Source organism: Pseudomonas sp. NY15364, from assembly GCF_048068235.1.
GTDB classification, from domain to species: domain Bacteria; phylum Pseudomonadota; class Gammaproteobacteria; order Pseudomonadales; family Pseudomonadaceae; genus Aquipseudomonas; species Aquipseudomonas mendocina_D.
Genome location: NZ_JBLUPX010000009.1, coordinates 111,130 through 167,128 on the forward strand (window position 1 = coordinate 111,130; position 55,999 = coordinate 167,128).

51 protein-coding genes, 4 tRNA genes and 3 pseudogenes (2 of these 58 running past the window's edge) are annotated in these 55,999 nt (G+C 62.6%); 42 read left to right on the forward strand and 16 right to left on the reverse strand.

Annotated features, from left to right (window positions below; all coding sequences use genetic code 11):
- The 4 genes from ACNFCJ_RS10345 to ACNFCJ_RS10360 all read left to right on the forward strand — a co-directional run.
- Positions 1-869: the 3' portion of a radical SAM protein gene (locus ACNFCJ_RS10345; protein WP_416771182.1), read on the forward strand. 25 nt of this gene lie to the left of the window's left edge; the window shows 869 of its 894 coding nt (coding positions 26-894); the start codon falls outside the window, past its left edge; its stop codon occupies positions 867-869.
- Between the two features lie 73 nt (positions 870-942).
- Entirely contained in the window at positions 943-1,545 is a 603-nt protein-coding gene (locus ACNFCJ_RS10350) for a DUF4823 domain-containing protein (RefSeq protein WP_416771184.1), read from the forward strand.
- A gap of 104 nt (positions 1,546-1,649) precedes the next feature.
- On the forward strand, positions 1,650-2,219 hold the full coding sequence (locus ACNFCJ_RS10355) for a DUF1285 domain-containing protein (RefSeq protein WP_099526402.1): 570 nt from the start codon (positions 1,650-1,652) through the stop codon (positions 2,217-2,219).
- Between the two features lie 55 nt (positions 2,220-2,274).
- Complete coding sequence (locus ACNFCJ_RS10360) at positions 2,275-2,805, forward strand: GNAT family N-acetyltransferase (protein ID WP_416771185.1); 531 nt, start codon at positions 2,275-2,277, stop codon at positions 2,803-2,805.
- A 12-nt stretch (positions 2,806-2,817) separates the two neighbouring features.
- Here ACNFCJ_RS10360 and ACNFCJ_RS10365 read toward each other — a convergent pair whose 3' ends face one another.
- Positions 2,818-4,590 (reverse strand): S8/S53 family peptidase, encoded by a 1,773-nt coding sequence (locus tag ACNFCJ_RS10365; RefSeq protein ID WP_416771186.1) that lies wholly within the window; start codon positions 4,588-4,590, stop codon positions 2,818-2,820.
- Between the two features lie 169 nt (positions 4,591-4,759).
- On the opposite strand from ACNFCJ_RS10365, the gene ACNFCJ_RS10370 reads away from it, so the two are divergent.
- On the forward strand, positions 4,760-5,899 hold the full coding sequence (locus tag ACNFCJ_RS10370; protein ID WP_416771187.1) for a DUF1624 domain-containing protein: 1,140 nt from the start codon (positions 4,760-4,762) through the stop codon (positions 5,897-5,899).
- Positions 5,900-6,154: 255 nt separating this feature from the next.
- Here ACNFCJ_RS10370 and ACNFCJ_RS10375 read toward each other — a convergent pair whose 3' ends face one another.
- Entirely contained in the window at positions 6,155-8,209 is a 2,055-nt protein-coding gene (locus ACNFCJ_RS10375; RefSeq protein ID WP_416771189.1) for a TonB-dependent receptor, read from the reverse strand.
- 328 nt (positions 8,210-8,537) lie between these two features.
- Here ACNFCJ_RS10375 and ACNFCJ_RS10380 point away from each other — a divergent pair, with 328 nt between their 5' ends.
- Positions 8,538-10,211, forward strand: coding sequence for a diguanylate cyclase (locus ACNFCJ_RS10380; RefSeq protein WP_416771191.1), 1,674 nt, complete (start codon positions 8,538-8,540; stop codon positions 10,209-10,211).
- Positions 10,212-10,364: 153 nt separating this feature from the next.
- Positions 10,365-10,664 (forward strand): chorismate mutase, encoded by a 300-nt coding sequence (locus tag ACNFCJ_RS10385; RefSeq protein WP_416771193.1) that lies wholly within the window; start codon positions 10,365-10,367, stop codon positions 10,662-10,664.
- A gap of 24 nt (positions 10,665-10,688) precedes the next feature.
- Here ACNFCJ_RS10385 and ACNFCJ_RS10390 read toward each other — a convergent pair whose 3' ends face one another.
- The 6 genes and pseudogenes from ACNFCJ_RS10390 to ACNFCJ_RS10415 all read right to left on the reverse strand — a co-directional run bounded on the left by ACNFCJ_RS10390 (position 10,689) and on the right by ACNFCJ_RS10415 (position 17,124).
- On the reverse strand, positions 10,689-11,315 hold the full coding sequence (locus ACNFCJ_RS10390) for a LysE family translocator (protein WP_416771194.1): 627 nt from the start codon (positions 11,313-11,315) through the stop codon (positions 10,689-10,691).
- Between the two features lie 202 nt (positions 11,316-11,517).
- Positions 11,518-11,613 (reverse strand): annotated as a pseudogene (locus ACNFCJ_RS10395) (hypothetical protein); the annotation flags it as partial.
- A gap of 367 nt (positions 11,614-11,980) precedes the next feature.
- Positions 11,981-12,196: a hypothetical protein gene (locus ACNFCJ_RS10400; protein ID WP_416771196.1), complete on the reverse strand. Its 216-nt coding sequence runs from the start codon at positions 12,194-12,196 to the stop codon at positions 11,981-11,983.
- Between the two features lie 495 nt (positions 12,197-12,691).
- Complete coding sequence (locus ACNFCJ_RS10405) at positions 12,692-14,890, reverse strand: putative bifunctional diguanylate cyclase/phosphodiesterase (RefSeq protein WP_416771197.1); 2,199 nt, start codon at positions 14,888-14,890, stop codon at positions 12,692-12,694.
- Positions 14,891-15,132: 242 nt separating this feature from the next.
- Complete coding sequence (locus ACNFCJ_RS10410; RefSeq protein ID WP_416771198.1) at positions 15,133-15,945, reverse strand: alpha/beta fold hydrolase; 813 nt, start codon at positions 15,943-15,945, stop codon at positions 15,133-15,135.
- A gap of 117 nt (positions 15,946-16,062) precedes the next feature.
- A complete protein-coding gene (locus ACNFCJ_RS10415; RefSeq protein WP_343352468.1) occupies positions 16,063-17,124 on the reverse strand; it encodes an AI-2E family transporter in 1,062 nt (353 codons plus the stop codon).
- Positions 17,125-17,280: 156 nt separating this feature from the next.
- Between ACNFCJ_RS10415 and ACNFCJ_RS10420 the strand changes: the two genes are divergently transcribed.
- Entirely contained in the window at positions 17,281-17,985 is a 705-nt protein-coding gene (locus ACNFCJ_RS10420) for a class I SAM-dependent methyltransferase (protein ID WP_416771200.1), read from the forward strand.
- A 6-nt stretch (positions 17,986-17,991) separates the two neighbouring features.
- On the opposite strand, the gene ACNFCJ_RS10425 is transcribed toward ACNFCJ_RS10420, so the two are convergent.
- Both ACNFCJ_RS10425 and ACNFCJ_RS10430 read right to left on the reverse strand, forming a co-directional pair.
- A complete protein-coding gene (locus tag ACNFCJ_RS10425) occupies positions 17,992-18,381 on the reverse strand; it encodes a GFA family protein (protein ID WP_416771202.1) in 390 nt (129 codons plus the stop codon).
- A 111-nt stretch (positions 18,382-18,492) separates the two neighbouring features.
- A complete protein-coding gene (locus ACNFCJ_RS10430) occupies positions 18,493-18,858 on the reverse strand; it encodes a DUF7079 family protein (RefSeq protein ID WP_179576150.1) in 366 nt (121 codons plus the stop codon).
- A 215-nt stretch (positions 18,859-19,073) separates the two neighbouring features.
- Between ACNFCJ_RS10430 and ACNFCJ_RS10435 the strand changes: the two genes are divergently transcribed.
- On the forward strand, positions 19,074-20,774 hold the full coding sequence (locus ACNFCJ_RS10435) for an amidase (protein WP_416771203.1): 1,701 nt from the start codon (positions 19,074-19,076) through the stop codon (positions 20,772-20,774).
- A gap of 125 nt (positions 20,775-20,899) precedes the next feature.
- On the opposite strand, the gene gspD is transcribed toward ACNFCJ_RS10435, so the two are convergent.
- Positions 20,900-22,837 carry a type II secretion system secretin GspD gene (gene gspD, locus ACNFCJ_RS10440; RefSeq protein ID WP_416771204.1) on the reverse strand — a complete coding sequence of 646 codons (1,938 nt, stop codon included), beginning with the start codon at positions 22,835-22,837 and terminating at the stop codon, positions 20,900-20,902.
- Positions 22,838-22,841: 4 nt separating this feature from the next.
- Positions 22,842-23,483, reverse strand: coding sequence for a type II secretion system protein N (locus ACNFCJ_RS10445; RefSeq protein ID WP_416771206.1), 642 nt, complete (start codon positions 23,481-23,483; stop codon positions 22,842-22,844).
- A gap of 236 nt (positions 23,484-23,719) precedes the next feature.
- On the opposite strand from ACNFCJ_RS10445, the gene gspE reads away from it, so the two are divergent.
- From gspE to ACNFCJ_RS10590, 29 genes are all read left to right on the forward strand, one after another.
- Positions 23,720-25,207, forward strand: coding sequence for a type II secretion system ATPase GspE (gene gspE, locus ACNFCJ_RS10450; protein ID WP_099525188.1), 1,488 nt, complete (start codon positions 23,720-23,722; stop codon positions 25,205-25,207).
- A 111-nt stretch (positions 25,208-25,318) separates the two neighbouring features.
- Positions 25,319-26,536, forward strand: a complete 1,218-nt coding sequence (xcpS, locus tag ACNFCJ_RS10455; protein WP_416771208.1) for a GspF family T2SS innner membrane protein variant XcpS — start codon at positions 25,319-25,321, stop codon at positions 26,534-26,536.
- Positions 26,537-26,540: 4 nt separating this feature from the next.
- Positions 26,541-26,966 carry a type II secretion system major pseudopilin GspG gene (gene gspG / locus ACNFCJ_RS10460; protein WP_099525190.1) on the forward strand — a complete coding sequence of 142 codons (426 nt, stop codon included), beginning with the start codon at positions 26,541-26,543 and terminating at the stop codon, positions 26,964-26,966.
- Positions 26,967-27,057: 91 nt separating this feature from the next.
- Positions 27,058-27,567 carry a type II secretion system minor pseudopilin GspH gene (gspH, locus tag ACNFCJ_RS10465; RefSeq protein WP_416771209.1) on the forward strand — a complete coding sequence of 170 codons (510 nt, stop codon included), beginning with the start codon at positions 27,058-27,060 and terminating at the stop codon, positions 27,565-27,567.
- Positions 27,564-27,950, forward strand: a complete 387-nt coding sequence (gene gspI / locus ACNFCJ_RS10470; RefSeq protein ID WP_416771210.1) for a type II secretion system minor pseudopilin GspI — start codon at positions 27,564-27,566, stop codon at positions 27,948-27,950. Before gspH ends, gspI begins: the two co-directional genes overlap by 4 nt.
- Before the next feature lie 47 nt (positions 27,951-27,997).
- The gene (gene gspJ, locus ACNFCJ_RS10475; protein ID WP_416771246.1) at positions 27,998-28,693 is read left to right on the forward strand and encodes a type II secretion system minor pseudopilin GspJ; all 696 of its coding nucleotides are present in this window, start codon (positions 27,998-28,000) and stop codon (positions 28,691-28,693) included.
- On the forward strand, positions 28,690-29,640 hold the full coding sequence (gene gspK / locus ACNFCJ_RS10480) for a type II secretion system minor pseudopilin GspK (RefSeq protein ID WP_416771212.1): 951 nt from the start codon (positions 28,690-28,692) through the stop codon (positions 29,638-29,640). The genes gspJ and gspK overlap by 4 nt, the downstream gene beginning before the upstream one ends.
- A 163-nt stretch (positions 29,641-29,803) precedes the next feature.
- Entirely contained in the window at positions 29,804-30,943 is a 1,140-nt protein-coding gene (gspL, locus tag ACNFCJ_RS10485; protein ID WP_416771213.1) for a type II secretion system protein GspL, read from the forward strand.
- A 5-nt stretch (positions 30,944-30,948) separates the two neighbouring features.
- Positions 30,949-31,470, forward strand: coding sequence for a type II secretion system protein M (locus ACNFCJ_RS10490; protein WP_416771215.1), 522 nt, complete (start codon positions 30,949-30,951; stop codon positions 31,468-31,470).
- Positions 31,471-32,015: 545 nt separating this feature from the next.
- Positions 32,016-32,789 carry an ABC transporter substrate-binding protein gene (locus tag ACNFCJ_RS10495; RefSeq protein WP_003461902.1) on the forward strand — a complete coding sequence of 258 codons (774 nt, stop codon included), beginning with the start codon at positions 32,016-32,018 and terminating at the stop codon, positions 32,787-32,789.
- A 178-nt stretch (positions 32,790-32,967) separates the two neighbouring features.
- Entirely contained in the window at positions 32,968-33,657 is a 690-nt protein-coding gene (locus tag ACNFCJ_RS10500; RefSeq protein WP_416771216.1) for an ABC transporter permease, read from the forward strand.
- Positions 33,654-34,352: an ABC transporter permease gene (locus ACNFCJ_RS10505; protein ID WP_106733826.1), complete on the forward strand. Its 699-nt coding sequence runs from the start codon at positions 33,654-33,656 to the stop codon at positions 34,350-34,352. Before ACNFCJ_RS10500 ends, ACNFCJ_RS10505 begins: the two co-directional genes overlap by 4 nt.
- A 28-nt stretch (positions 34,353-34,380) precedes the next feature.
- Positions 34,381-35,145, forward strand: a complete 765-nt coding sequence (locus tag ACNFCJ_RS10510) for an ABC transporter ATP-binding protein (protein ID WP_416771248.1) — start codon at positions 34,381-34,383, stop codon at positions 35,143-35,145.
- A gap of 54 nt (positions 35,146-35,199) precedes the next feature.
- Positions 35,200-36,180, forward strand: coding sequence for a transcriptional regulator ArgR (argR, locus tag ACNFCJ_RS10515; RefSeq protein ID WP_416771218.1), 981 nt, complete (start codon positions 35,200-35,202; stop codon positions 36,178-36,180).
- Between the two features lie 419 nt (positions 36,181-36,599).
- A complete protein-coding gene (locus tag ACNFCJ_RS10520) occupies positions 36,600-37,820 on the forward strand; it encodes an aspartate aminotransferase family protein (protein WP_416771220.1) in 1,221 nt (406 codons plus the stop codon).
- A gap of 125 nt (positions 37,821-37,945) precedes the next feature.
- Entirely contained in the window at positions 37,946-38,962 is a 1,017-nt protein-coding gene (aruF, locus tag ACNFCJ_RS10525; RefSeq protein ID WP_280079410.1) for an arginine/ornithine succinyltransferase subunit alpha, read from the forward strand.
- A gap of 83 nt (positions 38,963-39,045) precedes the next feature.
- Entirely contained in the window at positions 39,046-40,062 is a 1,017-nt protein-coding gene (astA, locus tag ACNFCJ_RS10530) for an arginine N-succinyltransferase (RefSeq protein WP_416771221.1), read from the forward strand.
- Positions 40,063-40,125: 63 nt separating this feature from the next.
- Positions 40,126-41,589, forward strand: a complete 1,464-nt coding sequence (gene astD / locus ACNFCJ_RS10535; RefSeq protein WP_416771223.1) for a succinylglutamate-semialdehyde dehydrogenase — start codon at positions 40,126-40,128, stop codon at positions 41,587-41,589.
- Positions 41,589-42,935, forward strand: a complete 1,347-nt coding sequence (gene astB, locus ACNFCJ_RS10540) for an N-succinylarginine dihydrolase (RefSeq protein WP_416771224.1) — start codon at positions 41,589-41,591, stop codon at positions 42,933-42,935. The genes astD and astB overlap by 1 nt, the downstream gene beginning before the upstream one ends.
- A 26-nt stretch (positions 42,936-42,961) precedes the next feature.
- Entirely contained in the window at positions 42,962-43,240 is a 279-nt protein-coding gene (locus ACNFCJ_RS10545; RefSeq protein WP_143504319.1) for a topoisomerase II, read from the forward strand.
- Positions 43,241-43,332: 92 nt separating this feature from the next.
- On the forward strand, positions 43,333-44,346 hold the full coding sequence (astE, locus tag ACNFCJ_RS10550; RefSeq protein ID WP_416771226.1) for a succinylglutamate desuccinylase: 1,014 nt from the start codon (positions 43,333-43,335) through the stop codon (positions 44,344-44,346).
- 159 nt (positions 44,347-44,505) lie between these two features.
- Complete coding sequence (gene ltaE / locus ACNFCJ_RS10555; RefSeq protein WP_416771227.1) at positions 44,506-45,510, forward strand: low-specificity L-threonine aldolase; 1,005 nt, start codon at positions 44,506-44,508, stop codon at positions 45,508-45,510.
- 123 nt (positions 45,511-45,633) lie between these two features.
- Positions 45,634-48,258: an alanine--tRNA ligase gene (alaS, locus tag ACNFCJ_RS10560; RefSeq protein WP_416771229.1), complete on the forward strand. Its 2,625-nt coding sequence runs from the start codon at positions 45,634-45,636 to the stop codon at positions 48,256-48,258.
- 102 nt (positions 48,259-48,360) lie between these two features.
- Entirely contained in the window at positions 48,361-49,599 is a 1,239-nt protein-coding gene (locus ACNFCJ_RS10565; protein ID WP_143504313.1) for an aspartate kinase, read from the forward strand.
- 191 nt (positions 49,600-49,790) lie between these two features.
- A complete protein-coding gene (csrA, locus tag ACNFCJ_RS10570; RefSeq protein WP_003244478.1) occupies positions 49,791-49,976 on the forward strand; it encodes a carbon storage regulator CsrA in 186 nt (61 codons plus the stop codon).
- Positions 49,977-50,037: 61 nt separating this feature from the next.
- Positions 50,038-50,128 (forward strand) — tRNA-Ser (locus tag ACNFCJ_RS10575).
- A 74-nt stretch (positions 50,129-50,202) separates the two neighbouring features.
- Positions 50,203-50,279 (forward strand) — tRNA-Arg (locus tag ACNFCJ_RS10580).
- A 213-nt stretch (positions 50,280-50,492) separates the two neighbouring features.
- A tRNA-Arg gene (locus ACNFCJ_RS10585) sits at positions 50,493-50,569 on the forward strand.
- A 70-nt stretch (positions 50,570-50,639) separates the two neighbouring features.
- A tRNA-Arg gene (locus ACNFCJ_RS10590) sits at positions 50,640-50,716 on the forward strand.
- A gap of 44 nt (positions 50,717-50,760) precedes the next feature.
- Here ACNFCJ_RS10590 and bamE read toward each other — a convergent pair.
- Positions 50,761-51,255, reverse strand: coding sequence for an outer membrane protein assembly factor BamE domain-containing protein (gene bamE, locus ACNFCJ_RS10595; protein WP_416771231.1), 495 nt, complete (start codon positions 51,253-51,255; stop codon positions 50,761-50,763).
- A gap of 323 nt (positions 51,256-51,578) precedes the next feature.
- Between bamE and mgtE the strand changes: the two genes are divergently transcribed.
- Positions 51,579-53,021, forward strand: a complete 1,443-nt coding sequence (gene mgtE / locus ACNFCJ_RS10600) for a magnesium transporter (protein WP_160020292.1) — start codon at positions 51,579-51,581, stop codon at positions 53,019-53,021.
- Here mgtE and ACNFCJ_RS10605 read toward each other — a convergent pair.
- The 3 genes and pseudogenes from ACNFCJ_RS10605 to ACNFCJ_RS10615 all read right to left on the reverse strand — a co-directional run bounded on the left by ACNFCJ_RS10605 (position 53,022) and on the right by ACNFCJ_RS10615 (position 54,572).
- Positions 53,022-53,482: pseudogene (locus tag ACNFCJ_RS10605) on the reverse strand (nuclear transport factor 2 family protein).
- A gap of 26 nt (positions 53,483-53,508) precedes the next feature.
- Positions 53,509-53,775 carry an Atu4866 domain-containing protein gene (locus ACNFCJ_RS10610; RefSeq protein WP_416771250.1) on the reverse strand — a complete coding sequence of 89 codons (267 nt, stop codon included), beginning with the start codon at positions 53,773-53,775 and terminating at the stop codon, positions 53,509-53,511.
- A gap of 74 nt (positions 53,776-53,849) precedes the next feature.
- Positions 53,850-54,572, reverse strand: a complete 723-nt coding sequence (locus tag ACNFCJ_RS10615; RefSeq protein ID WP_416771232.1) for an SDR family oxidoreductase — start codon at positions 54,570-54,572, stop codon at positions 53,850-53,852.
- Positions 54,573-54,747: 175 nt separating this feature from the next.
- Between ACNFCJ_RS10615 and ACNFCJ_RS10620 the strand changes: the two are divergent.
- From ACNFCJ_RS10620 to oadA, 3 genes and pseudogenes are all read left to right on the forward strand, one after another.
- A pseudogene (locus tag ACNFCJ_RS10620) lies at positions 54,748-55,154 on the forward strand (AraC family transcriptional regulator N-terminal domain-containing protein).
- A gap of 201 nt (positions 55,155-55,355) precedes the next feature.
- Complete coding sequence (locus tag ACNFCJ_RS10625) at positions 55,356-55,613, forward strand: OadG family protein (RefSeq protein ID WP_416771234.1); 258 nt, start codon at positions 55,356-55,358, stop codon at positions 55,611-55,613.
- 23 nt (positions 55,614-55,636) lie between these two features.
- On the forward strand, positions 55,637-55,999 hold the beginning of the coding sequence (gene oadA / locus ACNFCJ_RS10630) for a sodium-extruding oxaloacetate decarboxylase subunit alpha (protein ID WP_416771235.1). Its footprint extends 1,416 nt past the window's final position; only the first 363 of its 1,779 coding nucleotides appear in the window; it begins with the start codon at positions 55,637-55,639; its stop codon lies off the right edge, out of view.

Consider the following 55,999-nt stretch of genomic DNA (forward strand, 5'->3'; position numbering starts at 1 on the left):
ACATCGAGCCAGTGTTTCGCCCGCCGAGTGAGGCGCAGTCGCTGATTCTGCCGGTCACCAACGGCTGCTCCTGGAACCAGTGCACCTTCTGCGAGATGTACACCGCGCCGCAGAAGAAATTCCGCGCCCGCTATGAGGCGCAGGTGCTGGAGGAGATTCGCCGCGCTGGTGAGCAACTGATCGTCAACCGGGTGTTCCTCGCCGATGGTGACGCGCTGGTGCTGCCGACTCGGCGTTTGCTGGCCATCCTGCAAGCCATCCACGAATACATGCCCGAGGTGCGTCGGGTTTCGAGCTATTGCCTGCCGCGCAACCTGCGCAAGAAATCGGTGGATGAGCTCAAGGAACTGGCCGATGCCGGATTGAAGATGGCCTATGTCGGCTGCGAATCCGGTGATGACGAGGTGCTGGCGCGGGTCAACAAGGGTGAGACTTTCGAATCCAGCCTTAGCGCCCTGGACAAGCTTGGCCAGGCCGGCATCACCCGCTCCGTGATGATTCTCAACGGGCTCGGTGGTCAGGTACTCAGCGATCAGCATGCCGACAACTCGGCGCGCCTGATGAACGAGGCCCAACCTGAGTACCTCTCTACTCTGGTGGTCAGTTTCCCCATGGGTGAGGGTCGCTTTCGCGAGCAATTCGCCGATTACCAGCCGCTGACGCAACTGCAGCTATTCGGTGAGGTTGAGCGCCTGCTGCAGGGGCTCGAACTGCAGCAGACGGTGTTTCGCAGTGATCATGCGTCCAACTACCTGGTGCTGAAGGGCAACCTGGGGCGTGACAAGGCACGTCTGCTGGCGCAGGTACGTGAGGCTATCGAGCGGCCGCAACAGGCCAATCTGCGTCAGGAGTGGCAGCGCGGGCTTTGACGAGGCTGGCGCAGAACCTGCATCTATCCCTTATCCGCCGGTTTTCCGTCACCGGCACGAGGAGGATGGATTCATGCGTAACCTGCTTCTACTGGTGGCGCTGCTGAGCCTGACCGGGTGCATGAAGGTCAGTGATCTGGCCAGTGGCGCCGAATACCACCTGCGAGATGCCGGGTTTCTCGATCACGGTCGCACCGAGCGCATGGCCTCGCGGCGCCTGCAGCAGGACTCCTTCATCTACATCGCCCAGGGCCATTTCGTGCCGCCGGGCCACGGCTATCCGCGGCCAAACGTAGTGGCCGAGGAGGCCTTCAAGGGCTTCGTCGAATACTTCCCGCTGGTGCGCCGCGCACGTGAGCCGGCAGGCCTGGACGAAGCCATGGCCGAAGCCCGTGCCGCCGGCGCGCATTATCTGCTGTACAGCCGTTTTGCCTACAGCGACGACCGTATCGGCACCCTGGAGGAGTGGGAGGACCAGGAGGCTGTGGATCGCCTTGGTACCGACCGCGCCTCGATCCAGCTGATGCTGATCGAGACCAACACGCGTTATCTGGTGGACACCGCGCGGATTCGCAGCCGTGGCGGATTCCTGACGTTTTACGACGCCCAGCCGCAGGACCTGATCGGCCCGCCGCTGCATGACTATGCGCGTAGCCTGTTGGGTGTGGGGCGCTAAGAATAGGGACAATCGGCGCGCCGCTCTTGTGGGAGGGGCTTTAGCCGCGACAGGTGGCACGGTGTATCCTCGTCCGTTCGAATCGAACTGGACGAGGAAAGACCATGAGCGATCCAGGCAAGGCGGGCGATCTGCTGGCGCAGATCCCCAAGGGTGAAGGCAAGGGCCTACCTCCCGTGCACCTGTGGAATCCCGATTTCTGTGGCGATATCGACATGCGAATCGCCCGCGATGGCACCTGGTATTACCTGGGCACGCCCATCGGCCGCAAACCCATGGTGCGGCTGTTTTCCACGATCATTCGCCGTGACGGCGACGACTACTTCCTGATCACGCCGGTGGAGAAGGTCGGCATCCAGGTCGAGGATGCGCCCTTCGTCGCCGTGACCCTGCAGGTCGAAGGCGAGGGGGAAGCGCAGGTGCTGCGTTTCACCACCAACGTCGAGGACGAAGTGGTCGCAGGCGGCGAGCATCCTATCCGTGTCGAGATCGACCCTGCGACACTCGAGCCCTCGCCCTACATTCTGGTGCGGCGTAACCTCGAAGCGCTGATTCACCGCAACGTGTTCTATCAGCTGGTGGAACTGGCGGTGGAGCGCGAGGTCGACGGAGAACCCTGGTTGGGTGTGTGGAGCGCCGGGGTGTTCTATCCCATCGGGCCTTCTCCGGCCTGAACGGGCGATGCGCAAGCGGCGCTGGCGCACCCCATGGATTTGACAGGAGACGCATATGGATGAGCACCGCATCGAAACCGAACGGCTGACGCTGCGCCCACCGCAGCTGCAGGATGCCGACGAGGTGCAGCGCCTGGCCGGTGATTTTCGTATTGCCGATGTCACCAGCAGCATTCCCCATCCCTATCCGGCCGAGCTGGCGCAGCAGTGGATCGAGCGCTGCGCGCAGGATTGGGCCAGTGGCACGGCAGCCAACTTCATCATCACCGAGTCGGCCAGTGGCACGCTGGTCGGCAGTATGGCGCTCAAGGATATTGGCCGAGGCGAGGCCGAAGTGGGCTACTGGATCGGCGTGCCTTACTGGAGCCGTGGCTATGCCAGTGAGGCCTGCAATGCGCTGGTGGAGTTCGCCTTCCGCCAGCTTCGTCTGCGCCGGCTGCACGCCAGCCACCTGGCGCGCAACCCGCAATCCGGCCGGGTGCTGTTCAAGGCCGGTTTCCGTCACTTGGGCCTGGGCCACAGCCAGTGCGGCGCCCAGGGCAAGGTCGAGCCGGTCGAGCTCTACGAGCGGGTTTCCGGCGAGTGACCTGAACGGCCCTCAACGCACCCGATCGCGACTCTGCACCGCCAGGTCCAGCGCCTTCTGCATATCCAGCCGCGCCGAACGGCCCACGTCCTTGTCGCTCATCTTGTAATTGCGCTCCGATGGCAGGATCGGCGCGGTCAGGTCTTCGGCGTCCATCGGTTCGAAGTCGTAATCACCGCCGATGGTCATGGCACTGCGCCGTAGCAGCATGCGTACCTGTTCCGGCTGCAGGCGCGGATTGATCGACAGCATGGCGGCGACCACGCCAGTGACCAGGGGCGTGGCGTAGGAGGTGCCACAATGCACATCGCCGGTGGCATCGACCTCTTGGGTGGAAGCGCGGGCACAGGCGGCGGCGGTGATATCGACGCGCATGTCGACGTTCGATGAGTCGCGTTTGACCACGTAAGTCGGGTCGTCGATTTCGGAGTCCTTTTCCTTGCTGCGCTGATGCCCGCCGACCACCAGCAACTGCTCGGTGATGAACGAGGAGGGCAGGCGGTATTCGTCCCGGCCGGAGAAGGACGAACCGTTGCCGGCGGAGTTGATCACCAGCACGTCCGGGTGTTCCTCGCGCAGCCAGAGAAAGAACTCCTCCAGCAGCTCTTCGTAGCCGCTCATGGCGATGCCGGAGCGCACCAGCGAATCGATCTCGTCACCTTCGACATTGCGCGTGCCGACGCGGTGGATGCCCCAGCTCCAGTTGAGTACGCGCACGCCGTCTTCCACCAGGTTCACCGAGGCGGCGATGTTGGCGGTGATGCCGGCGTCCGAGTTGCGCTCGACGATCACCTCGAAGCCCTGGCTGGTCTTGTCCAGCCCGCGCAGGAAACCGGTGTTGCCACCCTTGTCCCAGTGCGCGGCGAGAATGCCGGCCACGGTGCTGCCGTGGTTGTCCGGCTCGTCGGCATCACGCGCATAGACGCAGGTGCGCGGCTTGCCATCGGGACAGGCGCCGAGGTAGTCGGCGAAGTCGGGCGCATCGAAATCGACATTGCGCTCGATCACGCCGACGCGAATCGGCTCGGCTTCGATGGGCGTTTCGCCCGCCGGGATGCGCCACTGGTAATAGTTGACCGCATCCATGAAGCGGTTCGCGGCCCATTCCTCGGAGTTCTTTTCCGGTTTATGTGCTGACTTGCGGGCGGCCTCGCTTTCTTCTCCACGCTCCGGTGCGCTTTCTTCCACCACCACAGCATCGACGCTGACTTCGTTGCCGATACGTAGCACCAGCGCATCGCGCTCGGTCAGGTTCTTCACTGGCAGGCGCAGTTGGTAGACGTTCAGCGGTGGGATGGCGCCGACTACCTTGGCGTCGTACTTCTTCGCCAGGCGCTTGGCCTCGTCGAGGCCGTCGTGGCTTTCCTCGATCAGCAGGCTGACCAGGTCGACATAGGTGGTCAGGCCATCCATGTTCTTCGCCACTTCATCCGGGCCGGCAGCGAGCACATGGCTGCGGTGCAGCGACAGCCACACTGGATTGCTGGCGCGCGAGTCGTCCTCCAGCCACAGCGGTGCGCTGCGATGTTTGTCGCTGCTCAGTTGCAGACGCAGGCCATCGCCAGTGCGCTTGACCGCCGAATCAGGCAAGGTGTCGTCGCCGAGGTGCAGCTTCGGCAGCTTCGCGCCCAGGCCACGCGCCTGCATGCACCACTCCTGCTTTTCACTGGCGAGCAGGTCGCCGCAGCGTTGCAGGCTCTGGATGCGCAACGGTTCCTGCGCCTCGGCAAGAGGGCTGAGCAGGGCCACGACGAAAGCGGAAAGGAGGGCGCGGCTGGGCAGCATGGGGCAGGGTTTCCTTGACGATTGTCCTGCATTTCCGACTGCCTTCGCCGCGCTTCGTTCAGCTCGGTTGCACGCTAACGGTAGTTAGGAATACCTGCGTAAGAGAGTGCTGTTATACCTATCTATGTTATAGTGTTACGTTCCAGTGGCGCCCTTCTCGAAGTCCTCCATGTCCTCCAATCGTCTGCTCTCGATCGACGCCCTGCGCGGTTTGGTCATCCTCTTCATGTTGCTCGATCACGTTCGCGAAACCTTCTACCTGCACCAGCAGGTCGTCGACCCGATGGACGTGACCGCCACCGATCCTGCGCTGTTCTTCAGCCGTACCCTGGCGCATCTGTGCGCGCCGGTATTCATCCTGCTCACCGGGCTTTCGGCGTTTCTCTATGGCGAGAAGCAGATGAGCCGGGCGGCGACCAGCGCCTTTCTGTTCAAGCGCGGGCTGTTCCTGGTGGTGCTGGAGTTCACCCTAGTCAACTTCGCCTGGACCTTCCAGTTCCCGCCCATGGTGATCTACCTGCAGGTGATCTGGGCCATCGGCCTGAGCATGCTGGCGCTCGCTGCGCTGCTATGGCTGCCGCGCACGCTGTTGGCCGTGCTGGGTCTGGCGCTGGTGGCCGGGCACAATCTGCTCGATGGGCTGCACTTCGGCCCAGAGTCCGCGCTGCATATTCCCTGGGCGATCCTGCATGACCGCGGCTGGCTCGAGTTTTCCGAAACGTTACGCCTGCGCACGTCGTACCCGGTGCTGCCGTGGATCGGGGTGATCGCCCTGGGTTATGTGATCGGCCCGTGGTTTCGCGGGTCGAGCGCGCCCGAGCAGCGCCTGCAATGGCTGCGTCGAGTCGGGTTTGCTGCGCTGGCGCTGTTCGTTCTGCTGCGCCTGCTCAACGGCTATGGCGAGAAGCCCTGGATCGTTGAAGAAACCGCGCTGCAAACGCTGATGGGCTTGTTCAATATCACCAAGTATCCGCCGTCGCTGCTGTTCCTGGCGCTGACGCTGGGTATCGGCCTGCTGCTGCTGGCAGCCTTCGAGCGCCGCAACGACGGGCGCCTGGTGCGTACCCTGGCGGTATTCGGTAGTGCGCCGATGTTCTTCTACCTGCTGCACCTGTATGTGCTGAAGTTGCTCTATATCACCGCCCTGGCTATCTGGGGCGCGAACCAGGGGCACTACTTCGGCTTCGATTCGATGGAGTGGGTCTGGGCTACCACCGTGCTGCTGGCGCTGGTGCTGTTTCCACCCACGCAGTGGTTCGCTCGGCTCAAGGCGCGGCGCCGCGACATTCGCTGGCTGAAGTACCTCTAGGAATCTCTGTCGTAGGGTGCGCCGCGCGCACCGGGGCAAGCCGTCACCACGCCGGTGCTGACCGTCAGCTCCTTGAACGCAAAAAGGCCAGGGTTCGTCCCTGGCCTTTTCATTGATGATTTGCGCCGTGTACAACCGATGTTGTCGAGGTGCCCTGGCGGTGCGCACGGCGCACCCTTGTTCGCTGGCCACACCATGTTGTGCGTGCAGGAGTCCGTTTTCGAGCTCCTGCAGGCCAGGTTGCAGCCGGGCGGCTTAGAGTTTCATGTTCACCGACAGATAGGCCGAGCGACCTGGAGCAGGGGAGAACATCGGTTGTTCGTCGCCAGCGGCCCAGAAGAAGTTGTCGAACCATACGTACTCGTAGTCGCGGTCGGTCAGGTTCTTCATCTGCAGATCGAGGCTGGTGGTAGCCGATAGCTGATAGCGCACGTTGGCATCGAGCACCGCGAAGCCGCCGTACTTGCCTTGTTCGTTCAGCTCGTCGATGTAGTAGTCGCCCTGCGCGCGGGCCGACAGGCCGAAGCGCCAAGCGTCGTTGAACTGATAGTCGACTCCTGCATTGCTGATGTAGCGCGGCGTGGAGAACACTTCCTTGCCCGACAGAGACTGGCCGCCCGCGGTGAACGCGCTGACCACCTTGGCCTCCTGAATAGCGTGCGAGCCCCACACCGTCCACTGGTCGTTCAGCTGCGCACTGAGCTGCATGTCGATGCCGCGACGCTTGGTTTCACCCAAGCCGACGGTGGTGCCGGTGCTGGGCATGTTGGCCACTTCGCCGGTAGCTTCCTGTTGCCATACGGCGATCCGCGCCTCCGAGCCGGCGAACGGCTTGAACTTCACTCCCACCTCTTTACCGGTGTTGATCGACGGTTTGTACGACGCCTGGCCAGCGGTCATGTAGGCCGGTGCGGTGGAGCCGGTAAGGATCTGGAAGGTACGGCCCCAGTTGGCGTAGACGTTGAGATCCGGGGTGATGCTGTACACCACGCTGAGCTTGGGTTGCTCGATCCAGCCGTAGTCCTGCAGCTCGGCTTTCGTCCCGTCGGCCAGCTCGGTGTTGCCGGAGAATTTGTCGACGCGGTACGCCGGGATGATCTTCAACTGCTCGATGGGCTGGATGATCGCCTGGGCATAGGCGCCGGTGTTGTACAGCGTGTAGCTGTCGTCGTTCTGTGTGCGTGCCGGTGGCGCGTCGAAATCGGTGGGGATACCGAAGTTGTAGCGATAGCGGCGGTATTCGTTGTTCTGCTGCTCGTAGTTGATGCCGCCGTCGAGGGTCAGCATCTCGTGGGCGCGCCAGGTCAGGTTGCTCAACACGCCGGTCTGGCGTTCCTGCCACTGGCGGCGCTGACGCGGAGCGTTGCCGACCGGATAGCTGGTGAAAGTCACGGTGCGGTCATCGTCGTAGCTGTTGTAGTACAGCTTGTTGCTCAGGCTCAGGTCATCGCTGAGCTGGAAATCGGCATGCGCGCTGAGGTGCTTCATGTCGCGGTCGTCGCCATCGTTGGCGTTCTTCTCCGGCGACTGCGAGCGGCTCGCGGCCAGCTCCTGTGCGGTGAGAAAACCCGGCTCCTCGGCCTGGTGATGGTAGAGGCGAGCGACTATGCCGAGCTTCATGGTCTGTTCGTCACCGGTGACGAACCATTTGCCGCCCAGGGAATATTTGTTGGAGTTGCTGTTGTCGCGGAAACCGTCGGAATCCTGCTTGGCCAGAAAGTAGTTCTGCGCGAAGTTGCCTTCCTCGCGGCCGACGGCCAGCTGGAATTCGCGGGTGTTGAAGCTGCCGTAGGTCAGGCGGCCGTCGGTGTAGTTGCCGCCCTGGCGGGTGACGAAATTGATGTTGCCGCCGATGTTGTGCAGGCCGTAGCGCGGGTCATTGGTGCCGCGCACCACCTCGATGTATTCCAGATCCAGCGGGAAGACCATGTCGATGAAGCGCTGGTTGCCGCTGTTGACGTTGCTCGGTACGCCGTCGATCAGCGTCTTGATGCCATTGATGTAGCCCTCGCCGTTGAACGCACGGAAGGTCACCTTGCCGGACTCGGCGCCCATGCGCGTCTCGGTCAGCTGGATGCCGGGCATCTGGCCCACCAGCTCCCAGCTGTTCATCACGTTCTTATCCTCGATCTTGTCGCTGCTCATGATGTCGACCGAGGACAGAATGCTGTCGGTGCGCAGCGTGCCGCTGGCCTCCGGGGTGACGTAGACCGAACCGAGTGAAACGGTGGAGTTGCCGGATGAGGCAGCGTGAATCTGAGGCGTGACCAGGGCGGTCATGACGGCGAGGGAGGCCGAAGTGGCTTTCATGGGTATTCCTAGCGTTGCGTTTTCTAAGTGAGGGAGGGATGTGCGTTGGCCTACTGGAGTGGCTGGCGACGTCCAGGCGGCAGCGCGGGATGTATCGGTAAATGATTTATCTGAAATATGTTATATCATAACAATTTTAAGGCGCACGGCTACTCTGAAAACCCGCAACCAGAGCCAGTGCAGGCCCTGGCCAGACTGATCGGGGGTTGAGTATCCGGCGCAAAGGCTGATAAATAGTGGCTTTAGGTGCACGAACGATTAGACGCCGGCTCAGCAATGGCGTATCAATATCAGGCGCCTTCCGCGTTTCAATCCAAGCAGAACCACTATGCAGCCCCTGTGTTCGGTCAATGCGCCCACCAGCGCCAATGATGAGCGGCTCGATGGCTTCGTGCGTCTGCTTAGCCGCTATTTCGACTCGGCCGCCGCGCTGGTCTCCGGCGTTGGGGCTGCACGGCATATATGGGCCAGCCCTGGTCTGAGCGACGCTCGTCTGGCAAGGCTCATCGACACTCGCGAGACCTCACCCACCTCCCTGGTTTGGCCCTTGCAGATGCAAGAGGGCGTCAGGCTCGGCACGCTGTACCTGCATTTCGACCCGCCCCGCACGCTCGACGCCAAGCAGCACGAAGCCCTGCAGGACTTCGTCGCACTGGCCCTCGACCTGCTGGCGCGCGAAGCGCAAGAGGCCCGCCAGCGCCATGAAGTCGCCGCCCTGCATGCCAGCGAGCGGCGCATGGCACTGGCCATCGCCGGTAGCGGTACAGGCATTTGGGACCGCGACATCACCACCGGCGACATCCATTACTCCAGCAGCTGGAAGGCGCTGCTTGGCTATGCTGATCACGAAATCGGCAATCGCATCGAAGAGAGCTATACCCGCGTGCACCCGGCTGACCTCGACTACGTGCGCACGACCATCCAGGCGCATCTGGATCAACGCACCGAAGCCTATGAAGTCGAGCACCGCCTGCGTTGCCGCGACGGCCAGTACAAATGGGTATGCAGCCGCGGCAAGGTGGTCGAGCGCGGCATGCACGGCAAACCGCTGCGCATGATTGGCACCACCACCGACATCACCGCCATGCGCCGCCTGTCCGAGCAGGTACAGCAGACCGCGGCCCTGATGACCGACCTGACCAATGAAATCCCCGGCATGGTCTTCCAGTTCCGCCGGCAGGTCGACGGCACCTCTGCCTTCACCTACGTCAGCGCCGGCGCGCAAGCCATCTGCGGGCTCAGTGCGATGCAACTGATGCAGGACGCTCAGGCGCTGACGGCCATCGTCCACCCGGACGACCGCATGGCCTTCATCGACTCCCTGCAACTATCGGCCGAAGAACTGACGGACTGGTATCTGGAGTTTCGCGTGCAGGTACCGGGGCGTGAAATCGCCTGGTGCCAGGGCGAAGCCTGCCCGCGCCGCGAAGAAGACGGCAGCGTGGTCTGGCATGGCTTCATGACCGACGTCACCGAGCGCAAGCAGATCGAAGCCGAGTTACAGGCCTTCGCCACCACCGACTTCCTCACCCAGCTCGCCAACCGCCGGCATTTCATGCGCCAGCTCGAAGCCGAACTGGCGCGCCTGCAACGCAGCCCCGAGCAAAGTGCGGCGATTCTGATGTTCGACCTGGACTACTTCAAGACCATCAACGACCGCTGGGGCCACAACGTCGGCGACCAGGCCCTGCGTCACTTCGCGGCGATTCTCTGCACCCAGTTGCGCAAGACCGACACCGCCGGGCGCCTGGGTGGCGAAGAGTTCGCCGTGGTGCTCAGCGAGGCGGATCTGGACCAGGCCATGCACTTCGCTACGCGCATCCAGAACGAACTGGCCAAGGCGCCGATCATGCACGCCGGGGAGCCGATCTTCCTCGCCGTCAGCGTTGGCATTTCCTCGCTCAACGCCAGCGATGCCAGCGTCGAGGCCGCGCTGTCACGTAGCGATATCGCCCTGTATTGCGCCAAGCGAGGCGGGCGCAATCGCATCGAGCATCACTAACGCGGGCTGGCCCAGCCAGGCTCGATCAGGCGTAAGAGACACGCGTCACAGCCAATGCCCGCCGCGTAAAAACGGTGGGCAGCTGCGCTGGACGCATGGCGCCATGCTGACTAACGTGGTTGCCCCATTCGAACCACCACAGGAAATCGTCATATGGACGTGCAATGCAATTCCCTTGAAGAGGTGCGCGAGCGCATCGACCAGATCGATCGCGCCATGGTCGACCTCATCGCTCAACGCGGCGGTTTCGTCGCTCAGGCGGCGCGATTCAAGAAAGACAGTGCAGACGTTCGCGCCCCTGCGCGCGTCGAGCAGATCATCGCCAAGGTGCGTGCGCTCGCCGATGAGCGTGGCGCCTCGGCAGCGGTCGTGGAGCAGGTTTACCGCGCGATGATCGCCGCATTCATCGAGGAAGAACTGCGTACCCATGCCGCCTTGAGCGCAGATGCCTGAACGGCGCCAGCGCTGACGCTGAGCCTAACGCTGGCTCAGCGTCGCCACTGATACGCCGGAGGCCACGAAGGTCATCCCGGCCCCCAGGTTCAAACCCTTCACCACCCGTGGCTGCACCTGCAGATAGCGCGACAGCGAAGTGGCGAACACACCCATCAGCGTGAAGCCCACAGCCGTCAGCACCGCGAACCACAGGCCGTAAACCAGCATCTGCGTGCTCACCGAGCCGCGCTGCGGATCGACGAACTGCGGGATGAACGCCGGCACGAAAAAGCCCGGCTTGGGGTTGAGCGCGGCGGACAGAAAACCGGTGAGAAAGATGCTTAGCAGCGACTGCCGGGTGACGGAGCGAAAGCTGATCAGATTGCGCGTGCGCAGCACCTTGATGCCCAGCCAGAGCAGATAACCAGCGCCGATGCACTTGATCAGCCAGAACGCCAGCTCCGAGGTCTGCATCAGCAACGTCAGCCCCAGCGACGCCGCCAACACGTGAAATAGAATCCCGGTGCCCGACGCCATACCTGAAACGATGGCCGCCAGGCGCCCTTGGCCGAGCCCGCGCGCCACTGCCAGCAGATTGTCCGGGCCGGGAGCCAGCACCAGCAAAATGCAGGCGCCCGTATAAGCCAGCCAGGTATCGATAGGGAACATGCACACCTCCATGCCGAAATGAACGAGGGCTCCGTCCCCAGGGACGGCCGACACTAACGCAGCGTAATTGGCCGGGGCAAACCATCGCGGCCGGAAATGCGACACAGCTGCCGAACGGTAAATACAGAGGGATGCAACTCGCGGCTTATCAACGAGTGGCCTCTCTCTGTGGCAAGTGACGACTCAAATGCAGGCCTCCAGCCTATAACTGCAACTCCGTGCGCCTGGCCTTATGCTCACCGCCAAGCGGCGAGCACAGGCGCTGATGGATGCGGCTGAGAAAGCTCAGCTCGAAGGCCTGCCGCTGAGCACCGGACGGGAGTGATGCTGTTTCTGGTGGAAACCGTCCTGCACTTTGCCGTCGCCACCTAGTGGCTCGAGCGCAACGCCAAGGTGTGGCTGCTTCTGCGCGAACCGGTGATCATCGCCGGTATTGCTGGCGTGCTGGCGTGCTGGTGAGCATGTCGGGTATCGCGATGTGGCCGCCTTTCTCTCCGCGATCAAGATCATCGCCGACGTGTCCACCGGCCTGATGTTGTTCTCCTCGCTGGCACTGGTTCTACGCCTGGCATAGAGGCTCGTGCGACTGTACCGGGGCATACCATTGGGGATTTGTTTACCCTCTCATGGTTATGCCTAGGGCTGGACGGTCACTTCTGCGGGTTTTATGGGGTTGCGGCAGTGTGTAATGGATAGATCACTTCGTGGGTATCCAGATTGTGAATTTCCGATTTGATCGTAATGGTCGAAACCTCACGTCCCGGAGGCCCGCTGATATCGTCGCGAGTGGAGATATCCACCACGTAGCGCTGCTCCGCGCGGAACTCAATGTCCTGCGCACCGAAGCCGCACTTCGCTCCGCCTGTACCCAGTGCATTCATGGAGACCCAGCACCAGCTCAGGGAGTGCTTGTCAGGTGTCAGCCGCAGAGCCTGCTTGCCAGAAACATCGAGGATCGAACGGCGCCCGGCAGTTGTTGACCATCTACATGCGTGGCCAGCAGTAGCCGATGAAAAGGCCCACCCAACGCGCGATATCGCGTGGTTGAGAAGTACACAACGGGCGCGTCAGGCGTGCTGCTGGAAAGGTCATAAGGTGTCATCGACTCCGGCGCCTAGTCACCTTGGTGATCCTTGTACTGATAATTGGAGCAGGCCGTCATCAGACCCGCGACCAGCAGGACGCCAGGCAGTTTGAGGCGGGACATAAATGAGGGATGGCGCATAGTCATTCGTGCTTCCTTGCTGAATTGGGCTGCGGAGGAGAACGGGTCGAAAGTGGGTCCGTAAATTATCGGTCTGACCACTTCGGCAGACTCGCTGACAGTTCGTGGAAGCAGCGCAGCGAGGGGCCTGCCTTCTAAGAAAACCTGTCCTTTACCTCCTCAAGAAAACCTCAAGTTCTTCGTAATTCATCGGTTTGGCAAAGTAATACCCCTGCAACACATCGCACCTGCTGCCCTTTAAAAAAGCCGCCTGAGATTCGGTTTCAACACCTTCGGAGACCACTGTCAGGCTCAGGTGGTGCGCCATAGAGATAATGCCCTGAATGATTGCGGCATCGTGGCGATCCGTGCCGAGCTCCTGGATAAACGAGCGGTCGATCTTGATCTTGTCTATCGGCAAGCGTTTGAGATAGCTGAGACTGGAAAATCCGGTGCCGAAATCATCGAGCGCAATGCGCACTCCCAAAGCCTTGAGCCGGTGCAATGTCTCGATCGCTTGTTCAGCGTTATGCAGCAAAAGCGATTCGGTAATCTCCAGTTCCAACTGCTCACCACGGAGTCCGTACTTCCCCAGGATGGTTTGGACAAATTGAACGAAATGACCACGTTGGAAATGCATTGGCGAAATGTTCACAGCCATCGAGATGTCAGTGATGCCTTGTTCGCCTAACTGGCGCAGTTGAGCGCAAGCCGTATCGAGTACCCAAAGGCTTAGCGGGATGATCTGGCCGCTGTCCTCCGCCACTGGTACAAATACCGCTGGTGAGATAAATCCCCTTTGCGGATGCTCCCAGCGCAATAGCGCTTCGATCCCGGATACTCGCCCCGTACGCATTTCTATCTGTGGCTGATAATGCAACTCGAGCGATTCAGTATCGATGGCCTTCTGTAGGTCGTTGCGTAGTCTCGCGTGTTCACAAACGCGCTCATTAAGATCGCTGGTGTACCACTGAAAATTATTTCGCCCCTGCTGCTTGGCTTTGTACATGGCCATGTCAGCCTGCTGAATGAGCAGCATCGGTGGCTCGGTATAACCATCGCTCAGTGTGAGGCCAACACTTGCGCTAACGTGCAGGTCAATGCCGCGGATGCAGTAGGGCCTGGCTATGCCAGCCATCAGTCGTTCGGCCACCGATACAACATCGTCATCACGCAGCAGGTTCGGAAGCAGAACGATAAATTCGTCGCCGCCCATGCGCACGATGGTATCGCCGGGGCGAACGTGCTGGGCCATACGCTGCGCCACCTCAATCAGCACTTGATCGCCGAAACTGTGCCCAAGCGAATCGTTGATGGATTTGAATCCATCCAGATCGATGCACATTACCGCCATGCGACGCTTGTGCCGGCGACTGATGTGACAGCCCTCAATAAGCCGATCTTCAAGAGTCACACGGTTAAGCAAACCTGTCAGGCGATCATGACAGGCGTTGAAGCTCAACTCGCGCTCGTAGTGCTTCTGCTCGCTGATATCCCTGACCACTGCGAATACCCCGACGATCTCGCCATCGACCCTGATCGGCAGGTTGGAAATGTCCATGGTCAACAACGTTTCGCTCTCGTCGCGAACCCGGGCTTCGAAACGCTGGGGTTGTCCGGTGCAGGCTGCAGAGAAATGTAGACCTACCCGTTGCTGGTCCTCTTCTACCACCAGATTGACGAAGTGAAGACCGATCAGGCCGGCAGTGGTGCATGGCTTGAGCGTCAAACCTGCGGGATTCACACTCTGGATTCTGCCGGCCAGATCGAGAGCAAACACCGGGTTGGGGTTGTAGGTGAACAATGAGCGAAAACGTTGTTCGCTTTCCTCCAGGCTTCGGCCGTCGCACTCACGGCGGATCGCAATGGCAGCCAGTTGGGCCGCGCAGCTCAGTCGCTGAATCTGCGCTTCGTCCGGCGCCTGGACGCGGTTCTGATACAAGGCAAACGTACCCAACACGCGTCCTTCATGGGAGAGCAACGGCATCGACCAGCAGGAGTGCAGGTTATGCCCCAGCGCCAGGCTGCGGAAACGCTCCCAGCTTGGGTCTTGGGCGATGTCTTCGGTGACCACCAACTCACGCCGGAACGCTGCAGAACCGCAGGTTCCCTCCTGTGGCCCAATGGCCATTCCATGAATCGCCTGGCTGTATTCAATCGGCAAACCGGGCGCCGCACCGCTGAGCAAGCGTTTGCCCTCGGCATCAGCGAGCAGGATCGAGCTGAAGATTTCGGGGGACTGTGCGTCGAGCATCTGGCAAATGGCGCAGAGTATTTCGTCCAGATGACGGTCGGTCGCGATCATATCGAGGATGTCACGCTGCGACTTGGAAAGCGTCTTGCTGTTAAAGCTCGTGGAACAAGTATTCATGCGGGATCTTGAAGACTCTCGATGTCATCCGATCTTCAGAGAGCCTGAAATAGTGAGCGATCGAGCACTTTCGACTAGCGCATCGGGTGCATTTTTATAAGAGCACTGATCCAGCCAGAAAAGCTTCAGATCGGCCACGAAAAACCATATCAGATGTTTCCTCTTTGGCTGTTTTCGCTGCTCTCGGTACGCGTCAAGAATCGCTTCAGATGGCAGCAGTCGAGTAACCAAGCCACCCAACATCACCCGCTGGCGAGCCGCTCACAAATCATTGGCGCTGCCGCATACAGACAGGAGTAGTGAGAAAGCACCTCCATCCGCTCGACGTGCGCGTTGCCTGGGAGGCGCTCAGCCAGATACGTCGACATAGCGAAGGGCGACCAATTGTCCGCCGTACCATGCCACAGGCAGGCATTTGCCTCACTGGCGAAGACGCCGGCTGACCAGGGCTCGAGATATTGCTGTATGTCCCGCGTATAGCCGGTCGTGCCTTGGGCAAAGCACTGTTGCAGTACCTGGCAGATAAGCGCTTTGAACTCTGGTGATTTCACCAGCTCCCGGTCTTGCCCCTGAGCGCTGGCGAACAACATGCGAAACAGCAGCTGCGGTGCGCGTTTGGCCAGTAGCGCCTGCCACCTCACCAGCCACAGGAACAAACCTGGGCTGCGTTGGGCCAGCGAGAACACGGCCTTGCCCGCCATCTGATCGAGGAAGTCTCCACCATCGAGCGGGGCGGCGGCGGAAACCAGGTGCAGGCTGCGAACCTGGCCTGGCATAAGGGCAGCGACTTCCAAGGCGGCATGCGTGCCGAGGGAAAAACCGATGAAGTCGACCTGAGCACCTTGCACGGTCTCGCTGATCGCCTGGGCAATCTGTCGGTAGTAGTCAGCGCCGGTTATGGCGTGGTCGATGGCGAATCGGTCGAAACAGAGAATGCGCAGGCCCTGTTCTCGGGCCGGCGCGTCGAATACGGAGGCCTCAGAAGGCGAGCCCGGCACCCCGTGGAAGTAAACGACCGGTTTGCCAGCCGGGTTTCCGTATTCGCTGAAGACCATCGCTAGTTCCGAGCAAAGTGGCGTCTCGGTCTTTTATCACCACCTTGCTGAATACGCGCTAGGGCGAACTGCCGCATTGCCTTCTGGGTTCGAGCCCCGGAATGAACCGGGCTCGATTCACGCCGGCAACCTGACCTTCTTCTTCGCCCCGAACAGGTTCCAGCTGGCCACGAACAGCGCCGCCACCAGCGGGCCGATCACGAAGCCGTTGAGGCCCAGCAGCGAGAGACCACCAAGGGTGGAGATGAGGATCAGGTAGTCGGGCATGCGGGTGTCCTTGCCGACCAGGATGGGGCGCAGGATGTTGTCCACCAAACCGATCACCAGCACGCCGAAGGCGGTGAGGATGATGCCTTGCACCATGCTGCCACTAAGCATCAGGTAAATGGCTACCGGTGCCCAGATGATGCCGGCGCCGGCTGCCGGCAGCAGTGACAGAAACGCCATCAGTACGCCCCATAGCAACGGGCTGTAGAGGCCCAGCGCCCAGAATATGAAACCACCGAGCGCGCCCTGTACGGCAGCGACCACCACGTTGCCTTTCACCGTGGCGCGCACCACGCGGGTGAATTTGATCTGCAGGCGGCGTTTGGTTGTGTCGGCCAGCGGGATGGCGCCTCGGATTCTATGCACCAGATCCTTGCCGTCACGTAGCAGGAAGAACAGCAGGTAGAGCATCACGAAGAAACCGATGAAGAACTCGAAGGTGCCCTGGCCTATGGCGAATACCTTGGTCGCCAGGTATTGGCTGCCGGCCATGGCGCCCTTGGAGATCTGTTCGCGCAGGCCTTCGAGGTTGCTTATGCCGACGCGGTCGAGCTGTTCCTGGATCGACGGCGGCAGCATCTGGATGAAACTGGTGACGTAGGCGCCGGTATCCAGCTCGCCCGATTCCAGCTTCTGGTACAGGGCGGTGCCTTCGGCCACCACGGCGGAGGTGATGAAGATCACCGGCAGAATCGCCACCAGCAAGCAGATGATCAGCGTCAGCAGGGCGGCCAGGTTGCCTCTGCCGCCAGTGCGCCGCAGCAGGCGCTCCTGCAGCGGTGCGAACACCACGGCCAGGACCATGGCCCAGAACACCGCGCCATAGAACGGCAGCAGTATCCAGAAGAAGGCGATGGTCACCAGTACGAGCAGGAGGATGAAGGCTTTCTGTTCGAAGGTCGGGCTCTGCATATTGGGTTCGCTTGGAAGAGGCATGCCACTTAGTCCCCTGATGTTCTGGCAAAGTGCCCACAAAGTTGGATTGGGCTTGTAGTCGCGCGCTGGGGGGATTGACAGCTCTGGGATACTGGAAGGCGTGAGGGGATCATTCGAGACGGAGGCATGGCCATGCGTGATGAGGAAATCAAGGCGCTGTTCGACCAACAGGCGGCGGGCTACGACAAGCAATGGGCGGGGATGGCGCCGATTCGCGAGGCGCTGTATTTGCTGCTCGATGCGCTGTTCATCGACCTGCCGGCCGACGCGCGGATACTCTGCGTGGGCACCGGTACGGGCGCGGAAATCGCGCACATGGCCGAGCGCTTTACGGGCTGGCGCTTCACTGCGCTCGATCCGTCCGGGGCGATGCTCGAGGTGTGTCGTCAGCGCGCGGAGCACGGCCGCTTTGCCGAGCGCTGCGACTTTCATGAGGGCTATCTGGATACGCTGGCGCCTGGGGCGGCCTACGATGGCGCGACCTGTTTTCTGGTGTCGCAGTTTCTGCTCGAACCGGCGGTGCGTACCGGGTTCTTCGGCCAGATCGCGCAGCGCCTGAAACCCGGCGGGCTGCTGGCCAGTGCTGATCTGGCAGCGGATATCCAGTCGCCGGCCTACGAGGTATTGCTGCCTGGCTGGATGACGCTGATGTCAGCGGCCGGGGTCGATGCGCAGATGCTGGAGCGTGTGCGCGCAGCCTACGCTCGCGATGTGGCGGTGCTACCGGCGCAGCAGGTGGCGGGCATCATCCAGGCCGCTGGTTTCGAGGCACCGGTGCAGTTCTTCCAGGCCGGGCTGATGCATGGCTGGGTAAGTCGGCGCGCAGCTGATGCTTGAGTGGTACTACTCGTGACGCGTGCTGCGGTCGCGGTCGCCTGGGTAGTGGCGGTCGAAGGGCAAGGGCGGTAGCCAGGCTTCGCGGCGGATGGTCCAGAGTTCGTAGGTGGGGGTGAAGAGGTTCGGTGCATCCAGCGAGCCGACGTTGACCTCGACTTCATCCCCCGAGCGCGCGAACACCGGCGAGCCGCAACGCGGGCAGAAGTGGCGGCCGGCGTACTGGCCGGTTTCGCCCTCTACCGTCACCGCGTCCTGCGGGAATATCGCCGAGGTATGGAAGAGGGCGCCGTGGTGCTTGCGGCAGTCCATGCAGTGGCAGACGCCGACCCGATAAGGCTGGCCGCTGGTTTCGAAACGCACCTGGCCGCAGAGGCAGCCGCCGGTGAGGTTGGGCATGGCGATGTTCTCCTGTTTCGTGTGCAGGGACTGAGAACATAGCAGGTGGCTTATTCTCTAGGAGTCCGCTTGCGGGCGATCCTGAGAAGAGCATCGCCCGCAAGCGGGCCCCTACGGTTTTGTAAGGCTGCGATCCAGCTCCTGCTCGATCTTCGCCCATTCCGCTTTCAGGGCGCGACGCAGGTAGGCGATGAAGAGTCGGTCGCGCAGGCGGCGCAGGGTGGAACTCTGTCGCGCCGCCTGGGCTTGCTCGATGGTCGCGCTGAGCCAGGCGCTGTCGAAGCCTGTCCAGATCGGTGGAATGGGCGCGAGCATGTTGGAGTAGCACGCGGGCGCGACGTCCTGGTAGAAGGCGGCTTGTACGGTGGCGCGGTCGAAACCTGCCACCTGACGGGCGATATATCCGTAGTCGACTTCGGTGTCGACGAATACGTCCGACAGCGCCGACCACAGCTGAATGCGTTCTTCGCGGGTCATAAGCCTGTTCTGCCCAATGCAGCGTAATCGGTGGCGAGACTGTAATGGCTGGCGCGCATCCTGGCCATTGCCGCGGGCTGCTGCGAGGGCCTGGGGGGATGTATCATCGGGCACATGGTTGCATGGCTGAATCTGCCCGTGAGCGTCGGCCGTGCAAGCGCTGTTTTCGTATCCGTGGCCTTAGACGCGGCCCGCCATTTGCGAGTGATGACACCATGATCGAGGTAACCGAAGTTTCCATTGCCGAGCTGCGCGCCGCGCTGGAGTCCGGCCGCACCACGGCGGTCGAACTGGTCAAGGCCTATCTGGCACGTATCGACGCCTACGACGGCGCGGACACGCCGACCCGGCTCAACGCGGTGGTGGTGCGCAACCCCGATGCGCTGAAGGAGGCCGAGGCCTCCGATGCACGCCGCGCTCGCGGCGAGACGCTGAGCCCACTTGATGGCATTCCCTACACCGCCAAGGACAGCTATCTGGTCAAGGGCCTGACGGCGGCCTCCGGCAGCCCGGCGTTCAAAGACCTGGTGGCGCAGCGTGATGCCTTCACCGTCGAGCGCCTGCGTGCGGCTGGGGCCATCTGCCTGGGCAAGACCAACATGCCGCCGATGGCCAATGGCGGCATGCAGCGCGGCGTCTATGGCCGTGCCGAAAGCCCGTACAACGCCGATTACCTGACGGCGCCGTTCGCTTCGGGCTCGTCCAACGGCGCCGGCACGGCGACCGCTGCCAGCTTCTCCGCCTTCGGCCTGGCCGAAGAAACCTGGTCCAGCGGACGTGGCCCGGCGTCGAACAACGGCCTGTGCGCCTACACGCCGTCGCGCGGGGTGATCTCGGTACGCGGTAACTGGCCGCTGACGCCGACCATGGACGTGGTCGTGCCCTACGCCCGGACCATGGCCGACCTGCTGGAAGTGCTCGATGTGGTGGTGGCCGACGATGCCGACAGCCGTGGCGACCTGTGGCGTTTGCAGCCCTGGGTGCCGATCCCGAAAGCCTCCGAGGTGCGTCCCGCGTCCTACCTGGCGCTGGCGGCCAAGGCCGACGCGCTCAAGGGCAAACGCCTGGGCGTGCCGAAGATGTTCATCAACAAGGACGAGTTGGCCGGCACCAGCGAGTCGCCCGGTATCGGCGGGCCGACTGGCCAGCGCATTCACACCCGGCCGACGGTGATCGCCCTGTGGGAAGCGGCACGCCAGGCACTGGAAGCGGCCGGCGCCGAGGTAGTGGAAGTGGACTTCCCGCTGGTGTCCAACTGCGAGGGGGATCGCCCCGGTGCGCCGACCGTGTTCAATCGCGGCATCGTCACGCCCGAGTTTCTGCATGACGAACTGTGGGAGCTGAGTGGCTGGGCCTTCGACGATTTCCTGCAGGCCAATGGCGATCCCAAGCTCAATCGTTTAGCCGATGTCGATGGCCCGCAGATCTTCCCGCACGACCCCGGCACCCTGCCGAATCGCGAGGGCGATCTGGCGGCGGGCATGGACGAATACGTCAACATGGCCAAGCGCGGCATCAAACCCTGGGACCAGATCGCCACGCTGCCCGACGGCCTGCGTGACCTGGAGCACACCCGCAAGATCGATCTGGAAGACTGGATGGATCAACTGGGGCTGGACGCTGTGCTGTTCCCCACCGTGGCCGACGTTGGCCCGGCGGATGCCGATGTGAACCCGGCCTCCGCCGACATTGCCTGGAGCAACGGTGTGTGGGTGGCCAACGGCAACCTGGCGATCCGTCACCTGGGCGTGCCGACCGTCACCGTGCCGATGGGCGTGATGGCCGATATCGGCATGCCGGTGGGCCTGACCTTCGCCGGCCGTGCCTATGACGACTCGGTGTTGCTGCAACTGGCGGCAGCCTATGAGGCCACCGGCAGCAAGCGACTGGTGCCGCCGCGTACGCCAGCGTTGTGAGGTGCCCCTGCGGCCCCCGTGGGAGGGGCTTTAGCCGCGACGGCTGCGGAGATCGTCGCCGCTAAAGCGCCTCCCACGGTTTGTGGCGCTCCACGATTCGGCGTGTTGCAACCAGCGCTCTACCTTTACTCTCGCAAATCCACCGCCGGTGCGCCCTGGCCATCGAACAGCTGGCCCGGGGTGCTGGGCAGGATGCTCGGGCGGCCGTTGCTGCCATCGCCGAGGATGCGGATGTCGCTGTACTTCTTGCCGGACAGCGCAGCCAGGCCGGCGCCGTCACGTACCACGGTGGGCCGCAGGAACACCATCAGGTTGCGCTTGATGTGCGAGTCGCGGGTCGAGCGGAACAGCCCGCCAATCAGCGGAATGTCACCGAGCAGCGGCACCTTGGAGGTGGCCTGGGTGACGTCGTCCTGAATCAGGCCGCCGAGCACGATCACCTGGCCGTCGTCGGCGAGGATGGTGCTCTTGATCGAGCGCTTGTTGGTCACCAGGTCGACCGCCTGGGCGTTGAGCCCGGTGCTGGGAGCGAGGGAGGAAATTTCCTGCTCGATCTCCAGGCGCAGGGTGGCGCCTTCATTGATGTGCGGCGTGACCTTGAGGGTGACGCCGATGTCCTGGCGCTCGATGGTGGTGAAGGGGTTGCCGGCACCGGATGCGTCGGTGGTGTAGGAGCCGGTCTGGAATGGCACGTTCTGGCCGACGAGGATTTCCGCCTTCTGGTTGTCCAGGGTCAGCAGGCTCGGCGTGGACAGCAGGTTGCTCTTGCTGTTGGCCGACAAAGCAGTGATCAGCGCGCCGAAGCGGTCGCTGCCGATGCCGATGATGGCGCCGTCGGGCAGGGTGGTGCCGTCGGGAATTTCGCCATCCTGCAGAATCTGCAGCACGGTGCCGACCGACAGGCCGGTGCCACCGAAATTCACCCCACCCAGGCCACCGGTACTGCCGCGTGCGTCCACCGCCCACTGCACGCCGACGGCATCGGTGATGTCGCCGGAAATCTCGACGATGGCTGCCTCGACCATCACTTGCGCACGCGGTACATCGAGCTGACGCACGATGTCTTCGAGAGTGGCCACCAGGTCCGGTTCGGCCAGCAGCACCAGGGCGTTGAGGCTCTCGTCGGCGCGGATGAGGATGTTCGACTGCTTGCCGGTGGTTTCGCCGTTCTGCTGCTTCTTCAGACCTTCGGAGATTTCTCCGAGGGTTTCGGCCAGGGACTTGGCGTCGTTGTGACGCAGGCGAATCACCCGTGTGTTGGCCGAGCGGCTGGTGGGCGTATCCAGTGAGCGGGCGAGGTCGGCCAGCTTGGCGCGGGCGTCCGGCGGGCCGAGCAGGATCAGGCGATTGGTGCGCGCATCGGCCACCACCTGGGTGGCGCTGGTGCCCTTGGCCTGGCCACGGGCGATGGCGGTGTTGAGCACTTCGGCCGCGTCCATCACCCAAGCGTTCTGCAGGGTGACCACACTGAAGTCCTGCGCGCCGCTCTGGTCGAGCTGGCGCATCAGGTCTTCGATGCGGGCGATGTTGGCGCTGCGGTCGCTGATGATCAGCGCGTTGGCCGAGGTGACGGCGGCCAGGTGGCCGTATTGCGGTACCAGCGGGCGAATCAGCGGGATCAGCTCGGCCACGGGCGCGTGCTGCACCTGGATCAGGCGGGTTTCCAGGCGATCAGGCGCTGGGCGGCCGGCATCGGCTTCAGCCTTGGCCTCGGCGTTGGGCACGATGCGCGCCTGGTCGCCCTGGGTCAGCACGCTGAAACCGTGGGTGGCCATGACCGAGAGGAACAGCTGGTAGACCTCGGACAGCCCCAGCGGCGTGCTCGACACCACGTTGACCTGGCCTTTCACGCGCGGGTCGACGACGAAGGTCTGCCCGGTGATGCTGGCGATCTGGTCGACGAACTCGCGGATGTCCGCGCCCTTGAGGTTGATGGTCCAGCTTTCTTCCTGCTGGTTAGCGCTGGTCGGCACCTGCTGGATCTGCGCGAGCAGGGGCAGCGGTGCGGTGGCCAGGCCGGCGGCGAGGAGGGCGAGGGTCAGTCGGCTACGGAAAAAATGCATCGGTTCAGTCGCTTTCCATGGGCTGATCGGGGGGCGTTTCCACAGGCTGGGTGCCGGAGGCTTCCATCTGCTCGCGCAGCGCCTGCATGCGCTGGCGCAGTTGTTCGAGGTTGTCCTGGTCGAGTTGATCGAGCTGTTGCAGCGAGTCTGGCGCTGCCGTTTCGACCGGCGGGGTATAGCTGTATTGGCTGCTGCTCGGGCGCGGGAAGGTGAGGCTTTCGCGGCGGCCGTTGCGCACCAGCTCTACGCGGTCGGCGTAGACGGCATCCAGGCGCACGCCGTTGTCCACGTCCGCGCCGACGGCAAAACGCTGGGCGCTCTGGCTCTGACGCTGGATCATCGCGCTGGAGCGTTGCGGGTCGCTGTGCACGAAGCTGCCAAGTAACGTCAGTTGCAGGTTGGTGGCCGGCGGCGGGCCGCTGTCGGCTTGGCGTGGCGTGCCGAACAGCTGGTCGATGGGCGCCTGCGCGCGTTGTTCGGGGCTGGGCGCGCTTTGGCTGGGCGCTTGCTGTACAGGGCTGCGCACCAGGCGCAGCAGTTCGGCGCTCTGCCAGGCCAGGCTCACGCTCAGGGCGATCAGCACGAGCATGCCGATCAGGCTCGGGGCATTGTCCTTGAGCCGTTGGGGAAGGGCCGAGATGGGCAAACTGTCACTCCGAAAACGACGTTCTAATTCTTCTTATATGCAGGGCGTCGCGCGCTGATCATAGCAGCCTGCGCGCGCTTGGCATCCCCCAAATAGGGTGGGTGTGCAGTTCCAGGCAATGTGATAAAGATAACGAGATAACCATTACAAGAAAGACCGTTCCAGAGGTGGCCCATTGGGCCAATTAGCCGGGTTAGGCTGTACTGCTGGGATAAGGTTCTGTTCTAAGGTCTCGCATGAACGCTTCGCTGCTGGAAACCCCATTGCGCCGCTTGCCCTTCAGTTTCGCCAAGCGTCATGGCCTGGTGTTCGTCATGCATGACGGGCGCGCCAGTTTGGCCCATCGCGCCGACTGCGACCTGGCTGCCCTGGCCGAGGCTCAGCGTTTCGCCGGGCGCAGCCTGCCGCTGCAGGTGCTCGATACCCAGGCGTTCGCCCAGGCGCTGGGCGCTGCCTATCAGCACGACTCCGCTTCCATGCAGCTGGCCGAGGATATCGGTGGCAGCTTCGACCTGGCCTCGCTGGCCGATCAGGTGCCGGAAACCGAAGACCTGCTGGAGCAGGAAGACGATGCGCCGATCATCCGCCTGATCAACGCCATTCTCGGCGAAGCGATCAAGGAAAACGCCTCCGATATCCACCTGGAAACCTTCGAGAAACGTCTTGTCGTGCGCTTTCGCGTCGATGGCATCCTGCGTGAGGTGCTCGAGCCCAAGCGCGAGCTGGCCGCCTTGCTGGTGTCACGGGTCAAGGTCATGGCGCGCCTGGATATCGCCGAGAAGCGCGTGCCGCAGGACGGGCGCATCTCGCTCAAGGTGGGCGGGCGCGAAGTGGACATTCGGGTGTCGACGCTACCCTCGGCCAACGGTGAGCGGGTGGTGCTGCGATTGCTCGACAAACAGGCCGGGCGCCTGTCGCTGCAGCACCTGGGTATGCGCGCCGAGGATCGTGCGCTGATGGAAGACACCGTGCGCAAGCCGCACGGCATTCTGCTGGTCACCGGCCCCACTGGTTCGGGCAAGACCACCACGCTGTACGCCAGCCTGGTCAGCCTCAACGACCATACGCGCAACATCCTCACCGTCGAAGACCCCATCGAGTACCACCTCGAAGGCATCGGCCAGACCCAGGTCAACACCAAGGTGGACATGACCTTCGCCCGTGGCCTGCGCGCCATCCTGCGCCAGGACCCGGACGTGGTGATGGTCGGCGAGATTCGCGACAAGGAAACCGCCGAGATCGCCGTGCAGGCCTCGCTGACCGGCCACCTGGTGCTGTCCACACTGCACACCAACAGTGCCATCGGCGCCATCACTCGCCTGGTGGACATGGGCGTGGAGCCCTTCCTGCTGTCGTCATCGCTGCTCGGCGTGCTGGCCCAGCGCCTGGTGCGCGTGCTGTGCCCGTCGTGCAAGGAACCCTATGCCGCCGATGCGGCCGAATGCGCGTTGCTCGGCGTGCCGGCCAGCTCGCCGCCGACGCTCTACCATGCGCGCGGCTGCGCCCATTGCCATCAGCAGGGCTATCGCGGGCGTACCGGCATCTATGAGCTGGTGGTGTTCGACGAAACCATGCGCACCCTGGTGCACAGCCGCGCTTCCGAGCAGGACATGACCCGCCACGCCCGCACGCTGGGCCCGAGCATCCGTGACGATGGCCGGCGCAAGGTGCTGGAAGGGGTGACCACGGTCGAGGAAGTGCTGCGCGTGACGCGAGAGGAATGATGGCAGGTGGGATGTTTTTAGGTGCGGCTTCACCCGTGAGTCGGGGTAGATCGCGGCTGAAACGGAATGCCGCCCAGCCGTTCCTACGGGAACAACCGGAGCGATTTGCCGATGGCTGCCTTTGAATATATCGCCCTCGACGGGCGCGGCCGCCAGCAGAAAGGTGTGCTGGAAGCCGACAGCGCGCGCCAGGTGCGCCAACTGCTGCGCGAGCGACAGCTGGCGCCGCTGGAGGTCAAGGCCACACGCAGCCGCGAGCAGGACAGCGGGCAGGCGCGCCTGGGTTTTGTACGTGGCCTGTCGGCGCGCGACCTGGCGCAGGTCACTCGCCAGCTGGCGACGCTGATCCAGGCGGCGCTGCCCATCGAAGAAGCGCTGCGCGCCGCTGCTGCGCAATCCACCAGTTCGCTTATCCAGGGCATGCTCCTGGCGGTGCGCGCCCGCGTGCTGGAAGGCCACAGCTTGGCCGGCAGTCTGAAGGAATTCCCCGCCGCTTTTCCCGAGCTGTACCGCGCCACGGTGGCCGCGGGTGAGCATGCCGGGCACCTTGGTCCGGTGCTGGAGCAATTGGCCGACTACACCGAACAGCGCCAGCAGTCGCGGCAGAAGGTGCAACTGGCGTTGCTCTATCCGGTCATCCTGATGTGCGCTTCCTTGCTGATTGTCGGCTTTCTGCTCGGCTACGTGGTGCCGGACGTGGTCAAGGTGTTCGTCGATTCCGGGCAGACATTGCCGGCGCTGACGCGCGGGCTGATCGCCCTGAGCGACTGGGTCAAGGCCTGGGGGCTGGTTGCCCTGGTGGCGCTGATCCTGGCGGTCGTCGCCTTGCGCGCAGCCCTGCGTGACGAGGAGTTCAAGTTGCGCTGGCATCGCTTTCTGCTGCGCATACCGTTGATCGGCCGGCTGGGCCGTGCCACCGATTGCGCGCGTTTCGCCTCCACACTGGCCATCCTCACCCGCAGTGGCGTGCCGCTGGTGGAGGCGCTGGCGATTGCTGGTGAGGTAATCGGCAATCGGGTGATCCGTGGCGAGGTGCAGGTGGCGGCACAGAAGGTGCGTGAGGGCGGCAGCCTGACCCGTTCTCTGGAGGCCACCGGGCAGTTCCCGCCGATGATGTTGCATATGATCGCCAGTGGCGAACGCTCCGGCGAACTGGATCAGATGTTGGCACGCACGGCGAAGAACCAGGAAAACGACCTCAGCGCGCAGATCGCCCTGCTGGTCGGACTTTTCGAGCCGTTCATGCTGGTCTTCATGGGGGCGGTGGTGCTGGTGATCGTGCTGGCCATCCTGTTGCCGATTCTTTCTTTGAACCAAATGGTGGGGTAATTAGGTGATACGCAGACAAGCAGGTTTCACACTCATCGAAATCATGGTGGTTGTCGTCATTCTCGGCATTCTGGCAGCGCTGGTGGTGCCGCAGGTGATGAGCCGGCCGGATCAGGCCAAGGTCACCGCCGCGCAGAACGACATCCGGGCCATCGGTGCGGCGCTGGATATGTACAAGCTCGACAACCACAACTACCCCAGCACCCAGCAGGGCTTGGAAGCTCTGGTGAGCAAACCGAGCGGCAACCCACAAGCGAAGAACTGGAACAAAGACGGCTACCTCAAGCGCCTGCCCATCGATCCCTGGGGCAACCCTTATCAATACCTGGCGCCTGGCACCAAGGGCGCCTTCGACCTTTATTCGCTTGGTGCGGACGGCAAGCAGGGTGGCAGCGACCTGAACGCCGATATTGGCAACTGGGATCTCTGACTCGACCATGCCGCCGTTCGCCTGTAGGAGCGAGCTCTGCTCGCGAAGCGTTCGACATCGTCCATGTTCGCGAGCAGAGCTCGCTCCTACATTGAAGGCGCAACGCGGCTTCACCCTTATCGAACTGCTGGTGGTGCTGGTCATACTCGGCAGCCTGATCGGTCTGGCGGTGTTCAGCACCGGCATCGCCGGGCCGGGGCGCGAGCTGCGCAGCGAGGCCGAACGCCTCAGTGGCTTGATCGGCGTGCTGCTCGACGAGGCGGTGCTGGATAACCGCGAATACGGCTTGAGCTTCACCCGTGAAGGCTATCGAGTCCTGCGCTATGACCCGCAGCGCGCCGAGTGGCAGGCGTTGGATCGTCAGGTTCATCGCCTACCGGAGTGGGCCGAGCTTGCCTTTGAAGTGGAGGGCGAGGCCCTGAGCCTGACGACCGAGGCTGGTGCTGATACGCCGCAGTTGCTGATTCTCTCAAGTGGCGAGCTGACGCCATTTCGCCTGCGCCTGGCCGAGCGCCGCCGCGAAGGCCTGCGCCTGCAATTGTCCAGTGATGGCTTCAGCTTGCCGCGTGTCGAGGAGTTGGGCGCGGGGCGTGCCGGATGAAGGGCGCGCGCGGTTTTACGCTGCTCGAGGTGATGGTGGCGCTGGCGATCTTTGCCCTGGTCGCCGCCAGTGTGCTGACCGCCAGTGCACGTAGCGTGCGTACCGCCAGCCAGCTGGAAGACAAGACCCTGGCCATGTGGGTGGCCGACAACCGCATGACGGAATTGCAACTCGCCGAGACCCCGCCCGCCGATGGCCGCGATCAGGGCCAGGTGGAATTCGCTGGGCGCCGTTGGTCGTGGCAGAGCGAAATCCAGGCCACCAGCGAGCCTGCCATGCGCCGTGTAACGCTGTGGGTCGCCGCCGAAGAGCGCGGCGCCAGTGGCGATCTGCGTGAGCGCGCGCAGGTCACGCTCAGCGGTTTCCTGGGGGCGCCGCGGTGACTCGTCTGCCCTGTAGGAACGAACTCTGCTCGCGAAATGGCCTCAACCTGGATTCGCGAGCAGCGCTCGCTCCTACAAAACCTGGTCAGCGCGGCTTTACTCTGCTGGAGCTGCTGATCGCCATCGCCATCTTCGCCCTGCTGGGGTTGGCCACCTACCGCATGCTCGACAGTGTGCTCAGCGCCGATGCCGTTACCCGTGAGCACGAACGTCAGTTGCGCGAGTTGACCCACGCCCTGTCAGCCTTCGAGCGCGATCTGCGCCAGGTGACGGTGCGGCCGATTCGCGATGGTTTCGGCGATGCTCAGCCAGCGCTGCACAGCGACCTGACCGATGCCACGGCGCTGGAGCTGACCCGCGCTGGCTGGCGCAATCCGCTGGGCCAACCGCGAGCCGAGGTGCAGCGGGTGCGTTGGCAGCTCAGTGACGAGCAATGGCAGCGCCGTTATTGGCGTGTGCTGGACCGCGCGCAGGACAGCGCACCGCAAATCCAGCAGGCACTCGATGGCGTCGAATCGCTGAGCCTGCGCTATCTGGACAAGGACGGGCAGTGGCAGCCCGACTGGCCGCCGACCAATGCCTCTGGCGATGTCCTGCTCACCGACTTGCCGCGCGCCATCGAGCTGCGCCTGCAGCATCGCCGTTATGGCGAACTGCGTCGCCTGCTGCGCTTGCCGGATTTGCCGGCAGAGAACCGTGCTGGCGAGTCGCCGGACGAGCCGAATGAGGTGCCGCAGTCATGAGGCGGCAGAACGGGGTTGCCCTGATCACTGTGCTGCTGGTGGTCGCCGTGGTGACGGTGGTCTGCGCTGGTTTGATCGCTCGCCAGCAGCTGTCGATCCGCAGCAGCGCCAACCAGTTGCACGTAACCCAAGCCTGGCACTACGCACTGGGCGGCGAGACCCTGGCCAAGGCGATTCTCGAACGCGATCTGCGTCAGGGTGATCCGCGCCAGCCGGTGGACCATCCGCTGGAGCCCTGGGCCCGGCCGCTGGCGCCGTTCCCGCTGGATGAGGGCGGCGAGCTGCATGTGCGTATCGTCGACCCCAGCGGTCGTTTCAATCTCAATAGTCTGGTGCGCCAGGGCCGACCGAACGAGCTGGCGGTGCTGCGTTTGCGTCGCCTGCTGCTGCGCCTGGGGATCGACAAACCTTATGCCGAGCGCCTGCTGGACTGGCTCGATAGCGACAGCGAGCTGCAGGGCGGCAATGGCGCGGAGGATGGCCAGTACCTGTTGGTGACACCGCCTTACCGCACGGCCAATCGCGAGATCACTGACGTGTCCGAACTGCGCCTGCTGCTGGAGATGGAGGAGGCCGACTACCGCCGCCTGCAACCCTTCGTCAGCGCGCTGCCGAGCGAGGCGCTGCTCAACGTCAACACGGCCAGTGCGATGGTGCTCTCCAGTCTGTCCGACGGCTTGAGCCCGGATGCGGCCATGTCGCTGATAGCCGGGCGCGGCGCCGAAGGCTATCCCAGCGCTGCGGCCTTCGCGGCTCAGCCTGCGCTTGCCGGCCTGGGCGAGCAGGTGGTGCAGGGGCTGGCGGTCGGCAGTCAGTATTTCGAGGTGTTCAGCGAAGTGAGCCTGGGTGACCGCCGGGTGGTCTTGCGCAGCCTGTTGCAGCGCAGCAATGATGGCCAGGTCAGTGTCCTGGCGCGTGATCTGGGGCAGGGCGGTATGCCGCCTTAGTCCATCGAGAGCCTGTTCAAAGCCTGCTGCGCGTCGGCCCTGCGGCGTTAAAAACAGGCTCGGACTGCTCATTTACAGCTCGTAAACTCCGCGTCCTCGCCTGTTTTTGCCTTGCATGGCTCTAGCTCGCGATGCTTTGAATCGGCTCTACGGAAGAACAAGAATGAACTCGACATGGATATTCCTGCCGCCCGAGGCGTGCCACGACCTGTCAGTGGACCTGCCCGTCATGCGGGGTACGGCAGATGACAGTTGCGCCTTGAGCCTGGCCGAGGCTCTGGCCGATCTGCCGGCACACTGGGAGCTGGTGCTGCCGGTTGAGGCGGTCACCGCGTGCGCCGTGCAATTGCCGACGCAGAAGGCGCGCTGGATGCGCCAGGCGCTGCCGTTCGCGGTGGAGGAGCTGCTGGCCGAGGATGTCGAACTGATGCATCTGGCCCTGGGTGAGCAACTGGCCGATGGCCGTCACCGCGTCTACGCGCTGCGCGCCAGCTGGTTACGCGAGTGCCTGGCGCTGTTCGCGGCGCAGCCGCCGCAGGCGATCCGGGTCGATGCCGATCTGTTGCCGCCCCAGGGCAGTCAGTTGCTCTGGCTGCACTCACGCTGGTTGCTCGGCGGCGAAGCACCTTGGCGTCTCGCCCTGCAGCGCGAGGATTGGCCCGTGCTGGCAGGGCGCTGCCCCGCGCCACATATCGCCAGTGCGCCGGCGGGGCAGGCGCTGCCCGAATCGGTCGATGAAGTGCACCTGTTGGAAGATGCGCATCAGTGGCTGGTGCGTCAGCACGCGAGTGTCGACCTCGCGCAAGGGGAGTTCGCCCTGCGCCAGAGCGGTGACGGCTGGCTACGTTGGCGGCCGCTGGCCGGGGTGCTGGCGCTATGTCTCGTGCTGCAGTGGGGCTTCAATCTCGCGCAGGGCTGGTACTTGCAGCGTGAGGCCGATGCCTATGCCGCGTCCAGCGAGGCGCTGTACCGCGAGCTGTTTCCGCAGGACAGCAAGCTGATCAACCTGCGCGCGCAGTTCGACCAGCATCTGGCGCAGTCTTCGGGCAGCGCCAGCCCGGTGCTCGGCCTGCTGGCCGAAGTGGCGGCGGCGCTGCATGCCGAGGGCGCGCCGCAGGTACAGGTCAATCAGCTCGACTACAGCGCGACCCGTACCGATATGTCGCTGCAGTTGCAGGCACCGGGCTTCGCCGAGCTGGAGCGTTTGCGTGAGCGCCTGGAGGCGGCAGGGTTGTCGGTGCAAATGGGCTCGGCTAGCCGCGAAGCCGAAGGCGTCAGCGCGCGCGTGGTAATAGGAGGATGAGCAGCATGTCGAGAACAGGGTTGAGCGAGAGTCTGCAATTGCACTGGCAGCGTTCGCCGCTGGCGCAACGCTGGCAGGCGCTGCCAGCGCGTGATCGCCTGGCGCTGGCGGCGTTGAGCATCTTCCTGCTGCTGGTGGTGTTCTACCTGGCGTTGTGGCAATCGGCGCAGCGCCATGCCCAGGCCGCGCGCGCCGCGTTCGAGGAGCAGCGCGCGCTTTATACCTATCTGCAGAGTCGTGCGCCGCAGGTGCAGGGGCGTGACCTGCAGCCGCGCGCCAGCCTCGACCCGGCGCGCCTGCAGGGCGTGGTCACGGCGAGTGCGGCGCAGCAGGGGCTGGTGATCGAGCGCCTGGATACCGAGGGTTTTGGTGCGGTGCAGGTCAACCTGCAGCCGGTGGCGTTCGCTCAGTTGCTGCGCTGGATTCAGGCGCTGGAAGAGCAGGGCGTGCGCGTCGAGGAAGCCGGGCTGACCCGCGCCGAGGAAAACCATGTGATAGCGCGGCTTAGCTTGCGTGTGGGTGAGTGACTCGTGCGCTATTGATCGTCACTCCCGCGAAGGCGGGAGCCCAGGTGTTGCGTAACGCCTGGTTTCCCGCCTTCGCGGGAATGACGGCTATTCCAGTGCGTGGTCGTGTACCTATGCGCCCCCTACGGTTTGCGTGGCGCCACGGTAACAGCGCGCACCCGATTGGGCGGTTAGGGAACGTTGGTGCGCCGATACGGTGCTATTTGCAGCACTGGATGACACACGAAAGCGGCGTTGAAGCCCATGAAACGGGCTTTTGCTGATTGATGGCCTGAGTATTGCTGTAGATATCCGTTTATGCTTTTTGCTTGATCACTCCTTTTGCGGGCTGTCAATATCTGCGCCCGGCGCTTCTGGTGCTTCTGTAATTAGTTGTCGCATTGAGGAAATATCGCCTCATTGCCTGCCGCTAGAATGCCGCACACCCAGCCAAGGCCCCTTTGTCGCTTGTCCACCACGACAGCGCAGCACCGCCTTCTACAATCCATAAAAGGCCCGGGCCCCTCACTGCCATCGATGTCATACCCAATTCGAAGGAGCAAAGAATGAAGAAGATCACACTGCTTGGCGCCCTGGCGCTGTCCCTGATGTCGCCCTTGGCCATGGCCGAGAAGCCGCTGCGCATTGGCATCGAGGCGGCCTACCCGCCCTTCGCATTCAAGACACCCGATGGTCAGATTTCCGGCTTCGACTACGACATCGGTAACGCCCTGTGCGAAGAGATGAAGGTCGAGTGCAAGTGGATCGAGCAGGAGTTCGACGGTCTGATCCCGGCTCTGAAAGTGCGCAAGTTCGACGCCGTGCTGTCGTCCATGTCGATCACCGAAGACCGCAAGAAGTCCGTGGACTTCACTGGCAAGTACTACGCCACCCCCGCCAAGCTGGCGATGAAAGCCGGTACCGAAATCAAGGACCCGCTGGTCGACCTGAAAGGCAAGAAGATCGGCGTGCAGCGTTCGTCCGTGTATGACCGTTACGCCACCGACATCTTCGCTCCGGCCGGCGCCGAGATCGTCCGTTACAGCTCGCAGAACGAAGTGTTCCTGGACATGCAGTCCGGCCGTCTGGATGCCACCCTGGCTGACTCGGTGAACATCGACGACGGTTTCCTCAAGACCGACGCTGGCAAGGGCTTCGCATTCGCCGGCCCGGACTTTACCGACGTGAAGTACTTTGGCGAAGGCCAGGGCATTGCCGTGCGCAAGGGTGACCAGGCGCTGGCCGACAAGATCAGTGCTGCCATCCTGGCCATCCGTGCCAACGGCAAGTACAAGGAAGTGCAGGACAAGTACTTCGACTTCGACGTTTACGGCGAGTAAGCGTCCCAGGCAAAAAAAGTGGCACAACCTGAAAAGGGTTGGTGCCACTTTTTTCTTGGTTCTGCGGAGTTGGTTCTTGCTGGCGTTGGCTGAATGCCAACCGTGCGACCCGTCGCGTGAGCGACATGAATTTTCTTTGTGCTAGGCGGCGCCTGGGGTGCCTGAGAGGTATTAGCGCATGCTTCAAGGCTACGGCTCGACCATTCTCGATGGTGCCTGGCTCACTCTGCTTCTGGCGCTGACGTCGATGGCCGTGGCGATCTGTCTCGGACTGCTGGGTGCGGCCTTTCGCTTGTCACCGGTGCGTTGGCTGGCGGTGTTGGGCGATACCTATGCCACGGTGATTCGTGGCATCCCCGATCTGGTGCTGATTCTGCTGATCTTCTACGGCGGCCAGGACATGGTGAACCGCATCGCGCCCATGGTCGGCTATGACGATTACATCGACATCAACCCCTTCGTCGCTGGCGTGTTCACCATGGGCTTCATCTTCGGGGCCTACCTGTCGGAAACCTTCCGCGGCGCTTTCATGGCGATCCCCAAGGGGCAGGCGGAAGCCGGCGCGGCCTATGGCATGAGCGGGATGCAGGTGTTCTTCCGTATTCTCGTGCCGCAGATGATCCGTTTCGCCATTCCCGGTTTCACCAACAACTGGCTGGTGCTGACCAAGGCCACCGCGCTGATTTCCGTGGTCGGCCTGCAGGACATGATGTTCAAGGCCAAGAGCGCGGCCGACGCGACGCGTGAGCCGTTCACCTTCTATCTGGCGGTAGCGGGGTTGTACCTGGTGCTGACCAGTGTGTCTTTGCTGGCGCTGCGGTTCCTCGAGAAACGGTATTCGGTAGGTACCAAGGCGGCTGACCTATGATCTTCGACTATCAAATGATCTGGGAGAACCTGCCGCTGTACTGGGGCGGCGTGCTGGTTACCGTGAAAATCCTGCTGATCTCCCTGGCGGTCGGCCTCAGCCTGGCTCTGCCGTTGGCGCTGATGCGGGTGTCGAAATCGCCCTGGGTCAACTTCCCGGCCTGGCTCTACACCTACGTGATTCGCGGCACGCCGATGCTGGTACAGCTGTTTCTGATCTATTACGGCCTGGCTCAGTTCGAGTTCATCCGTGACAGCTTCATGTGGCCGTATTTCTCCAGCGCGACCTTCTGCGCCTGCCTGGCGTTTGCCATCAATACCAGCGCCTACACGGCGGAAATCCTCGCCGGCAGCCTCAAGGCCACGCCGCCGGGTGAGATCGAGGCGGCCAAGGCCATGGGCATGTCGCGAGCCAAGCTGTACCGGCGCATCCTGCTGCCGTCCGCGCTGCGCCGTGCGCTGCCGCAGTACAGCAACGAAGTGATCATGATGCTGCACACCACGTCGCTGGCGTCGATCGTGACTTTGATCGACATCACTGGCGCGGCGCGTACCGTCAGTTCGCAGTACTACATGCCGTTCGAGGCCTTCATCACCGCCGGCCTGTTCTACTTGGCGCTGACCTTCATCCTGGTGCGCCTGTTCAAGCTGGCCGAACGCCGCTGGTTGGCCTACATGGCCCCGCGCAAGGGCTGATGCCATGACGATTCAAGAGAACCCGAACATGTACAAACTCGAAGTTCAGGACCTGCACAAGCGCTACGGCAGCCATGAGGTGATCAAGGGCGTGTCGATGGCAGCCAAGGCGGGCGACGTGATCAGCATCATCGGCTCCAGCGGCTCGGGCAAGAGTACCTTCCTGCGCTGCCTGAACCTGCTCGAACAGCCGCATGCCGGCAAGATTCTGCTTAACAACGAAGAGCTGAAGCTGGTGCCGGCCAAGGACGGTTCGCTGCGTGCCGCCGATGCCAAGCAACTGCAGCGCATGCGCTCGCGCCTGGCCATGGTGTTCCAGCACTTCAACCTGTGGTCGCACATGAGCGCCCTGGAAAACGTCATAGAAGCGCCGGTGCATGTGCTCGGCGTGAGCAAGGCCGAGGCCCGCGACAAGGCTGAACATTACCTGGCCAAGGTCGGCGTCGCGCACCGCAAGGATGCCTACCCGGCGCACATGAGCGGTGGTGAGCAGCAGCGCGTGGCCATCGCCCGTGCCCTGGCCATGGAGCCGGAGGTGATGCTGTTCGACGAACCGACTTCGGCGCTTGACCCGGAACTGGTCGGCGAGGTGCTCAAGGTGATGCAGGACCTGGCCACCGAAGGTCGCACCATGGTGGTGGTGACCCACGAAATGGGTTTTGCCCGCGAAGTGTCGAACCAGCTGGTATTCCTGCACAAGGGGCTGGTGGAAGAGCGCGGTTGCCCCAAGGAAGTGCTGGCCAATCCGCAATCCGAGCGACTGCAGCAGTTTCTTTCCGGCAGTCTCAAATAATAAGAAGCTAGACTGCGCACTGAACCGGTGCACAGCGGACCTGAACAGACACTAATGACGCCTCATCGAATCGGCTTTTTGTATTGGCCTGGCACCAAAGCCCTGACCTTGTCTCTGGCGGAGGAAGCCCTGCGTGTTGCCCAGCGCGTGCATCCGGAAGTGGTGTACGAGCTGGTGTTCCTCCAGGCCGAGCCGCTGGCTGCGGGTGACTGGCGTCTGCCGGGCGAGCCCTGGGTCGGGCATCTGGAAGGGTTGGACAAGCTGTTCCTGCTCGCTGATACGCCGCCGGCGCAGGTTTCCGCCGGCCTGGCGGCGGCGCTCAAGCAGCAGGTGCGCAGCGGTTGCGTGATCGGCGGGCTGTCTGCCGGGGTCTATCCGCTGGCTCAGCTCGGTTTGCTCGATGGTTATCGCGCGGCGGTGCACTGGCGCTGGCAGGACGACTTCGCCGAGCGTTTCCCCAAGGTAATCGCCACCAGCCATCTGTTCGACTGGGATCGCGACCGGCTGACTGCCTGTGGTGGCTTGGCCGTGCTCGATCTGCTGCTAGCAGTGCTGGCGCGCGATCACGGTGCCGAACTGGCCGGTGCGGTGAGCGAGGAGTTGGTGGTCGAGCGCATTCGCGAGGGCGGTGAGCGTCAGCGTATTCCGCTGCAGAATCGCCTCGGCTCCAGCCATCCCAAGCTGACCCAGGCAGTGCTGCTGATGGAAGCCAACATCGAGGAGCCGCTGACCACCGACGAGATCGCCCAGCACGTGTGCGTGTCGCGTCGCCAGCTCGAGCGCATCTTCAAGCAGTACCTCAATCGCGTGCCCAGCCAGTATTACCTGGAGCTGCGCTTGAGCAAGGCGCGCCAGCTGCTGATGCAGACCAGCAAGTCGATCATCCAGATCGGCCTGTCCTGCGGATTTTCCTCGGGGCCGCATTTCTCCAGTGCCTACCGCAACTTCTTCGGCGCCACGCCGCGCGATGATCGCAACCAGCGTCGCAGCAACAGCCCCTTCGAGCTGACGTCGACGCCGGTCGAGCGCGGTTGAGGCGGCGTCTTCTACAAGCTTGTCTCCCCTCTCCCGCTTGCGGGAGAGGGGCGGGGGAGAGGGGCTGTCCGACACTCCGAGTTGCCTGAGCCACCCTCTCCCCAGCCCTCTCCCATAAATGGGAGAGGGAGTAGGTCGTGCATGGTTACGCAAACACGGGTTTCGATACCGCCCGGTCAGCCTGCGGAGATTTTTTCTGGCAGCGTGCTCCAGGCGGCGATCTGCGATTAAACTGCGCCTTTCCGACGCTTTCTGTCGCTTGGACGAAAACCCGCGGAAAACCTGGGGTGGCGCTATAAGAAGTTGTCGCATGGCGACAATGCCGGCCCCGATTCAGTCCCTACAATCCTTGCATTCCCTGTCGTTTCGGGCGCTTTGCCGCCTGCCAGCGGCCGGTATTTCTCATCAGGAGAGCTTTGATGTCCGTTCAGCACGATGCGGTGCAACGCGCCGATTTCGACCAGTTCATGGTCCCCAACTACGCCCCTGCTGCCTTCGTACCCGTGCGCGGCCTGGGTTCGCGAGTCTGGGATCAGAGCGGTCGAGAGCTGATCGACTTCGCTGGCGGCATCGCCGTCAACGTGCTTGGCCATTGCCACCCGGCGCTGGTCGCGGCGCTGACCGAGCAGGCCAATACCCTGTGGCACATCTCCAACGTGTTCACCAACGAGCCGACCCTGCGCCTGGGCAAGAAGCTGGTCGAGGCGACCTTCGCCGAGCGCGTGTTCTTCTGCAACTCCGGCGCCGAGGCCAACGAGGCTGCGTTCAAGCTGGCGCGGCGTGTCGCTCATGACCGTTTCGGGCCGGAGAAGCACGAGATCATCGCGGCGACCAACAGTTTCCACGGTCGTACCCTTTTCACCGTCAGCGTCGGTGGCCAGCCGAAGTACTCCGACGGTTTCGGGCCGAAGATCCAGGGCATCACCCATGTGCCGTACAACGATCTGGAGGCGCTGAAAGTCGCCATCTCCGACAAGACCTGCGCGGTGGTGCTGGAGCCCGTGCAGGGCGAGGGCGGCGTGCTGCCGGCGGACAAGGCCTATCTGCAAGGTGCCCGCGAGCTGTGTAATGCGCACAACGCGCTGCTGGTATTCGATGAAGTGCAGAGCGGTATGGGCCGTACTGGCGAGCTGTTCGCCTACATGAATTACGGCGTGGTGCCGGACATCCTCTCCAGTGCCAAGAGCCTGGGCGGTGGTTTCCCCATCGCGGCGATGCTCACCACCACCGATCTGGCCAAGCATTTCTCGCCTGGTACCCATGGCACCACCTACGGTGGCAACCCGCTGGCCTGTGCGGTGGGCGAGGCGGTACTGGATATCGTCAACACTGCCGAGACGCTGAACGGCGTCAAAGCCAAGAGCGAACAGTTCAAGACCCGCCTGCTGGCGCTGGGCAAGCAGTACGGCCTGTTCGAGCAGGTACGTGGCATGGGCCTGCTGCTTGGCTGCGTACTCAACGAGGCGTGGATGGGCAAGGCCAAGCAGGTGCTCGATGCCGCTACTGCCGAGGGTCTGATGATTCTGCAGGCCGGCCCGGATGTGGTGCGTTTCGCCCCGAGCCTGGTGGTCGAAGATGCCGATATCGAAGAAGGCCTGGCCCGTTTCGAGCGTGCGCTGAGCAAACTGACTGCGGCCTGAGCTCTTGCTGACTGACTGTGGGAGGGGCTTTAGCCGCGACAATCGCCGCTGAAGCGCCTCCCACGGTTGTCCGCCTGACCCTTGCTGCGAGTCCTATAGATTCCGTGTTTTAGAAGGAGTGACCCATGCTGGTGATGCGCCCTGCGCAAATGGCGGACCTGGCGGATGTGCAGCGACTGGCCGCTGACAGCCCGGTGGGTGTCACTTCCTTGCCGGACGATGCAGGTCGGCTGGGTGACAAGATCGCCGCATCGGATGCGTCGTTCGCTGCCGAAGTCAGTTTCAATGGCGAGGAGAGCTACTTCTTCGTCCTCGAGGACACCGAGAGCGGCCGCCTGGTCGGCTGTTCCGGCATCGTTGCCTCGGCGGGCTACTCCGAGCCCTTCTACAGCTTTCGCAACGAAACCTTCGTGCACAACTCGCGCGAGCTGAAGATCCACAACAAGATTCACGTGCTGTCGCTGTGTCATGACCTGACCGGCAACAGCCTGCTCACCAGCTTCTACGTCGAGCGCCCGCTGGTCAGCAGCGTATTCGCCGAGCTCAATTCGCGCGGGCGCCTGCTGTTCATGGCCGGGCACCCGGAGCGCTTCGCCGATGCCGTGGTGGTGGAGATCGTCGGTCACAGCGACGAGAACGGTGATTCGCCGTTCTGGGACGCGCTGGGGCGCAATTTCTTCGACATGACCTACGCCGAGGCCGAACGCCTGTGCGGCCTCAAGAGCCGCACCTTTCTCGCCGAGCTGATGCCGCATTACCCGATCTATGTGCCGCTGCTCTCGGACGAGGCGCAGGAGGCCATGGGCCAGGTGCATCCGCGTGCGCAGATCACCTTCGACATCCTCATGCGCGAAGGCTTCGAGACCGACCATTACATCGACATCTTCGATGGCGGCCCGACCCTGCATGCGCGCACCTCGGGCATTCGCAGCATCGCGCAGAGTCGCCTGGTGCCGGTGAAGATCGGCGAGGCCGAGGCCGGCGGACGCCAGTATCTGGTCAGCAACGGTCAGTTGCAGGACTTCCGCGCCATCGTTGCCGATCTCGACTGGGTGCCGGGCAAGCCCGTGGTGCTCAGTGTGCAGGCGGCCGAGGTGTTGGGGGTCGGGGAAGGTGCCAGCGTCAGGTTGGTCGCTGTTTAACAGGCTCTGCTCCGGCTGGAGCGGGCGCCCCTTTGAGGGCGGATGAGAGTGCCGACGGTACTCTTGAGGAATCTGGAGGATTTATGATCGTTCGTCCCGTGCGCAGCGCCGACTTGCCGGCCCTGATCGACCTGGCTCGCAGTACCGGCGCCGGCCTGACCACGCTGCCGGCCAACGAGGAGCGCCTGGCGCATCGGGTCGGCTGGGCGGAGAAGGCCTTTCGCGGCGAGGCCGAACGTGCCGATGCCGACTACCTGTTCGTACTCGAAGACGATGCCGGCAAGGTGGTGGGCATTTCTGCGGTGGCCGGTGCTGTCGGCCTGCGTGAGCCTTGGTACAACTACCGCGTCGGCCTCACGGTCAGTGCTTCGCAGGAGCTGAACATCCATCGCCAGGTGCCGACGCTGTTCATGGCCAACGACCTGACCGGCAATTCCGAGTTGTGCTCGCTGTTCCTGCATGCCGATCACCGCAGCGGCCTCAACGGCCGCCTGCTGTCTAAGGCGCGCTTTCTGTTCATCGCCGAGTTTCGCGAGCTGTTCGGCGACAAGGTGATCGCCGAGATGCGCGGCATGTCCGATGACCGCGGGCGTTCGCCGTTCTGGGAAAGTCTTGGTCGGCATTTCTTCAAGATGGAGTTCTCCCAGGCGGACTACCTCACCGGCGTTGGCAACAAGGCTTTCATCGCCGAGCTGATGCCCAAGTTTCCGCTCTATACCTGCTTCCTGTCCGAAGATGCACGCGCCGTGATCGGTCGGGTACACCCGGACACCGAGCCGGCGCTGGCCATGCTCAAGGCCGAGGGCTTCAGCTACCAGGGCTATGTCGACATCTTCGATGCCGGCCAGGCTATCGAGGCGGAAACCGCGAAGATCCGCGCCGTACACGGCAGCCAGAACCTGGTGCTGGCCATCGGCACGCCAGGCGATGACGCCGAGCCTTTCCTGATACACAACCGCAAGCGCCAGGATTGTCGCATCACCGCTGCGCCTGCGCGTCTGGCGGCCGGCACCCTGGTGGTCGATCCACTGACCGCCAAGCGTCTGCGCCTTTCCGCGGGTGATCAGGTGCGTGCTGTGACGCTGTCGGCGCACCGCTGAGTTATTGGTTTTGCGCGGCGGCCCAAGCCGGCCGCCGGAAAATGCTGGGAGTGGTAGAACAAGATGAACACTCATTACATCGCAGGTCAGTGGCTGCCCGGGCAGGGCGAGTCGCTGCAATCGCTCGACCCGGTCAGCCAGGCCGTGCTGTGGCAGGGCCAGGGCGCCACGGCGGCGCAGGTCGATGCCGCCGTAAGCGCTGCACGGGGCGCGTTCTCGCTGTGGGCCGCGCACTCGCTGGACGGCCGTATCGCCGTGCTGGAGCGTTTCGCCGCCTGTTTGAAGTCACGTGCCGACGAAGTCGCCCAAGCGATTGGTGAGGAGACCGGCAAGCCGCTATGGGAAGCCGCCACCGAAGTGAACAGCATGGTGGGCAAGGTCGCCATTTCCATTCAGAGCTACCGTGAGCGCACTGGCGAGAAGAGCGGCCCGCTGGGCGATGCCACTGCGGTGTTGCGGCATAAGCCACATGGGGTGGTGGCGGTGTTCGGTCCCTACAACTTCCCGGGTCACCTGCCCAATGGGCATATCGTGCCGGCGCTGTTGGCCGGTAACTGCGTACTGTTCAAGCCCAGCGAGCTGACGCCGAAGGTGGCTGAGCTGACCGTGCAATGCTGGATCGAGGCCGGGCTGCCCGAGGGCGTGCTCAACCTGTTGCAGGGCGGCCGCGAAACCGGCGTCGCCCTGGCTGGCCACCCCGGCATCGACGGGCTGTTTTTCACCGGCTCCAGCCGCACCGGCAATCTGCTGCACGCCCAGTTCGCCGGGCGCCCAGACAAGATCCTGGCGCTGGAGATGGGCGGTAACAACCCACTGATCGTCGATCAGGTCGCGGATGTCGACGCGGCGGTCTACACCATCGTCCAGTCCGCATTCATCTCTGCCGGCCAGCGCTGCACCTGCGCGCGCCGTCTGCTGGTGCCGCAAGGGGAGTGGGGCGATGCGCTGCTGTCGCGACTGGTACAGGTTGCCGGACAGATCAAGGTCGGTCGCTTCGACGAGCAGCCGGCGCCGTTCATGGGTTCGGTGATTTCCCTACTGGCCGCCGCGCAGCTGATGCAGGCCCAGCAGGACTTGCTCGCCAAAGGCGCTACGGCATTACTGGCGATGACGCAACCGCAGGTCGATGCTGCGCTGCTGACGCCCGGAATTCTCGATGTCACGGCCGTGAGCGACCGTCCTGACGAAGAATTCTTCGGCCCGCTGTTGCAGGTGATTCGTTACGACAGCTTCGAATCGGCCATCGCCGAGGCCAATGCCACGGCTTATGGTCTGGCCGCTGGCCTGCTGTCCGACTCGAAGGCGCGCTTCGAGCAGTTCTGGCTGCATAGTCGCGCCGGCATCGTCAACTGGAACAAGCAGCTCACCGGTGCTGCCAGTACCGCGCCGTTCGGTGGTATCGGCGCGTCGGGCAACCATCGCGCCAGTGCCTACTACGCGGCGGATTACTGCGCCTACCCGGTGGCCGGGCTGGAAAGCGACAGCCTGAGCCTGCCCGCGACCCTGACTCCGGGAGTGACTCTGTAATGGCTGCCTATGAGATGAACTTTGACGGCCTGGTCGGGCCGACTCACAACTACGGCGGGCTGTCCTACGGCAACGTGGCTTCGCAGAGCAACAGTCAGGCGGCATCCAATCCCAAGGAGGCTGCCAAGCAGGGCTTGGCGAAGATGAAGGCGCTGATGGACATGGGCTTCAAGCAGGGCGTACTGGCCCCGCAGGAGCGCCCGGATGTCGCGGCGTTGCGCCGCCTGGGTTTCACCGGCAGCGATGTCGAGGTGATCCAGCGCGCTGCACGTGAGGCCATGCCACTGCTGGTGGCGAGTTGCTCGGCTTCGAGCATGTGGACGGCCAATGCCTGCACCGTCAGCCCTAGCGCCGACACGGCGGACGGGCGTGTGCACTTCACCGCGGCTAACCTCAACTGCAAGTTCCACCGTAGCATCGAGCACCCGACCACCAGTCGTGTGCTGCAGGCGATGTTCGCCAACCCGGCGCACTTCGCTCACCACCCGGCGCTGCCGGCAGTGGCGCAGTTCGGTGACGAGGGCGCAGCCAACCACACGCGTTTCTGCAAGGGTTATGGCGACGCCGGGGTGGAGTTCTTCGTCTACGGGCGCAGCGCCTTCGACGCTCGCTATCCGGCGCCGGCGCGCTATCCGGCGCGACAGACCCTGGAGGCCAGCCAGGCGGTAGCCCGTCTGCATGGGCTAAGCGAGGCGGGTGTGGTCTACGCCCAGCAGAATCCGGCGGTGATCGATCAGGGCGTGTTCCACAACGACGTGATCGCTGTGGGTAACAGCGAGGTGCTGTTCTATCACCAGGATGCTTTCCTCGAAACAGACAAGGTGCTGGCCGAGCTGGGTGACAAGCTGGCTCGTCGTGGCGGCAACTTCCAAGCCGTATGCGTGCCAGGCTCTGCCGTCAGCGTGCAGGACGCGGTGCGCTCCTACCTGTTCAACAGCCAACTGCTGAGCCGTGCCGACGGCAGCATGCTGCTGGTGGTGCCGGAGGAGTGCCGGAACAATGCCAGCGTCTGGCGCTATTTGCAGCAGCTGACGGCCAGCGGCGGGCCGATCCGCGAGGTGCGCGTGTTCGACCTCAAGCAGAGCATGCAGAATGGTGGTGGCCCGGCGTGCCTGCGCCTGCGCGTGGCGCTCAACGAGCAGGAGCTGGCGGCGGTCAATCCTGGCGTGGTGATGAGCGACGCGTTGCACGATACCTTGGTGGCCTGGGTCGACAAGCATTACCGCGACCGCTTGAGCGAAGCCGACCTGGCCGACCCGCAATTGCTGACCGAATGCCGCACGGCATTGGATGAACTGACGCAGATCCTTAAACTGGGCTCGGTCTATCCTTTTCAGATAGCCTGAACCTGACCTCGATTCCCGGAGATTGTATGAGCGACGCGCTGCAACTGATTCTTGAAGACAACGATGGCACTCAGCTGGAAACCTCCTGCAGCCGCTTTGCTGTGGTCTGGCAGGGCAAGGAACTGTGGGTCCAGGCAGTTGGCGATCAGTTGCTGATCGGTGTCGACGTGGAGGAGGGCGATACCGAGTACGTCAACCTGCTGTTGCGTCCGCAGGCCACCAACCTGGTCAGCCTGCAGCTGGAGATGGAGCCGATGATTGTCGACGAGGATGATCATGTTCATGGCCCGGACTGCAATCACTGATCGAACCTTGTAGGAGCGAGCTCTGCTCGCGAAAACGCTTGTTCGCTCGCGACGCTCGCTTCTACCAAAATGCTGCGAACCAAGGAGTCCCCATGCTTGCCCTCGGCAAACTGCTTGAACTGACCCTGGCCGGCCACGAGCCGTCGGCGAAGATTCAACTGACGCCCGATGGCACGCGTCTGCGCTGGCTCGATGAAGGCGCGCTGGAGGTGACCCCGCCTGCAGCGCGCGACAACGGCCTCGACCTGCTGCTGTCGGCCGGCGTCCATGGTAACGAAACCGCGCCAATCGAGCTGCTTGATCGTCTGTTGCGCGGCATCGCGCGCAACGAGCTGCATCCGGCGGCGCGCATTCTCTTTCTGTTTGGCAACCCTGAGGCCATGCGCCGTGGCGAGCGTTACGTCGAGCAGGACCTCAATCGTCTGTTCAGCGGCCGTCACGAGCAGTCCAGTGGCTTCGAGGCCATCAGGGCCTGCGACCTCGAGCACCTGGCCGTCAATTTCTTCGGCAAGGACACCGGTCGCACGCGCCTGCACTACGACCTGCATACCGCCATCCGCGCGTCCAAAATCGAGCAGTTCGCTCTCTATCCGTGGCAGGAGGGGCGTGCACATTCCCGTCGCGAGCTGGAGCGTCTGCGTGCTGCTGGCATCGAGGCGGTACTGCTGCAGAACAAATCGTCGATTACCTTCAGCGCCTATACCTACGCGCAACTCGGCGCCGAGGCCTTCACCCTGGAGCTGGGCAAGGCGCGTGCTTTCGGCCAGAACGAACTGGTCAACCTCGATCTGCTGGAGAACGCGCTGCACGCGCTGATCGAAGGGCGCGAGGTAATCAGTGGTGAGCCGACCCTCGATGACATGCAGCTGTTCGCCGTGTCGCGCGAGGTGATCAAGCACAGCGATAGTTTTCAACTGCATGTGCCTGCGGATATCGAGAACTTCACCGAGCTGGAGCCCGGCTACCTGCTTGCCGAGGATATCGCCGATACCCGCTGGATCGTGGAAGAGCAGGGCGCGCGCATCATCTTCCCCAATCCCAAGGTCAAGAACGGCCACCGCGCTGCCATTCTGATCGTCCCCGACGATGGCGCCGGTTTGGCATAGCGGCGTATGTTGCAGGGCTTCAGCCGCGACGTTGCGTCGTATTGATCGCCGCTAAAGTGCCTACCACGGCAGTCCGCGATTTTGCCCTCAACTGTATCTTTCACCGTCCGAGCGACCTCTTTAGCATGGGCCTTTCGCCAATTGCCGGGAAAGCCTGTCATGCCCTTGATCGACCTGCGTAGCGACACCGTTACCCAACCCACTGCTGCCATGCGCGAAGCCATGATGGCTGCCGAGCTGGGCGATGACGTGTATGGCGAAGACCCCACGGTCAATCGTCTGGAGGTCTGGCTGGCCAATGAACTGGGTTTCGAGGCGGCGCTGTTCGTCCCCACCGGCACCATGAGCAACCTGCTTGGCCTGATGGCTCACTGCGAACGCGGTGACGAGTACATCGTCGGCCAGCAGGCGCATACCTATAAGTACGAGGGCGGCGGCGCCGCCGTGCTCGGCTCCATCCAGCCGCAACCGATCGAGGGTGAAGCCGACGGCTCGCTGGACCTGGCCAAGGTCGAGGCGGCGATCAAGCAAGACGACTTCCACTTCGCCCGCACCCGCCTGCTGGCCCTGGAAAACACCATGCAGGGCAAGGTGCTGCCGCTCGATTACCTGGCTGCCGCCCGCGAAATGACTCGCCGTCGTGGTTTGAGCCTGCACCTCGATGGCGCCCGCCTGTATAACGCGGCGGTCAAGCTCGGTGTGCCGGCGCGCGAGATCACCCAACACTTCGATTCGGTCTCGGTGTGCCTGTCCAAGGGGCTCGGTGCGCCGGTCGGTTCGGTGCTCTGTGGCAGTACGGCGTTGATCGCCAAAGCACGCCGTTTGCGCAAGATGGTCGGGGGTGGCATGCGTCAGGCCGGCGTGCTGGCGGCAGCAGGCTTGTATGCGCTGCAGCATCAGGTCGAGCGCCTGGCCGAGGATCACGCCAAGGCCGCACATCTGGGCGAGGCGCTGAGTGAGCTGGGTTACAGCGTCGAGCCGGTACAGACCAACATGGTCTATGTGCAGCTCTGTGAACGCGCCGGCGCAATCAAGGCCTTTATGGCCGAACACGGCATCGCCGTCACTGCGGCGCCGCGCCTGCGCCTGGTAACCCATCTGGATGTGGGCAGCGAAGGCATCGAGCGAGTGATCGAGGCATTCGCCGCTTTCCGCTCTCATTGAGCAAGATGCCGGCAGTTCATAGCTGTCGGCTATCAACAAGGTACTAGCCGCAGGCGACAGGCCCGATATAATGCGGCCCTTTGCCGGCTTTTGCCGTGGCCGCCTGATTCCGTGGATATCCCTATGAAAAGCGCAGAAATCCGTGAAGCCTTCCTGAGCTTCTTCGAAGAAAAAGGGCACACCCGTGTCGCTTCCAGCTCGCTGATTCCGGCGAACGACCCAACCCTGCTGTTCACCAACGCGGGTATGAACCAGTTCAAGGACTGCTTCCTGGGCCTGGAAAAGCGCGCCTACACCCGTGCCACCACCAGCCAGAAGTGCGTGCGTGCCGGCGGTAAGCACAACGACCTGGAAAACGTCGGCTACACCGCGCGTCACCACACCTTCTTCGAAATGCTGGGCAACTTCAGCTTCGGCGACTATTTCAAGCGCGATGCCATTCATTACGCCTGGGAATTCCTGACCTCCGACAAGTGGCTGAACCTGCCCAAGGAAAAGCTCTGGGTCACCGTCTACGCCACCGATGACGAGGCCTATGAGATCTGGAACAAGGAAATCGGTGTTCCGGCCGAGCGCATGATTCGCATCGGCGACAACAAGGGCGCGCCGTACGCCTCCGACAACTTCTGGGCGATGGGCGATACCGGTCCGTGCGGCCCTTGCACCGAGATCTTCTTCGACCACGGCGAACACATCTGGGGCGGCCCACCCGGCAGCCCGGAAGAAGATGGCGACCGCTACATCGAGATCTGGAACAACGTGTTCATGCAGTTCAACCGCACTGCAGATGGTGTGCTGCACCCGCTGCCGGCGCCGAGTGTGGATACCGGCATGGGCCTGGAGCGCATCAGTGCCGTGCTGCAGCACGTCAACTCGAACTACGAGATCGACCTGTTCCAGAACCTGCTGGCTGCCTCGGCCAAGGCCATCGGCTGCAGCAACGAAGGCCAGGCCTCGCTGAAAGTGGTGGCTGACCACATCCGTTCCTGCAGCTTCCTGATCGCCGACGGCGTGACCCCGTCCAACGAAGGCCGTGGCTACGTGCTGCGCCGTATCGTGCGTCGCGCCTGCCGTCACGGTAACAAGCTGGGTGCCAAGGGCAGCTTCTTCTACCAGATCGTCGCCGCCCTGGTGGCCGAGATGGGTGAAGCCTTCCCCGAGCTCAAACAGCAGCAGGCGCATATCGAACGCGTGCTGAAAACCGAAGAAGAGCAGTTCGCCAAGACCCTGGAGCAGGGCCTGAAGATTCTCGAGCAGGATCTGGCCGGCCTGCAGGGCTCGGTAATCCCGGGCGACGTGGTGTTCAAGCTGTACGACACCTACGGCTTCCCGGTCGACCTGACTGCCGACATCGCCCGCGAGCGCGAGCTGTCTGTGGACGAAGAGGGCTTCGAGCGTGAAATGGAAGCGCAGCGTGAGCGCGCTCGTTCCGCCAGCGCCTTCGGCATGGACTACAACGCCCTGGTCAAGGTCGACAGCGACACCCGCTTCCTCGGTTACGAAGGCACCAGCGGCAGCGGCAAGATCATTGCCCTGTTCAAGGCCGGTGCTGCGGTCGACAGCCTCGCCGAAGGCGAAGAGGGCGTGGTGGTGCTGGATCAGACCCCGTTCTACGCTGAGTCCGGTGGCCAGATCGGAGACTGCGGTTATCTAGAGAGCGCCGGCGTGCGCTTCGATGTGCGCGACACCACCAAGGCCGGCGGCGCCTTCCTGCACCACGGTGTGGTGGCCAAGGGCGGCCTGAGTGTCGGCACCAGCGTCAAGGCTGAAGCCGAAGCCAGCGTGCGTCAGGCCACCGCGCTGAACCACTCCGCGACTCACCTGCTGCACGCCGCGCTGCGTCAGGTGCTGGGCGATCACGTCCAGCAGAAAGGTTCGCTGGTCGACAGTCAGCGCCTGCGTTTCGACTTCAGCCACTTCGAGGCGATCAAGCCCGAGCAACTGAAGCAGCTGGAAGACATCGTCAACGCCGAGATTCGCAAGAACTCCGAGGTCGAGACCGAAGAAACCGATATCGAGACTGCCAAGGCCAAGGGCGCCATGGCCCTGTTCGGCGAGAAGTACGGTGATCAGGTACGTGTGCTGAGCATGGGCGGCGACTTCTCCGTCGAACTGTGCGGCGGTACCCACGTATCGCGTACCGGCGACATCGGTCTGTTCAAGATCACCAGCGAAGGCGGCGTGGCCGCTGGCGTGCGTCGTATCGAAGCGGTCACTGGCGCCGCTGCGCTGGCCTGGCTCAACGGTGCCGAGGAACAGCTCAAGGAAGCCGCCTCCCTGGTCAAGGGCAGCCGCGACAACGTGCTGGACAAGCTCTCGGCTCTGATCGAGCGCAACCGTCAGCTGGAAAAGGAGCTGGAGCAGCTCAAGGCCAAGGCCGCCAGCGCTGCTGGCAATGACCTGGCTGGTTCGGCCGTGGACGTGAAGGGCACCAAGGTGCTGGCTGCGCGTCTCGATGGTCTGGACGGCAAGGCGCTGCTGGCGCTGGTCGACCAACTGAAGAACAAGCTGGGCAGCGCTGTGATCCTGCTCGGCGGCGTGTTCGACGAGAAGGTGGTACTGGTCGCTGGTGTAACCCAGGACCTGACCTCCAAAATCAAGGCCGGTGACCTGATGAAACAGGCCGCCGCAGCAGTGGGCGGCAAGGGCGGTGGTCGCCCGGACATGGCCCAGGGTGGCGGCGTTGATGCCGGCAAGCTGGATGAAGCCCTGGCCCTGGCCGCAACCTTGGTCGAACAAGCTTCGTAACGAGCGAGAAAGCGGGGCCCGCAGTGCGTCCGGCGGGCCTTGGCAGTATGACCCGATGCGGGTTTAATGGGCGCCCTTCGAGGAATCAGGCGGCTTTTTGAAATGGCTTTGATCGTACAGAAGTTTGGGGGCACCTCCGTCGGCACCATCGAGCGCATCGCGCAGGTGGCCGATAAGGTGAAGAAGTTCCGCGAGAACGGTGACGACATCGTCGTCGTGGTTTCCGCTATGAGCGGCGAAACCAACCGCCTGATCGATCTGGCCAAACAGATCACCGATGGCGAGCCGGTTGCGCGTGAGCTGGATGTGATGGTGTCCACCGGTGAGCAGGTGACCATTGCCCTGTTGGCCATGGCGCTGATCAAGCGCGGCGTGCCGGCGGTGTCCTACACCGGCAACCAGGTGCGCATCCTCACCGACAGCGCGCACAACAAGGCGCGAATTCTGCAGATCGATGACCAGAAGATTCGTGCCGACCTCAAGGCCGGCCGCGTCGTCGTGGTCGCGGGTTTCCAGGGCGTCGACGAGCACGGCAACATCACTACCCTGGGTCGTGGCGGCTCCGATACCACCGGTGTGGCTCTGGCCGCAGCGCTGAAAGCCGAGGAGTGCCAGATCTACACCGACGTCGATGGTGTCTACACCACCGACCCGCGCGTGGTGCCCAAGGCCCAGCGTCTGGAAAAGATCACCTTCGAAGAAATGCTGGAAATGGCCAGCCTAGGTTCCAAGGTGCTGCAGATTCGTTCGGTGGAATTCGCCGGCAAGTACAACGTCCCGCTGCGCGTTCTGCACAGCTTCCAGGAGGGCCCGGGCACCCTCATTACCCTTGATGAAGAGGAATCCATGGAACAGCCGATCATTTCCGGCATCGCTTTCAATCGCGACGAAGCCAAGCTGACCATCCGTGGGGTGCCGGATATCCCAGGCATCGCCTTCAAGATTCTCGGCCCGATCAGCGCCGGCAACATCGAAGTGGACATGATCGTGCAGAACGTTTCGCACGATAACACCACCGATTTCACCTTCACCGTGCATCGCAACGACTACAACAACGCCCTAAGCGTGCTGCAGAAGACCGCAGACGAGCTGGGCGCTCGTGAAGTGGTCGGCGACACCAACATTGCCAAGGTGTCCATCGTCGGTGTCGGTATGCGTTCCCACGCCGGTGTCGCCAGTCGCATGTTCGAGGCCCTGGCCAAGGAGACCATCAATATCCAGATGATCTCCACCTCCGAGATCAAGGTGTCCGTGGTGATCGAAGAGAAGTACCTGGAGCTGGCGGTACGCGCACTGCATACCGCCTTCGAGCTGGATGCTCCGGCCCGGCAGGGCGAGTAATTCCACTGATTTGAAAGGCGCGGCTGGTTCCGCGCCTTTCGTCTTTTTGACTGGTATGCGGGAACTTTCTTTCTACGCAGGCTGGTCAATACTTGGGTGGAGGCTTTCATGCTTGATTTAGCAGGAAGCCGGCACCATTTTCTTTTTGCAGACTGTTGTCCTGAGAAATGTAATCCGTTGAGGAGAAAGGAATGCTGATTCTGACTCGCCGGGTCGGAGAGACCCTGATGGTCGGTGATGATGTGACTGTCACCGTGTTGGGTGTGAAAGGTAACCAGGTGCGCATTGGTGTCAATGCGCCGAAAGAGGTTGCCGTACACCGTGAAGAAATCTACCAGCGCATCCAGAAAGAGAAGGGTGACGAACCAAGCCACTAATTTTTCTACAAATTTTTGTTTGCAAACGGGGAAAACATGTTTATCATGCGCCCCGTGTTGCGGAGAGGTGGCCGAGTGGCCGAAGGCGCTCCCCTGCTAAGGGAGTACACCTCAAAAGGGTGTCGGGGGTTCGAATCCCCCCTTCTCCGCCATTATTCAGCGAGTCGGGCGTAAGTCGGGCTGGCGAATCACCAGAGGTGATCTGGTATAAAAGCACCAAGTAAGTGGACTCATAGCTCAGCTGGATAGAGTACTCGGCTACGAACCGAGCGGTCGGAGGTTCGAATCCTCCTGAGTCCGCCATATTCAAATGGCTTGCATCGCTGCAAGCCATTTTGTTTCAACCAGCGGTGATCTGGTCTAAAAGCGCCATAAGGTCGCACGAAAGCGTAGCGAGCGAAGGGTAGGCGAGGCGAAAGCGAACGAAGAAGCGCAGTTTAGTTTTCTAAATGAGCATTCTGAGTTCGGTTTCAACGAAGCATAACCAAGCGCAGTAGCTTTCGGGTGATCTGTAACGGACTCATAGCTCAGCTGGATAGAGTACTCGGCTACGAACCGAGCGGTCGGAGGTTCGAATCCTCCTGAGTCCGCCATATTAAATGGCACTGCAGCGATGCAAGGTCATGTTTCAGCCAGCGGTGATCTGGTCAAAAAGCGCCAAATGGACTCATAGCTCAGCTGGATAGAGTACTCGGCTACGAACCGAGCGGTCGGAGGTTCGAATCCTCCTGAGTCCGCCATACCGAAAGGGCCTGCAGCAATGCAGGCCCTTTTTATTTGTGCGTTATTTCTTCACGCAGCCGGCTTCGTCGAAGCTGATCTGTCGGCTGTTCCCGCCTTTGCGTTTCTCTCGGTAATGGTAGCGCTGCTGCCCATTGCTGCTGGTGACTCTATCTGGCTTGCCCAGGCTGCTTTCCACGTCGGCGCGGCTCATGCCGGGGCGGACTTCCTTGCGGATGATCGCCTGGCGTCTCTCGCGGCTGGTCAGCAGGTTGTCGCAACCATCGTCCTGTTGGCCAACGATGACCAGCTCGCCACTGCCGGTCGAGGTGGTTGCTGCGCGCCGGCTTGGGTCCGCGAGAGGGATTGCCTTGCCGCTGCTGGGGGTGTGGTTGCGCGTATCCTGCAGGTGCGGCTCTTGATCGTCGGCGCAGCCGTGGCGGGTGAAGGTGACATGGCCATTTGCACTCACGCAGCGGAACACACTGGCCGCTGAGCTGTCTGCAATAGGGTAGAGAAATGCAGCGGCCAATAGCGCTGCGAAGTGCAGTCCTCGCATGGGTCGTCCTCCCTGACGTTTACCTGCTTCAGGTTAGACCATTTTTTCGTACTCGCCAGGGTGTCCTGGTGCGGATGGCTGGCGTCGCATAGCTAGGTTTTCATGCGAGATCGAAGTTTGTGATGCAAGCAATTGTTCTTGCCGCGCTTTTGTCACGTACAAAGCTGTTTTGCGGTGTTATGATTCGCCGCGTCAGCCCCGCCGGGGCTTGTGGAATACCACCATGGACTTACCCAGTAGTTACTCAATACTCCCCTCGCACAATCGTGTAAGACCTGATTGATCCCCTTTGGCGTGCCCGCCAGCTGGGGGTGGAGCGCGCTATGACAGAAGTAGAAGCCAAAAAGCCGCAAGAGAGCTTGCAGGATCGCCTGGCCCAGGTGATCGAACTGCTGCATCGGCACAAACTGGTCGAAGATCTGACTCACCGTCAGGAAGGCCAGCATCACGACCGGGTCGAGAACCTGGTGCATCGTCAGAATCTCGTCGAGCTGCAGCGCAAGCTCGAAGATCTGCACCCTGCGGATATCGCCCACATCCTCGAAGCCCTGCCGCTCGATGAGCGTCTGACCGTCTGGCAACTGGTCAAGGCCGAGCGAGATGGCGACATCCTGCTGGAAGTCTCCGACGCGGTACGAGAAACCCTGATCGCCGACATGGACGATCACGAGATTCTCGCTGCAGCCAAGGACATGGACGCCGACGAACTCGCTGACCTGGCCCCGGAACTGCCGCGCGACGTCGTTCATGAGCTGATGGAGTCGCTCGACGCTCAGCAGCGTGAGCGTGTGCGCTCGGCCCTGTCCTACGAAGAGGATCAGGTCGGCGCGCTAATGGACTTCGAGATGGTCACCATCCGCGAAGACGTCAGCCTGGAAGTGGTTCTGCGTTACCTGCGCCGCCTGAAGGAGCTGCCGGGCCATACCGACAAGCTGTTCGTGGTCGATTACGACGGCGTGCTCAAGGGTGTGTTGCCGATCAAGCGTTTGCTGGTCAACGATCCGGATAAGCAGGTCGGCGAGGTCATGGCCGACGATCCGGTGAGTTTCCACCCGGACGAGGACGGCTACGACGCCGCTCAGGCGTTCGAGCGTTACGACCTGATTTCCGCCCCGGTGGTGGACAAGAACGGCAAGCTGATCGGCCGTCTGACCATCGACGAGATGGTCGACCTGATCCGTGAGGAAAGTGAAAGCGAAGTGCTGAACATGGCCGGTCTGCGCGAGGAGGAAGACATCTTCGCCTCGGTGTGGAAGTCGGTGCGCAACCGCTGGGCCTGGCTGGCGATCAACCTGGTCACCGCGTTCCTGGCGTCGCGCGTGATCGGCCTGTTCGAAGGCTCGATCGAGAAGCTGGTGGCGCTGGCGGCGCTGATGCCCATCGTTGCCGGTATCGGCGGCAACTCGGGCAACCAGACCATCACCATGATCGTACGCGCCATGGCGCTGGATCAGGTCAGCACAGGCAATACCAAGCGCCTGGTACGCAAGGAACTGGGTGTTTCCCTGATCAATGGCATCCTCTGGGGTGGTGTGATCGGCGCCGTTGCCTATGGGCTTTACGGTAGTTGGTCGCTGGGCGTGGTGATGACCGCGGCAATGACCCTCAACCTGTTACTGGCGGCGTTGATGGGGGTGCTGATCCCCATGACCCTGGCACGCCTGGGGCGTGATCCGGCCATGGGGGCCAGTGTGATGATCACCGCCATGACCGACAGCGGTGGTTTCTTCATCTTCCTGGGGCTGGCGTCGATCTTCCTGCTGTAATCAGTTCATCAGCTCGACCAGCCGCCAGGTATCGAGAAAGGCCGTGACCCGAGTGATCCGGCCATTCTCCAGCTGCATGTGCCAGGAGTAGCTGTTCTCGTAGCGGCTGCCGTCCTGGCAGTCGCCTCGCCATCCCAGTGCACGACCACGTAAGGCCCTTGCGCCACTATCTGGCGGACGGTGGGTACGATGGGCGTGGCCAGTTTGTCAGTGATGGGTTTGACCGCATCTTCCATGAACGCCTCACGCGTGCGGTAAGTCCCGGAGGACGGGCTGCTACCGGCCACGACCCAGACGGCGTCATCGGCGAGCAACTGGAAGATGCCGCCCTGGCCGGCGCGCCAATCATCGAAGGCTTTCTGAATCAGGGCCTGATTGGCCGCGGTGTTGTCGTTTGCCCAGGCCGGGAAGCAGAGTGAGGCGCTCAGTAGCAGTGCAATGACGATTTTTTGCGTGTTCATGGTTTTTTCCTTGGCTGATGGGGGCGTTACTCGTCAGTTGAGGTGTTCTTGCGGCGCAGCACCATGCCGCCGTGATAGAGCACGTCGTCGATGAATTCCCCGTCGGCGGTAAAGCCGGTGTCGTCGACATAGTCGATGTGGTTGCCGGTGACGTGGTAGTTGCCCTGGTAGGCGCTCTCGCGATTCCCGCGTGCCTCGTCATAACGGCCGTTGGCCAATAGCTCATGGCGAACATGGCCGTCGTCCGTTACCCACATGCCTACATAAGGATGTAAAGGCTCGGGTGCTGCCATTACCGCGTCGGGTAGCAGGGCGCCGCTGATCAGCATTGCCGCGACGGTGCTCTTCGCTGACATGGTGTTCTCCATCAATAAGGGCTGGCGGTGGGGCGCACGATCAGCTCGCTGACGTCGACGTCATCGGGTTGTTCGACTGCATAGGCCACGGCGCGGGCGATGGCGTCTGGGGTGATGGCGACGCGACGGAACGCTTTCATCGCCTCGCGCGCACTGGCATCGGAGATGCTGTCGGCCAGTTCGGACTCGACCACGCCGGGGCAGATGGTCGTGACGCGTATACGCTCGCTTTCCTGGCGCAGGCCGTCGGAAGTCGCCCAGACGGCATACTTGGTGGCGCAGTAGACCGCTGCTGTCGGCGATACGGCGTGGGCGCCGATGGAGGCGATATTGATGACCTGGCCGCGCCCGCGCTCTTCCATGCCTGGTAGTACGGCGGCAATACCATGCAGCACGCCCCTGATGTTGACGTCGATCATGCGGTCCCACTCGTCCACCTTCAGGGCGTTGAGCGGCGACAGCGGCATGACTCCGGCATTGTTGATGATCACGTCGACGGGGCCGTGCTGCGCTTCGGCATATTCGACGAAGGCCTGCATCTCATGCAGTTGGCTGACGTCGAGGGTGAGGCAGGAGGCGTGTTGACCTTGTGCTTGCAGTTCTTCCACCAGTACCTGCAGGCGCTCGATGCGCCGGGCGCCGAGTACCACGTGATGGCCCAGGCTTGCCAGATGTCTGGCGATGGCTTCGCCGATACCGCTACTGGCGCCGGTGACTAGGATGACTTTGCTCATGTCGATCTCCATTGCGTTCTGGAGAGTCCATGCTAGGCAGGGGTAGGCCGGTTGCTAAGTCTCGTTACTCTTTCGATATTGCCTGTTTCTATTGAATGCTTCCTGCAATGTCCGGGTATTGATAACGAGTCGAAAGCGGCGCATGAGCATGAGTCCTGAGAGCATCAAGCAGCGTATGGTCGAGCTGATGCTGCGCTTGGTCCCCGAGGAGGGGTACACCGCGGCGCAGCTCGACGGCGTTACCTTGATGCGCTCCCGGTTACCCCGGCACTGTATGAGCCGAGCATCGTGATCGTGATCCAGGGGCGCAAGAGCGGGCTGCACGACGGCAACCTGTACGTATACGACGCGCAGCACTATCTGGTGCTGGCGCTGCCTTTGCCATTTTCCATCGAGACCGAGGCCAGCGCCGAAGAGCCGATGCTGGGTGTGGCGCTGCGTGTCGGGTATGAAAGTCCGTCGCAGTTCAGTCGAGAGTTCAAGCGCCTGTTCGGGCGTACCCCTGGCGATGAGACGCGTCACTTCAAGACCCTGCTGAGGCTTGCTCCTGCCGTTGCCGGCGTGGCGCGCTCCGCATCCTGATACTTCCCTCGCAGGGCCTTTCTGCTTCTTTGGTAGTGGATGCCGATAAACCACTACATAAATAGCCCGTCCGGCCCTTTTGGCATTTGCTTCAAACGCTCGTTTCACGCTAAGGTTCGCCAGCTTTGCCCAGGCGCTGACGCTGGGCGCTCCTATTCAATAATGAACGCAGCCCGCGAGCTGCTGGCCAAAGGAGCCAAGATGACCCCCAGTGAACTGCTGCTCGAGGGTGTCGAACTCATGCTGTTCGGCATGGGCTTCGTCTTTGTCTTTCTGGTGTTGCTGGTGGGTGTGGTCAGTCTGATGTCAGGGCTGATCGCGACCTTCGCACCGCCCGCGCCGAGCCCGGCCATTTCTTCTCCAGCACCTAGTGCCAGGTCCGCCAGCCATGAGCCGGACGCAGCAACACTGGCCGCCATCCAATCCGCCATTGCCCAGCACCGCGCACGCCGCGGTTGATCAGGTTCAGAGGGAGTACCTGCATGACTGCCGTGAAACAAGCACTCGGAATCACCGATGTGGTGCTGCGTGATGCGCATCAGTCGATCCTGGCGACGCGTGTTCGTCTTGAAGATATGCTGCCGATCGCGCCCAAGCTCGATCAGGTGGGCTTCTGGTCGGTGGAGTCCTGGGGTGGCGCGACCTTCGATGCCTGCATTCGTTATCTCGGCGAAGATCCCTGGGAGCGCATCCGTGAACTGAAGAAGGCCATGCCCAATACCCGCCAGCAGATGCTGTTGCGCGGGCAGAACCTGTTGGGCTACCGCCACTACGCAGATGACGTAGTGGAAAAATTCGTCGAGCGTGCCGCCGTCAACGGCGTCGATGTGTTTCGCGTATTCGAC

What these genes read in the sequence shown, in the direction of transcription:
- ACNFCJ_RS10350 (WP_416771184.1), top strand. Translation starts at nt 943, where the DNA reads ATGCGTAACCTGCTTCTACTGGTGGCGCTGCTGAGCCTGACCGGGTGC.
- ACNFCJ_RS10355 (WP_099526402.1), top strand. Translation starts at nt 1,650, where the DNA reads ATGAGCGATCCAGGCAAGGCGGGCGATCTGCTGGCGCAGATCCCCAAG.
- ACNFCJ_RS10360 (WP_416771185.1), top strand. Translation starts at nt 2,275, where the DNA reads ATGGATGAGCACCGCATCGAAACCGAACGGCTGACGCTGCGCCCACCG.
- ACNFCJ_RS10365 (WP_416771186.1), bottom strand. Translation starts at nt 4,590, where the DNA reads ATGCTGCCCAGCCGCGCCCTCCTTTCCGCTTTCGTCGTGGCCCTGCTC.
- ACNFCJ_RS10370 (WP_416771187.1), top strand. Translation starts at nt 4,760, where the DNA reads ATGTCCTCCAATCGTCTGCTCTCGATCGACGCCCTGCGCGGTTTGGTC.
- ACNFCJ_RS10375 (WP_416771189.1), bottom strand. Translation starts at nt 8,209, where the DNA reads ATGAAAGCCACTTCGGCCTCCCTCGCCGTCATGACCGCCCTGGTCACG.
- ACNFCJ_RS10380 (WP_416771191.1), top strand. Translation starts at nt 8,538, where the DNA reads ATGCAGCCCCTGTGTTCGGTCAATGCGCCCACCAGCGCCAATGATGAG.
- ACNFCJ_RS10385 (WP_416771193.1), top strand. Translation starts at nt 10,365, where the DNA reads ATGGACGTGCAATGCAATTCCCTTGAAGAGGTGCGCGAGCGCATCGAC.
- ACNFCJ_RS10390 (WP_416771194.1), bottom strand. Translation starts at nt 11,315, where the DNA reads ATGTTCCCTATCGATACCTGGCTGGCTTATACGGGCGCCTGCATTTTG.
- ACNFCJ_RS10400 (WP_416771196.1), bottom strand. Translation starts at nt 12,196, where the DNA reads ATGAATGCACTGGGTACAGGCGGAGCGAAGTGCGGCTTCGGTGCGCAG.
- ACNFCJ_RS10405 (WP_416771197.1), bottom strand. Translation starts at nt 14,890, where the DNA reads ATGAATACTTGTTCCACGAGCTTTAACAGCAAGACGCTTTCCAAGTCG.
- ACNFCJ_RS10410 (WP_416771198.1), bottom strand. Translation starts at nt 15,945, where the DNA reads ATGGTCTTCAGCGAATACGGAAACCCGGCTGGCAAACCGGTCGTTTAC.
- ACNFCJ_RS10415 (WP_343352468.1), bottom strand. Translation starts at nt 17,124, where the DNA reads ATGCAGAGCCCGACCTTCGAACAGAAAGCCTTCATCCTCCTGCTCGTA.
- ACNFCJ_RS10420 (WP_416771200.1), top strand. Translation starts at nt 17,281, where the DNA reads ATGCGTGATGAGGAAATCAAGGCGCTGTTCGACCAACAGGCGGCGGGC.
- ACNFCJ_RS10425 (WP_416771202.1), bottom strand. Translation starts at nt 18,381, where the DNA reads ATGCCCAACCTCACCGGCGGCTGCCTCTGCGGCCAGGTGCGTTTCGAA.
- ACNFCJ_RS10430 (WP_179576150.1), bottom strand. Translation starts at nt 18,858, where the DNA reads ATGACCCGCGAAGAACGCATTCAGCTGTGGTCGGCGCTGTCGGACGTA.
- ACNFCJ_RS10435 (WP_416771203.1), top strand. Translation starts at nt 19,074, where the DNA reads ATGATCGAGGTAACCGAAGTTTCCATTGCCGAGCTGCGCGCCGCGCTG.
- gspD (WP_416771204.1), bottom strand. Translation starts at nt 22,837, where the DNA reads ATGCATTTTTTCCGTAGCCGACTGACCCTCGCCCTCCTCGCCGCCGGC.
- gspE (WP_099525188.1), top strand. Translation starts at nt 23,720, where the DNA reads ATGAACGCTTCGCTGCTGGAAACCCCATTGCGCCGCTTGCCCTTCAGT.
- xcpS (WP_416771208.1), top strand. Translation starts at nt 25,319, where the DNA reads ATGGCTGCCTTTGAATATATCGCCCTCGACGGGCGCGGCCGCCAGCAG.
- gspI (WP_416771210.1), top strand. Translation starts at nt 27,564, where the DNA reads ATGAAGGGCGCGCGCGGTTTTACGCTGCTCGAGGTGATGGTGGCGCTG.
- gspK (WP_416771212.1), top strand. Translation starts at nt 28,690, where the DNA reads ATGAGGCGGCAGAACGGGGTTGCCCTGATCACTGTGCTGCTGGTGGTC.
- gspL (WP_416771213.1), top strand. Translation starts at nt 29,804, where the DNA reads ATGAACTCGACATGGATATTCCTGCCGCCCGAGGCGTGCCACGACCTG.
- ACNFCJ_RS10490 (WP_416771215.1), top strand. Translation starts at nt 30,949, where the DNA reads ATGTCGAGAACAGGGTTGAGCGAGAGTCTGCAATTGCACTGGCAGCGT.
- ACNFCJ_RS10495 (WP_003461902.1), top strand. Translation starts at nt 32,016, where the DNA reads ATGAAGAAGATCACACTGCTTGGCGCCCTGGCGCTGTCCCTGATGTCG.
- ACNFCJ_RS10500 (WP_416771216.1), top strand. Translation starts at nt 32,968, where the DNA reads ATGCTTCAAGGCTACGGCTCGACCATTCTCGATGGTGCCTGGCTCACT.
- ACNFCJ_RS10505 (WP_106733826.1), top strand. Translation starts at nt 33,654, where the DNA reads ATGATCTTCGACTATCAAATGATCTGGGAGAACCTGCCGCTGTACTGG.
- ACNFCJ_RS10510 (WP_416771248.1), top strand. Translation starts at nt 34,381, where the DNA reads ATGTACAAACTCGAAGTTCAGGACCTGCACAAGCGCTACGGCAGCCAT.
- argR (WP_416771218.1), top strand. Translation starts at nt 35,200, where the DNA reads ATGACGCCTCATCGAATCGGCTTTTTGTATTGGCCTGGCACCAAAGCC.
- ACNFCJ_RS10520 (WP_416771220.1), top strand. Translation starts at nt 36,600, where the DNA reads ATGTCCGTTCAGCACGATGCGGTGCAACGCGCCGATTTCGACCAGTTC.
- aruF (WP_280079410.1), top strand. Translation starts at nt 37,946, where the DNA reads ATGCTGGTGATGCGCCCTGCGCAAATGGCGGACCTGGCGGATGTGCAG.
- astA (WP_416771221.1), top strand. Translation starts at nt 39,046, where the DNA reads ATGATCGTTCGTCCCGTGCGCAGCGCCGACTTGCCGGCCCTGATCGAC.
- astD (WP_416771223.1), top strand. Translation starts at nt 40,126, where the DNA reads ATGAACACTCATTACATCGCAGGTCAGTGGCTGCCCGGGCAGGGCGAG.
- astB (WP_416771224.1), top strand. Translation starts at nt 41,589, where the DNA reads ATGGCTGCCTATGAGATGAACTTTGACGGCCTGGTCGGGCCGACTCAC.
- ACNFCJ_RS10545 (WP_143504319.1), top strand. Translation starts at nt 42,962, where the DNA reads ATGAGCGACGCGCTGCAACTGATTCTTGAAGACAACGATGGCACTCAG.
- astE (WP_416771226.1), top strand. Translation starts at nt 43,333, where the DNA reads ATGCTTGCCCTCGGCAAACTGCTTGAACTGACCCTGGCCGGCCACGAG.
- ltaE (WP_416771227.1), top strand. Translation starts at nt 44,506, where the DNA reads ATGCCCTTGATCGACCTGCGTAGCGACACCGTTACCCAACCCACTGCT.
- alaS (WP_416771229.1), top strand. Translation starts at nt 45,634, where the DNA reads ATGAAAAGCGCAGAAATCCGTGAAGCCTTCCTGAGCTTCTTCGAAGAA.
- ACNFCJ_RS10565 (WP_143504313.1), top strand. Translation starts at nt 48,361, where the DNA reads ATGGCTTTGATCGTACAGAAGTTTGGGGGCACCTCCGTCGGCACCATC.
- csrA (WP_003244478.1), top strand. Translation starts at nt 49,791, where the DNA reads ATGCTGATTCTGACTCGCCGGGTCGGAGAGACCCTGATGGTCGGTGAT.
- bamE (WP_416771231.1), bottom strand. Translation starts at nt 51,255, where the DNA reads ATGCGAGGACTGCACTTCGCAGCGCTATTGGCCGCTGCATTTCTCTAC.
- mgtE (WP_160020292.1), top strand. Translation starts at nt 51,579, where the DNA reads ATGACAGAAGTAGAAGCCAAAAAGCCGCAAGAGAGCTTGCAGGATCGC.
- ACNFCJ_RS10610 (WP_416771250.1), bottom strand. Translation starts at nt 53,775, where the DNA reads ATGGCAGCACCCGAGCCTTTACATCCTTATGTAGGCATGTGGGTAACG.
- ACNFCJ_RS10615 (WP_416771232.1), bottom strand. Translation starts at nt 54,572, where the DNA reads ATGAGCAAAGTCATCCTAGTCACCGGCGCCAGTAGCGGTATCGGCGAA.
- ACNFCJ_RS10625 (WP_416771234.1), top strand. Translation starts at nt 55,356, where the DNA reads ATGACCCCCAGTGAACTGCTGCTCGAGGGTGTCGAACTCATGCTGTTC.